Annotated in this window: 56 protein-coding genes and 2 pseudogenes (1 of these 58 only partly in view); 34 read left to right on the plus strand and 24 right to left on the minus strand. The window is 59.3% G+C overall.

Annotation, left to right across the window (positions count from 1 at the left end):
• A protein-coding gene (locus C4K40_RS15755) for a J domain-containing protein (protein WP_083456863.1) crosses the window boundary here: on the minus strand, nt 1-162 show its start. It extends 1,233 nt beyond the left edge of the window; the window shows 162 of its 1,395 coding nt (coding positions 1-162); it begins with the start codon at nt 160-162; its stop codon lies beyond the left edge, outside the window.
• Between the two features lie 316 nt (nt 163-478).
• Here C4K40_RS15755 and C4K40_RS15760 point away from each other — a divergent pair.
• Nucleotides 479-1,515 (plus strand): annotated as a pseudogene (locus C4K40_RS15760) (site-specific integrase).
• 397 nt (nt 1,516-1,912) lie between these two features.
• Here the strand turns inward: C4K40_RS15760 and C4K40_RS32245 are convergent.
• The 3 genes from C4K40_RS32245 to C4K40_RS15775 are packed head-to-tail and all read right to left on the minus strand — an operon-like array spanning nt 1,913 to nt 5,403.
• A complete protein-coding gene (locus C4K40_RS32245) occupies nt 1,913-2,959 on the minus strand; it encodes a TniQ family protein (RefSeq protein ID WP_083456864.1) in 1,047 nt (348 codons plus the stop codon).
• Nucleotides 2,947-3,792 carry a TniB family NTP-binding protein gene (locus C4K40_RS15770; protein WP_083456865.1) on the minus strand — a complete coding sequence of 282 codons (846 nt, stop codon included), beginning with the start codon at nt 3,790-3,792 and terminating at the stop codon, nt 2,947-2,949. The genes C4K40_RS32245 and C4K40_RS15770 overlap by 13 nt, the downstream gene beginning before the upstream one ends.
• Nucleotides 3,793-5,403 (minus strand): Mu transposase C-terminal domain-containing protein, encoded by a 1,611-nt coding sequence (locus C4K40_RS15775; protein ID WP_083456866.1) that lies wholly within the window; start codon nt 5,401-5,403, stop codon nt 3,793-3,795.
• Nucleotides 5,404-5,644: 241 nt separating this feature from the next.
• Between C4K40_RS15775 and C4K40_RS32250 the strand changes: the two are divergent.
• Nucleotides 5,645-6,640, plus strand: a pseudogene (locus C4K40_RS32250) (transposase).
• Between the two features lie 313 nt (nt 6,641-6,953).
• Here C4K40_RS32250 and C4K40_RS15785 read toward each other — a convergent pair.
• Together C4K40_RS15785 and C4K40_RS15790 are read right to left on the minus strand one after the other, a co-directional pair.
• Complete coding sequence (locus C4K40_RS15785) at nt 6,954-7,358, minus strand: DUF2251 domain-containing protein (RefSeq protein WP_053130066.1); 405 nt, start codon at nt 7,356-7,358, stop codon at nt 6,954-6,956.
• A 195-nt stretch (nt 7,359-7,553) separates the two neighbouring features.
• A complete protein-coding gene (locus C4K40_RS15790; protein ID WP_053130069.1) occupies nt 7,554-8,135 on the minus strand; it encodes a hypothetical protein in 582 nt (193 codons plus the stop codon).
• A 320-nt stretch (nt 8,136-8,455) separates the two neighbouring features.
• Between C4K40_RS15790 and C4K40_RS15795 the strand changes: the two genes are divergently transcribed.
• The 4 genes from C4K40_RS15795 to C4K40_RS15810 all read left to right on the plus strand — a co-directional run bounded on the left by C4K40_RS15795 (nt 8,456) and on the right by C4K40_RS15810 (nt 12,068).
• Entirely contained in the window at nt 8,456-8,725 is a 270-nt protein-coding gene (locus C4K40_RS15795) for a hypothetical protein (protein ID WP_083456867.1), read from the plus strand.
• Between the two features lie 766 nt (nt 8,726-9,491).
• Nucleotides 9,492-10,535, plus strand: a complete 1,044-nt coding sequence (locus tag C4K40_RS15800; RefSeq protein ID WP_256223865.1) for a GNAT family N-acetyltransferase — start codon at nt 9,492-9,494, stop codon at nt 10,533-10,535.
• Nucleotides 10,536-10,583: 48 nt separating this feature from the next.
• The gene (locus C4K40_RS15805) at nt 10,584-11,567 is read left to right on the plus strand and encodes a fatty acid desaturase (RefSeq protein WP_053130075.1); all 984 of its coding nucleotides are present in this window, start codon (nt 10,584-10,586) and stop codon (nt 11,565-11,567) included.
• A 54-nt stretch (nt 11,568-11,621) separates the two neighbouring features.
• Nucleotides 11,622-12,068 carry a GNAT family N-acetyltransferase gene (locus tag C4K40_RS15810; protein WP_053130079.1) on the plus strand — a complete coding sequence of 149 codons (447 nt, stop codon included), beginning with the start codon at nt 11,622-11,624 and terminating at the stop codon, nt 12,066-12,068.
• 41 nt (nt 12,069-12,109) lie between these two features.
• Here C4K40_RS15810 and C4K40_RS15815 read toward each other — a convergent pair whose 3' ends face one another.
• From C4K40_RS15815 to C4K40_RS15845, 7 genes are all read right to left on the minus strand, one after another.
• Nucleotides 12,110-12,568, minus strand: coding sequence for a MaoC/PaaZ C-terminal domain-containing protein (locus C4K40_RS15815; RefSeq protein ID WP_053130081.1), 459 nt, complete (start codon nt 12,566-12,568; stop codon nt 12,110-12,112).
• An 8-nt stretch (nt 12,569-12,576) separates the two neighbouring features.
• Nucleotides 12,577-13,407: a class I SAM-dependent methyltransferase gene (locus C4K40_RS15820; RefSeq protein WP_053130083.1), complete on the minus strand. Its 831-nt coding sequence runs from the start codon at nt 13,405-13,407 to the stop codon at nt 12,577-12,579.
• A 95-nt stretch (nt 13,408-13,502) separates the two neighbouring features.
• On the minus strand, nt 13,503-15,215 hold the full coding sequence (gene cmlS / locus C4K40_RS15825) for a chloramphenicol-biosynthetic FADH2-dependent halogenase CmlS (protein ID WP_053130085.1): 1,713 nt from the start codon (nt 15,213-15,215) through the stop codon (nt 13,503-13,505).
• Nucleotides 15,216-15,238: 23 nt separating this feature from the next.
• Nucleotides 15,239-16,594 carry a fatty acid--CoA ligase family protein gene (locus C4K40_RS15830; RefSeq protein ID WP_053130087.1) on the minus strand — a complete coding sequence of 452 codons (1,356 nt, stop codon included), beginning with the start codon at nt 16,592-16,594 and terminating at the stop codon, nt 15,239-15,241.
• Nucleotides 16,591-17,286, minus strand: a complete 696-nt coding sequence (locus C4K40_RS15835) for an SDR family NAD(P)-dependent oxidoreductase (protein WP_053130090.1) — start codon at nt 17,284-17,286, stop codon at nt 16,591-16,593. The genes C4K40_RS15830 and C4K40_RS15835 overlap by 4 nt, the downstream gene beginning before the upstream one ends.
• A 9-nt stretch (nt 17,287-17,295) precedes the next feature.
• Nucleotides 17,296-17,604, minus strand: coding sequence for a hypothetical protein (locus tag C4K40_RS15840; RefSeq protein WP_053130094.1), 309 nt, complete (start codon nt 17,602-17,604; stop codon nt 17,296-17,298).
• Nucleotides 17,605-17,714: 110 nt separating this feature from the next.
• Nucleotides 17,715-18,200 carry a MaoC family dehydratase gene (locus C4K40_RS15845; protein ID WP_053130095.1) on the minus strand — a complete coding sequence of 162 codons (486 nt, stop codon included), beginning with the start codon at nt 18,198-18,200 and terminating at the stop codon, nt 17,715-17,717.
• Nucleotides 18,201-18,702: 502 nt separating this feature from the next.
• On the opposite strand from C4K40_RS15845, the gene C4K40_RS15850 reads away from it, so the two are divergent.
• Nucleotides 18,703-19,167, plus strand: coding sequence for an N-acetyltransferase (locus C4K40_RS15850; protein ID WP_022644489.1), 465 nt, complete (start codon nt 18,703-18,705; stop codon nt 19,165-19,167).
• Here the strand turns inward: C4K40_RS15850 and C4K40_RS15855 are convergent.
• Nucleotides 19,164-20,000 (minus strand): alpha/beta fold hydrolase, encoded by an 837-nt coding sequence (locus tag C4K40_RS15855; RefSeq protein WP_053130098.1) that lies wholly within the window; start codon nt 19,998-20,000, stop codon nt 19,164-19,166. The two genes, C4K40_RS15850 and C4K40_RS15855, sit on opposite strands and share 4 nt — an antisense overlap.
• Nucleotides 19,997-20,221 carry a DUF1272 domain-containing protein gene (locus tag C4K40_RS15860; RefSeq protein ID WP_022644491.1) on the minus strand — a complete coding sequence of 75 codons (225 nt, stop codon included), beginning with the start codon at nt 20,219-20,221 and terminating at the stop codon, nt 19,997-19,999. The genes C4K40_RS15855 and C4K40_RS15860 overlap by 4 nt, the downstream gene beginning before the upstream one ends.
• Nucleotides 20,222-20,319: 98 nt before the next feature.
• Between C4K40_RS15860 and C4K40_RS15865 the strand changes: the two genes are divergently transcribed.
• The 9 genes from C4K40_RS15865 to C4K40_RS15905 all read left to right on the plus strand — a co-directional run bounded on the left by C4K40_RS15865 (nt 20,320) and on the right by C4K40_RS15905 (nt 27,763).
• Complete coding sequence (locus C4K40_RS15865; RefSeq protein WP_172681616.1) at nt 20,320-20,925, plus strand: TetR/AcrR family transcriptional regulator; 606 nt, start codon at nt 20,320-20,322, stop codon at nt 20,923-20,925.
• Nucleotides 20,926-21,018: 93 nt separating this feature from the next.
• Nucleotides 21,019-21,828, plus strand: a complete 810-nt coding sequence (locus C4K40_RS15870) for an AraC family transcriptional regulator (protein WP_053131361.1) — start codon at nt 21,019-21,021, stop codon at nt 21,826-21,828.
• Nucleotides 21,829-21,908: 80 nt separating this feature from the next.
• A complete protein-coding gene (locus tag C4K40_RS15875) occupies nt 21,909-22,565 on the plus strand; it encodes a LysE family translocator (protein ID WP_022644494.1) in 657 nt (218 codons plus the stop codon).
• 134 nt (nt 22,566-22,699) lie between these two features.
• Complete coding sequence (locus C4K40_RS15880) at nt 22,700-23,116, plus strand: NUDIX domain-containing protein (protein ID WP_022644495.1); 417 nt, start codon at nt 22,700-22,702, stop codon at nt 23,114-23,116.
• Nucleotides 23,117-23,142: 26 nt separating this feature from the next.
• Nucleotides 23,143-23,724: a hypothetical protein gene (locus tag C4K40_RS15885; RefSeq protein WP_053130100.1), complete on the plus strand. Its 582-nt coding sequence runs from the start codon at nt 23,143-23,145 to the stop codon at nt 23,722-23,724.
• A gap of 131 nt (nt 23,725-23,855) precedes the next feature.
• Complete coding sequence (locus tag C4K40_RS15890) at nt 23,856-24,461, plus strand: SCO family protein (protein WP_031321714.1); 606 nt, start codon at nt 23,856-23,858, stop codon at nt 24,459-24,461.
• Nucleotides 24,461-24,985 carry a copper chaperone PCu(A)C gene (locus C4K40_RS15895; protein WP_022644498.1) on the plus strand — a complete coding sequence of 175 codons (525 nt, stop codon included), beginning with the start codon at nt 24,461-24,463 and terminating at the stop codon, nt 24,983-24,985. Before C4K40_RS15890 ends, C4K40_RS15895 begins: the two co-directional genes overlap by 1 nt.
• A gap of 404 nt (nt 24,986-25,389) precedes the next feature.
• Nucleotides 25,390-26,826: an ATP-binding protein gene (locus C4K40_RS15900; protein WP_124421321.1), complete on the plus strand. Its 1,437-nt coding sequence runs from the start codon at nt 25,390-25,392 to the stop codon at nt 26,824-26,826.
• The gene (locus C4K40_RS15905; RefSeq protein ID WP_053130103.1) at nt 26,813-27,763 is read left to right on the plus strand and encodes a hypothetical protein; all 951 of its coding nucleotides are present in this window, start codon (nt 26,813-26,815) and stop codon (nt 27,761-27,763) included. Before C4K40_RS15900 ends, C4K40_RS15905 begins: the two co-directional genes overlap by 14 nt.
• A 3-nt stretch (nt 27,764-27,766) precedes the next feature.
• On the opposite strand, the gene C4K40_RS15910 is transcribed toward C4K40_RS15905, so the two are convergent.
• Together C4K40_RS15910 and C4K40_RS15915 are read right to left on the minus strand one after the other, a co-directional pair.
• On the minus strand, nt 27,767-28,387 hold the full coding sequence (locus tag C4K40_RS15910) for a trans-aconitate 2-methyltransferase (RefSeq protein ID WP_053130105.1): 621 nt from the start codon (nt 28,385-28,387) through the stop codon (nt 27,767-27,769).
• A gap of 78 nt (nt 28,388-28,465) precedes the next feature.
• On the minus strand, nt 28,466-29,875 hold the full coding sequence (locus C4K40_RS15915; protein WP_053130108.1) for an MFS transporter: 1,410 nt from the start codon (nt 29,873-29,875) through the stop codon (nt 28,466-28,468).
• 216 nt (nt 29,876-30,091) lie between these two features.
• On the opposite strand from C4K40_RS15915, the gene C4K40_RS15920 reads away from it, so the two are divergent.
• Together C4K40_RS15920 and C4K40_RS15925 are read left to right on the plus strand one after the other, a co-directional pair.
• The gene (locus C4K40_RS15920; protein ID WP_022644504.1) at nt 30,092-30,763 is read left to right on the plus strand and encodes a metalloregulator ArsR/SmtB family transcription factor; all 672 of its coding nucleotides are present in this window, start codon (nt 30,092-30,094) and stop codon (nt 30,761-30,763) included.
• Complete coding sequence (locus tag C4K40_RS15925; RefSeq protein ID WP_053130112.1) at nt 30,760-32,205, plus strand: carboxylesterase; 1,446 nt, start codon at nt 30,760-30,762, stop codon at nt 32,203-32,205. Before C4K40_RS15920 ends, C4K40_RS15925 begins: the two co-directional genes overlap by 4 nt.
• A 67-nt stretch (nt 32,206-32,272) precedes the next feature.
• Here C4K40_RS15925 and C4K40_RS15930 read toward each other — a convergent pair whose 3' ends face one another.
• Entirely contained in the window at nt 32,273-32,743 is a 471-nt protein-coding gene (locus C4K40_RS15930; protein WP_022644507.1) for a hypothetical protein, read from the minus strand.
• Nucleotides 32,737-33,192 carry a glucosaminidase domain-containing protein gene (locus C4K40_RS15935; RefSeq protein WP_022644508.1) on the minus strand — a complete coding sequence of 152 codons (456 nt, stop codon included), beginning with the start codon at nt 33,190-33,192 and terminating at the stop codon, nt 32,737-32,739. Before C4K40_RS15935 ends, C4K40_RS15930 begins: the two co-directional genes overlap by 7 nt.
• Nucleotides 33,193-33,540: 348 nt before the next feature.
• Between C4K40_RS15935 and C4K40_RS15940 the strand changes: the two genes are divergently transcribed.
• From C4K40_RS15940 to C4K40_RS15990, 11 genes are all read left to right on the plus strand, one after another.
• On the plus strand, nt 33,541-33,753 hold the full coding sequence (locus C4K40_RS15940; RefSeq protein ID WP_022644509.1) for a DUF4880 domain-containing protein: 213 nt from the start codon (nt 33,541-33,543) through the stop codon (nt 33,751-33,753).
• A 495-nt stretch (nt 33,754-34,248) separates the two neighbouring features.
• Entirely contained in the window at nt 34,249-35,388 is a 1,140-nt protein-coding gene (arnB, locus tag C4K40_RS15945; protein ID WP_053130125.1) for a UDP-4-amino-4-deoxy-L-arabinose aminotransferase, read from the plus strand.
• A gap of 5 nt (nt 35,389-35,393) precedes the next feature.
• Nucleotides 35,394-36,413, plus strand: a complete 1,020-nt coding sequence (gene arnC, locus C4K40_RS15950; RefSeq protein WP_022644511.1) for an undecaprenyl-phosphate 4-deoxy-4-formamido-L-arabinose transferase — start codon at nt 35,394-35,396, stop codon at nt 36,411-36,413.
• A complete protein-coding gene (gene arnA / locus C4K40_RS15955) occupies nt 36,410-38,416 on the plus strand; it encodes a bifunctional UDP-4-amino-4-deoxy-L-arabinose formyltransferase/UDP-glucuronic acid oxidase ArnA (RefSeq protein WP_022644512.1) in 2,007 nt (668 codons plus the stop codon). The genes arnC and arnA overlap by 4 nt, the downstream gene beginning before the upstream one ends.
• Nucleotides 38,416-39,300 (plus strand): 4-deoxy-4-formamido-L-arabinose-phosphoundecaprenol deformylase, encoded by an 885-nt coding sequence (gene arnD / locus C4K40_RS15960; protein WP_022644513.1) that lies wholly within the window; start codon nt 38,416-38,418, stop codon nt 39,298-39,300. Before arnA ends, arnD begins: the two co-directional genes overlap by 1 nt.
• Nucleotides 39,297-40,946 (plus strand): lipid IV(A) 4-amino-4-deoxy-L-arabinosyltransferase, encoded by a 1,650-nt coding sequence (gene arnT, locus C4K40_RS15965; RefSeq protein WP_022644514.1) that lies wholly within the window; start codon nt 39,297-39,299, stop codon nt 40,944-40,946. Before arnD ends, arnT begins: the two co-directional genes overlap by 4 nt.
• Nucleotides 40,943-41,287: a 4-amino-4-deoxy-L-arabinose-phosphoundecaprenol flippase subunit ArnE gene (gene arnE / locus C4K40_RS15970; protein WP_022644515.1), complete on the plus strand. Its 345-nt coding sequence runs from the start codon at nt 40,943-40,945 to the stop codon at nt 41,285-41,287. The genes arnT and arnE overlap by 4 nt, the downstream gene beginning before the upstream one ends.
• Nucleotides 41,284-41,697, plus strand: a complete 414-nt coding sequence (gene arnF, locus C4K40_RS15975) for a 4-amino-4-deoxy-L-arabinose-phosphoundecaprenol flippase subunit ArnF (protein ID WP_022644516.1) — start codon at nt 41,284-41,286, stop codon at nt 41,695-41,697. The genes arnE and arnF overlap by 4 nt, the downstream gene beginning before the upstream one ends.
• A complete protein-coding gene (locus tag C4K40_RS15980; protein WP_022644517.1) occupies nt 41,694-43,058 on the plus strand; it encodes a UDP-glucose/GDP-mannose dehydrogenase family protein in 1,365 nt (454 codons plus the stop codon). Before arnF ends, C4K40_RS15980 begins: the two co-directional genes overlap by 4 nt.
• The gene (locus C4K40_RS15985; protein WP_053130128.1) at nt 43,059-44,687 is read left to right on the plus strand and encodes a glycosyltransferase family 39 protein; all 1,629 of its coding nucleotides are present in this window, start codon (nt 43,059-43,061) and stop codon (nt 44,685-44,687) included. It begins immediately after the preceding gene.
• A 42-nt stretch (nt 44,688-44,729) separates the two neighbouring features.
• Nucleotides 44,730-45,245, plus strand: coding sequence for a GNAT family N-acetyltransferase (locus C4K40_RS15990; protein ID WP_053130131.1), 516 nt, complete (start codon nt 44,730-44,732; stop codon nt 45,243-45,245).
• Nucleotides 45,246-45,275: 30 nt separating this feature from the next.
• On the opposite strand, the gene C4K40_RS15995 is transcribed toward C4K40_RS15990, so the two are convergent.
• The 3 genes from C4K40_RS15995 to C4K40_RS16005 are packed head-to-tail and all read right to left on the minus strand — an operon-like array spanning nt 45,276 to nt 48,678.
• A complete protein-coding gene (locus C4K40_RS15995) occupies nt 45,276-46,457 on the minus strand; it encodes an MFS transporter (protein WP_053130135.1) in 1,182 nt (393 codons plus the stop codon).
• A gap of 17 nt (nt 46,458-46,474) precedes the next feature.
• Nucleotides 46,475-47,887 (minus strand): saccharopine dehydrogenase C-terminal domain-containing protein, encoded by a 1,413-nt coding sequence (locus C4K40_RS16000; protein WP_053130138.1) that lies wholly within the window; start codon nt 47,885-47,887, stop codon nt 46,475-46,477.
• Complete coding sequence (locus tag C4K40_RS16005) at nt 47,887-48,678, minus strand: hypothetical protein (protein ID WP_053130141.1); 792 nt, start codon at nt 48,676-48,678, stop codon at nt 47,887-47,889. The genes C4K40_RS16000 and C4K40_RS16005 overlap by 1 nt, the downstream gene beginning before the upstream one ends.
• Nucleotides 48,679-49,079: 401 nt before the next feature.
• Between C4K40_RS16005 and C4K40_RS16010 the strand changes: the two genes are divergently transcribed.
• Nucleotides 49,080-49,313, plus strand: coding sequence for a hypothetical protein (locus C4K40_RS16010; RefSeq protein WP_124421322.1), 234 nt, complete (start codon nt 49,080-49,082; stop codon nt 49,311-49,313).
• A 53-nt stretch (nt 49,314-49,366) separates the two neighbouring features.
• Nucleotides 49,367-50,083, plus strand: coding sequence for an HPP family protein (locus C4K40_RS16015; RefSeq protein WP_053130144.1), 717 nt, complete (start codon nt 49,367-49,369; stop codon nt 50,081-50,083).
• A gap of 36 nt (nt 50,084-50,119) precedes the next feature.
• Here the strand turns inward: C4K40_RS16015 and C4K40_RS16020 are convergent, their stop codons facing one another.
• On the minus strand, nt 50,120-50,983 hold the full coding sequence (locus tag C4K40_RS16020) for a LysR family transcriptional regulator (protein ID WP_053130147.1): 864 nt from the start codon (nt 50,981-50,983) through the stop codon (nt 50,120-50,122).
• A gap of 383 nt (nt 50,984-51,366) precedes the next feature.
• On the opposite strand from C4K40_RS16020, the gene C4K40_RS16025 reads away from it, so the two are divergent.
• The 3 genes from C4K40_RS16025 to C4K40_RS16035 are packed head-to-tail and all read left to right on the plus strand — an operon-like array spanning nt 51,367 to nt 54,150.
• Nucleotides 51,367-51,723 (plus strand): GtrA family protein, encoded by a 357-nt coding sequence (locus C4K40_RS16025; protein WP_053130150.1) that lies wholly within the window; start codon nt 51,367-51,369, stop codon nt 51,721-51,723.
• A complete protein-coding gene (locus C4K40_RS16030) occupies nt 51,710-52,702 on the plus strand; it encodes a glycosyltransferase family 2 protein (RefSeq protein WP_053130153.1) in 993 nt (330 codons plus the stop codon). Before C4K40_RS16025 ends, C4K40_RS16030 begins: the two co-directional genes overlap by 14 nt.
• A complete protein-coding gene (locus tag C4K40_RS16035; protein WP_053130156.1) occupies nt 52,699-54,150 on the plus strand; it encodes a glycosyltransferase family 39 protein in 1,452 nt (483 codons plus the stop codon). The genes C4K40_RS16030 and C4K40_RS16035 overlap by 4 nt, the downstream gene beginning before the upstream one ends.
• Here the strand turns inward: C4K40_RS16035 and astA are convergent.
• Complete coding sequence (gene astA / locus C4K40_RS16040; RefSeq protein ID WP_053131364.1) at nt 54,110-55,144, minus strand: arginine N-succinyltransferase; 1,035 nt, start codon at nt 55,142-55,144, stop codon at nt 54,110-54,112. The two genes, C4K40_RS16035 and astA, sit on opposite strands and share 41 nt — an antisense overlap.
• Nucleotides 55,145-55,405: the final 261 nt, after the last annotated feature.

The raw sequence follows: 55,405 nt of genomic DNA on the forward strand, positions 1-55,405 counted from the left end.
CAATAATTGAAACTGCTTTGTGGTGTCTTTTCCCGGATTACGGTCAGGGTGCATGTCCATGGCACGCCTGCGATATGCAGCCTTGATCTGATCATCAGTCGCGACTGGGCTTACGCCCAAGACGGCATAGAAACCATCAGGGTCGGTTTTATTGCTTTGCATGAAACAATCCTAGTCACGCTAACGGATTAGCGGGCACGTGTTATTGAGAGCAAATTAGCGCCCTTAAACATAGGCCATTGGCTTAAGAGTGCTGGAGTAACGATCCGATAAACGGCGGCTCGTGAATATATGGTAGCTAATTGCTATTTAAGCAGTCCACTTTTACCGCCAACAAAACCACAAATTGATCGCCTGACAACCTTGAATCGACAGTTTTTTGGCGTAACCGTGATATTTTCATATAGCCATCTCGTCAAAACCAGGGCTTGGCCCTGGTAAGGCGACAGCGCTATTGGGCTACTTTGGACTGATATAGGTGTACTGCTGCGCCCAGGATGCCGCGGCTGCGTTTATCGCCGCCGGAACCGCCGCCAACACCGTGCGCAGTTATCGCAGCGCCCTCGCCTACTGATCAGGCTGGCTGCAATTGCGTTATGGCCTGAGACTGGACGATGCCCCACTGTCGACAGAAGTGGCAATTCAGTTTGTTTTTGATCACCTGGCTCGTTTATTGGCCGATGGCTCTTGGGCACACCTGCTTCCACCGACAATCGACACTGCCCTAGTTAAGGCGCGAATCTAAACCAAAGTCGGGCCGCCGGCCTTTAACACGGTTAGCCATCGTCTGGCCGTCGTCGGCAAATGATACCGGCTGAATGAATGGGAGAGTCCGACTGAGGCGCCGGCTTTGAAAAGCGCGCAAAGCACAGTCGCGCCAGGGCGTAAAGGTGCGTAAGAAAACTGCGGTCGTTCTCGAGCCATTGCAGGCGCTGCTCGCCACCTGCGCGGCGTGCGCGATCGCGCCCTGCTCCTGCTGGTCTGGAGCGGTGGCGGCCGACGCCGCTCGGAAGTGGCGGGCCTGCAAGTGGGCGATGTGCGCCAGCTCGAGGTCGACACGTGGCCGTACGCGCTGGGTGCCATCAAGACCGACACCAGCGAGGTACGCCGTGAGAAACCACTGATGGGCCAGCGGTACGGGCTCTCACCGCTTGGCTGGCCGCCGTACCTGCTGACAGCGGTCCGCTGTTTCGTCGGATGTATAAAGGCAACAAGGTTGGGATTAAGGAATTGTCAGGAGACCAAGTGGCGCGCATCGTGCAGCGACGGGCGAAACTAGCCGGCCTAGAGGGGGACTGTGCAGCGCACAGTTTAAGGTCGGGTTTTGTCACCGAGGCCAGCCGTCAGGGAGTGCCGCTTGATGAAGTAATGGCGATGACCGAGCACGACAGCGTTAGCACGGTGATGGGTTACTTTCAAGCTGGATCGCTAATGAACAGCAGCGCCTCGAAACTATTGAACTACCAGGCCCGTCGGAAGATACGCATAACTGATCAAACTGTAGCTGCGCTGTAAAATCTCAGACACAGGCACCCGTTACCAGCGACATCTTCAATGTATGCCAGACGCTATCACCGCGATTATGATATTCAAAAAAGGATGGCTGGCGAGCCAACTCAACTCTAAATTAATACTTGCACCTCTCATTTAGGTAAATAAGACGATAATTGTTCGGAATGACTATAGAAGAACCCTACCTCTCACACTTCTCTAATCTTACAAAACACATCCGAGCTTTACTAATGATTCAAATACGTGTCCAAGTGCGATGCTTTCGCACTGACGACGAACGCCTTATCAGATGAGGTTTTGTTTGGAGCGGGGCATTGATACAAAGTAGAGATAAATTTTCAAGCTGCCATGACGACTAGAATAGCACTAAGAATACCTTGCCAGTGCAACATACAGGCCTCTATCTCAATACTACTTTATCCTTCCTAATGCACGAGAGAAACTCCTCTATGCGAGAATTTATGTCAATTCCCGCGATCGGTGGAATATTAAAGAACTGTGAGATATACCACTCCCTCTCAGGCTCATCTAGAAGATCTGAAATTGTAGCCCCGGCCTCTGAAGGGGTGCTCGGAAATATACCACAACTATAAAGCGCAGTTTTTTGTAACCTCTGCAGCTCCTGCTCGCCATAAAACCCCAACACAACCCCAAGGACAATCAGTGCTGCTCTCCTGTGAATAGAGCTTGAATTATTTGCCCCATGATACATGCACGAACTGTAATGATAATCTGCATGCGTTATTGGAACCTGTGACGCGTAATTGAAAGCTACTCTAGCAATCCCACAGTATCGATACTCTGTTCGCAAAGACAGAAAGCTTCTCAACAAATCACGAATTAGCCGGTTCGTACCCGAAGTGCGCTCAATTTCTTTTCTATTGGTGAAAAGCCAATCTTGAACTCTTAAACCAAGAAAGTTTAATGTGGCAAACTCATAGATATTTCTATCGCCCTTACGCTGATAGCAAAAACCCGAGAAAAACGCGAAAGACTCCCATGAACGATATAATCCAAAATCCGTCCGGGTGGTAGCAAGGAGGGTTTTATGTAATGAGCAATATGCCACATCAAAGCGACACCAAGATCTTCTCCAGTATGGGGTCGACCGGTATTTTACGTCCTCATCAAGGCATTGCCGACAGAAAGAATTTCTATTACGAACATTCGAAATCATCTCTTTATTTTTTATATAAAAATACTCCTTGCAATGAGCATAATCTATCCCAAAGCGAGCACAGAGCCGCTTAAACGTTTGGCCAAAGCTGAAGTCGTAGTCAAGACCATTTTTCAATGAGCTTTCTACATATTCCTCGACAGCCTCCATAGTCAAGACGCATTGTTTGCTGGTCGCGCAACGGAATAGCCATGAGGATAACGTTTCATCGCTATAAGGCTGAGGGAACCCTTTGAATCTTCTATTCTTTCTCCCCCTTAGTAATCCCATCTACGAACAGCCCCCTTCTGCATGCTTTCCATGGTTATTTTTTCTTCCCCACTCTTGATTGCATGAATCGCTCCAAATCTTATAGCCTTCAACACTTGATCCATCGTACCGTTTGTGTTCGTTAGAAGGTATTTAACAGTTTCCTGAGAATAAAGCCTGGACGCTTTACGAAGAGGTAGGTTTTCCTCAATCGAGGCCAGGAAGCTCCTAAATTCGTCGCCTTCAACCCATGGCAATAATTTTAGAACTTCAAATCGTCGTTCGAGTTGGGGATCTTGGTTTAGCGCATTGACTGCTGATGTCGTACCGAAACCCATGATACTAAGATGATAAGGTGGCTCGGACAGTTTTTTTAGCAGCGAAAGATTTCTTCGTTGCTCTGCAACCTGAGCTAACAGCGCATCATGGAACTCGTCAATAATGACCGCTAAGATATTTCTAAGTTGCAGATATTTCTCCAATCCATTGGGAATTTTTCCGCTCCACCCTTGTGCTTTTAGCGGCACGCCTAAAGCCGTGAGCAATAACTCTCGAAACCTGAGATCGTCAGGATTTTCAGCTAAACTAGCAAATGCTACAATTCCATCGACTGCATCGTGTCTACTACTAATTCTATTAATTATGCTGGTTTTCCCGGCTCCGCCTTCTCCACAGACAAGTAGACAAGGTGCAGGAGACATCCCACGAGCATTGAGCATGTTTTTAACAACTCGCTCTACTCTTGAACACTGCGGGCAGTCTACCCAAATATTCTTATTGATAATGTCAATTCTTTCGGAAACCCCAAACAACGCAAGAGACCGCTTAGCCTCTTTTATGTGGGAAAGGTCCATTCAGTCCTCGCTATTGAAGGGCATTGGCTTTTTGGAATAATCAATTCTAATTTTTGAGTTCGACTCTGCTGGTGTTCGAGTGCCATGTTCCCTGCTTATCGCTTGCTGTCTCCTCTCCCTTCTGGTTGTAGTTTTCGCATTTACTACAATCTCATTAGAAGTTTTTTTAAGTTTTATTCTTTCTTCCTCTGAAACCCAACGGGATTTGGATTTTTCCTGTTGAAACAACCCATCAATACGAGAAGCTTCTAGAAGATTGTCATTTTGCGCAAGATCGGAGAACGGCACGTTTATATATTCGTCATTTAAGCGAGCCCAAATTCTTCTGATAGACAAAGGATTGTACTTTATTAAAACATCCTTTCCGACATGAGGCGCTAAATCAGGGCAGTAGTAATAATTATTCTTGAAACGCAATCCTTTTGGGTAGACAGTACGCCTATCCTGGGGGAGAAAATCAATAGTTAGTTCGGCTTTCTCATTATTAGTTAAAACTTGAGGATTATGACCGGAAAAGTAATCAATCCATGCGTCTCCAGGTGTCATTTTTATAGCTGAATGCACAGTGCAATGGTAAATCGCAACTTGCGTAGCAAACCACCGGGAGAACTCCATGAAAGTCATGCATGACTTTTTTTCACTATCGTACCCCTTCCTAGCCTTAGTATTGGAGAAAGTCGTGCCGGGTAAGAAATGCACTTCACCCATCAGAGTACCGATTAAACGCTCTACGTGACCTCCGTAGTGTTTTTTCCCGCGCGGCCGCCAATTGAGGTCGATTTTGTTTTTAGCACATGCTTTCTCCATACTAAGCGACCTGAATTCCTTCGCATTATCCGAGTTAATGGCCTCAGGTTTTCCAGAGAAAGGATAGCTAATATGCTCACAACCAATCATTGCTAAATAATCTGCTTTATTCGCCACCGCGAAAGCTATCGTTGCGGCCACCGAGACGGATGACGGATTATGCCAAGACAGATAATAGGACAATATTACCCTGGTCTTGACATCAACTAGTACTGTCAGCCAAGGCCTACCAAGAGGAGTCCGATCATCATCACATAAAATTACATCGACCAACGTGTGATCAATCTGTGTAACTTGCAGCGGTCTGCTTAATTTTAGTCTTCCAGGCTTCATCCCTAATTTATCGTACGCATCTGCCGCGCCATACTGTAGCTTACGAAGCTCTAGTGGAGTTATGGCGTTTACTCTCTTCGACACAGCCCCTAAACTCGGTATGGGAAAGCTTGATTCTGTGCATTTATCCTTTACCGCCTTCCAGACGGCGGAAGGCCCTGCCGCTCTATTTCTCAGCTTGTTTTTAATGCATTCCCTTATAATATTCTCAACCGTTTCATCTAACTGGCTTTCTCCATTTTTTCGACCTCTTTTGGCCTGAAGTAAGGCAGTGGATCCAGCGCCCTCATCATATTTATTAAGAAGCCTATAAAACGTGGTTTTCGAACACGGGATAAGTCCCAATGCGCTTTTGTATGTTATTTCTTTGTCTAAGTACTTTCGAATAACATCATTTCGGCGCTTGGCCTCTTTAAGATCTTCAAACTCCATCTCATCGCAGCGACCCACCATCTTCTTGATATTTTTCATCCGCTCGCCTCATCGACACCGAATGGCCACGATAAGTGTTTTTTGAGCGTGCGTCACACATCTCCAGTACATTTTTTAGAGGTTTTTTTCCCGAAGCGCTATAAACTTCGTATAATAATATTCTACGTTAATATAGTCTTTAAAAGACTCTTCGCAGAACTCTAGAAAAGACAGAAACAAGAACGCCGATTTGATTGATGATATTCGTGCGAACAAACACATCTAACAAACCGGCGTTCTTATGCGCAATATTAATACTTTCCTTCCGTTTTGGGAGGGCTTTTCTGTCGTCTCTATCAGGCCTGATGGTGACGCCTTGCAGATCGATCTCATCCCCCAATCGCACCTACAGCGGCTGCAACGAGCCCAGCACGACCACACATGAATACTGCCAACGGCTTGTTCGAGGCCTACTTATTCTCGGGTACTCGGTGCAGTTAAACGTCGAACTCAGACGAGTCGGGTGCGGTAGTTGCGGCAAGAAAATGGAGACTGTTGGCTGGCTTGATCGTTACTCTTGTATGACGCGTCGCATAGCATGCGATTACTGGAGCGACTGACTCTACAGACGGAGCTGTATAAGTTGCCTGTAGCCCGTCCCAGGCGATTGGTCATGGACGAGTTTGTCCTGTTCAAAGAGCATCGATACGCCAGCGTCGTACTGGATGCGGATACCCACCCGGCGAAGGATGTAGCCGGGGCACTATCAGGCCCTTCTTCGAAGAGTTGGGGCTTGCTGCTCGCAAATCGAGGCGGTAGCGATGGGCATGAATACTGCTTTTGACCGTGAAGTTAGCCAGCACTGCCCACAAGCACGAGTGGTCTACGACCTATTTCATGTGGTGGCCAAATACGGCCGAGAAGTGACTGACCGTGTACGAGTCGATGAGGACATCCGCCTGCGTCATGACAAACCCGCCCGCAAGGTCATCAAGCAAGCTCGCTGGTAACTGCCGTGCAATCCGGAAAACCTCAAGAGCGAAGATCAGCAGGTGCACCTGTAGGATCTGCTGGCAGCGAACCAATCCAAAGCGAAATACTGGCTTTGAAGCAGTTCGCTAAACGCTTGAAGGGTTTCTGGCGGGGCATTTTGAGCAGGGTTCGCTGGCCGATGTACACCGGTCAACTGGAGAGGGTCAACAACCGCATCAAGGTGATTAAGCGTATGGCCTACGGCTACCGGAACAGCGAGTCCTTTTTCATGAAGATTAAGTGCGACCTTCCCGGCAATTCGTGAACAACCTTTTAAAAGAGGGAAAAACAGCGTTCGTCAAAAGCTTGATAACATTTCCCACGCAGGATTATATAAATCCATAAAATTCCGTTGCTTAGGTGATTTTTGACATTTTGAACACTTCTAGATTTAGACGATTTTTCAGCAAGCTTGCTATCCAAGCTTTTTCCTTTTTTAACAGTTATAATTGAAAAACACATTAAAAATCATAGAGGTAGCGTCATTACCTGCTTTAAGTGTTGTTCACACCTGCTTCTGATCTTCCAGCTTCCATCCGTGCCTCTATGTGAAACGCCTGGCGATGCCAGGCGTTTGATCAAGCAAACAGACCAAGTGCTGCGTCGTCCCACTGGTGACCGCCTTCCGACCAGCCGTTGCCAGCCTGCGGTGGGAACCCCGATCTGCAATATCCTTGCTTGGCATCGAAATCAAACACCGCATGAGGAAAATCATTGATCAGCAATACCGCCTTGCGGTGATCGACGGCCCAGCCGACTTTCACCATCGATGGCTTGTGGCTGTCACTGACATCGGCGGCATTGTAGATATGCAGCGCATCGTAGATCGGGTTGCCTTCGGCCGCGGTATCCAATGCGTAGAAGTAACCGGTGTCACCATCATCTTCAAAAACCACGACGAAGGAACCTTCCTCGGCAGGAGCCTCCAACACCAGGGCTTGGCCTACCTTCAATTCGCTTTCAGCTGCCAGATAAATGGGCATTACAACTTTCCTTGTCTCTTGGAGTATTCAAAGGCGAGCATGATGACAACCTGGAGTAACCCAGGCAATCTCCGGGCAGAGATTGACCTGGGTCTTTCATCACCTAGAATAAATGGCCGGCCAGCAACGCACCCATCACTCATGCGAGCGACAACACCTGAAGATCCCTCCTTGGTATTCAGGCTCTCGCCTTGGTCAAGTAGCCTTCCCGCAGAGCTTTTTAAATTGATTCACATTGGAAACTGCAGTGCTTAATGCTGTGATTTTGTATTTATAGTAGTGAATTGCATCTGCCTGGGCTTCTCCAACATGGCCAAAATACTCTTCCCAGGCGTTTCTATTAGTTAGCAAGTCAGAGAGCATCGTACTTAGTTCATTTGCCGTCCAATATTCCTTGTATCCCTTGTCCGCGCCAGGGGCCGGGCTGAGATGCTTGACATATGCGTCCACCGAGTATTGGTTCTCGTAGGCCATGAACAGCGTATACACTGTACCGACTGACGACTTGTACCACGGGATAACGACAAAGTGATGGATTGCTGATCCCTTAACAAGAAAGTGCCAAACAGCTGTCTGTGAGTTATCACCACGAAATAGCAGTGCCTGTTCAATTTGGTATTTCATTTTCGAATCATTCTTGATGACATCATCTCCAACGTCATCTTGCACCTTTCCGTAGACAGCGCAGCTCATTTGAACTGGCACTGCAGGACAATCCTTCAAGCCCATCAGTAATGGGTTACCTGTTATTGCATCAACCAGATCTTTCCCTGTCATGGTTCTTGGCTCCTGCCCAAATATTTAACACGCATTATGAAATTACTGGGTGAGGATAGCTTTGATCCGATCTTTATCAAGTTCGGCCACCGGGAAACTAAGCTGAATGAATTGTCCCAGCTTGGATAACTCTATCCATGGAAAATGCAGGCTTCTACCTGCTTGTCAATAGCTCCCTTGAGCGACTGTGCGCAAGGCGCCATGGTGGTAGCCTTTCGTGGCGCCCCCTGCGCGAGTGCCCGATCTGTTTGGGATCATTGATAAAAAGCAGGTCAGGCTGATGCATAAGCCTCATGTCAGATAACTGAAAGGAATCGAACATGAAAAAGCTCATAACTGTTATCGCTATATCAGCGGCCGTCGCTTTCACCGCAAGTGTCGCGAACGCTTCTGTGCATCCGACCACTATCAAGCCTCCCCAGACCGTCCATCAGGTGACAGCTTCTGCCGAAACTCCTTTTGGAACCCAAAAAGCAACTGGCGAAATCAAGTTGGCTAGTTTGGCCAGGAGTTGTTCCGATGAACGATATTCCTGGTGGGAATACAGCGGCTGGGAAATTGTCGGCTGCCTTGCAAGCGGCCAGTGGTAGTTATCAGGGCGCTCTGGTGCGTGAACACGCACCAGAGCCTGTTATAAGCTCCGGTGAGTCAGCGCAACCACATAACTCTTCAAAGTTGTACTTCATGTATTAACAGCACCTTCTATATTAGCTGTTAATCTAACGCCAAGATATTCCTGAACTTACTCCTCTCGTCCTTTTGTACTTCACGGCTCAGTCAACTGTTTATTAGGCGTGCCCTACCCGCGCACGCTGCCTTTAGCCTCTTGTCGTCCGAATAATTCGCACCGCAGGTTCCTGGCTGGCAACGACCTTACCGAGGGGCATTCCCCCTTCTCCTCCCTGAAGTTCAACACCTTGATTCACTTGCAGTTTTTTCCATGCTGCAGCGAAGCGACTAAAAATGACCAAAAAGACAGGGAATATCGGGACAGCGACCGGTTGGTCACATATGCCGATGCGTTTCGGCAACCTATAGTGCAGCCGCGGCGAATTGGAAGGAGTCCAGTTGCCGGCACAGCTATCCAATCATGGACAGGAGCTACAGATGTACCCCATCAAGGATGACGCCCATTGCCAGTACAGCGCGGTTGATATGCAACCCAGCGAGCTATCGTTGACCGCCCTCACCTCTTGCCTGCGTCTTTCACGACGCGATGGCGGCCGTTAGCCCAACACTTCAAGCGTCTATCCACGAGCCGTGACATGCCCAAGGCAGTCACCGCTTTCACGTGCCTCGAACAAAGCCACCTGGTGTGCAATGACCACGACAAGCTATCTGGAAACGCCTGTTTCCATGCCCTTGAACATCGATTCCAAAGCCGATGCATTTGAATTTCGCCCGGGCACCCTCGAAGACATCGATGGCCTTGCCGAGCTGTTCCAGTCCATCTATGGGCACACGACCCATCCGTGCCAGAGCCCGGTGTATATCCGCAACGCGATGAACTCCGATCAACAGCGCTGGTTCGTCGTCGAGAACCAGTCCGCACTGCTGGGTTGCGTCTGCATCACCCGGCGTCCCTGGAACCAGTCCTGGGAAGTCGGCCATGGGGTGATCCATCCGGATGCACGCCGCGGCGGTGCGATCTCGAACCTGATCAGGCTCTGCCTGGAAGATCATCGGCCCGACGCCATGGAGCTGGGCTACTACACCCCCCGCAACATCGCCATCCATTCGGTGATGGGCAAGATCAAGCCGGCAGTGTTGGTGGGCCATGACGGTGGCCCGAACAAGGTCGACGGCATCCGCGAATATCACCTGACCGCAATCCACCCGCCGGCCCAGGACGGTTTCGTCCATATCGCCCCCTGGTATGCCAAGTCCTCGGGCAGCGATTTCATCAGCCAGTACCTGTACGCCTCGTTGCAAATGGAACCGGTACTGGGCGCCTATCCGAATACCTACCTGAGCGGTGCCCCGGGGACCGAGCGCCACGGCCAGATGCTGTACACCCAGGACCATGAGGCCAATGCGCTGATGGTGTCCGGGCATTCGGGCAACTATCCCTCGGAGCGCGAGGTGCTGCAGGAGCTCGAGGCACTTGTACAAGCGCACAAGGACATCGAGTACGTGAGTGTTCATGTACTGGCCGACAAGCTAGAGCTGCTCGGCGGCCTGATGCGGCAGGGTTATGCGGTGACCGCCTATTTGCCGGCCTGGCACCTGCAAGGCGGCGCCCGCTACGACTGCATCAACCTGGTGTGGCACAAGTTCGACCAGGCCCCGCGCAGCCATGGTTTCGATGAGGAAGTCGTCTTCTTCGACCAGGCCTACGCCAGGCTGGGCGACAACCTGTGCAGCATCCGGCCCGGCCACGCTCCGCGCATCGACAACTGATCCATCGAGCCCTACATCCCTTCGGATGATTATTGGAGAGTCAAGCAAGTGACAAAAGAACAATGGCTTAACGTCCGTAAACAGATCCCCGACGGCGCCAAGGAGCCCTGGACCGTAATGTTGTGGGTCGCCGATATGCTGGTCCTGGTACTGGCCTGGAACCTCTGGCTCAGTTCATCCACCGGGCTGCAGTTGCTCGGCCTGGTGCTGGCTGGCGTCGCCACCCTGCAGATCTACCTGATCCTGCATGAGGCCCTGCACGGCGCAATTTCGGAGAACCGCCGGGTCAACAACTTCATCGGGCACTGCAACGGCTGGCTGATCGCCTTGCCCTTCCTGGTTCGCCGTCGCTTCCACACGGCCCACCATACCTGGACCTCCCACCCCCTCAACGATCCGGAAAACCGCGGCATGATCGAGAAGTTCTCGGTCATGACCAAGAAACAGGAACGAACCCTGGAGTTCATGTGGAAGCACTGGATCCCGATGATCGCGGCCAACCATTTCCTGCTGAACTGGCGGGCACCGTTCATCGCCCGGGCCAAGGGCGACAACTCGCCGCGGATTCTCAAGGAAATCCGCTTCGCCCGCCTGTACCTGGTGGCCTACCTGGCCATGGCCGGGGTCGCGCTGTACTTCGGACACCTGGCTGACCTGGTGATGTTCTACCTGATCATCTGGCTGTTCCTGTTCTTCATGGTGGAGTTGTTGAACCTGCCGCACCACGCCGAGGCGCCGCTGCAAGCCAAGGACGCCGACCGCCTGCAGTACTGGGAACAGGATGTCGTGTCCCACGACTGCAAGAACCTGCCGCTCTGGTCGCGGTTCATCATCCTCAACTTCAACCTGCACATCGTGCACCACGCCTTCCCCTCGGTGCCTTGGTACCGGCTGGCCGAAGCCCACAAACTGCTGCACGAGCATGAGCATCATCCAGGGGATTCGCAGGTCAGCGAGTGGGATTTCGCCTGGACCAACCGTCGCCGGCCGCTGTTGAAGCTGATGGGGCACTTCTTCGATCACCGCACTTGACCGCACCGGCGAAAGATCCCGAATATCCGGGATCTTTCGCCGAGCATGAGCGCCATGACCTTCATACGTCCTTTCACCAACCACGACCTGGACGCCTGCCTACAACTGTTCGACAGCAATACCCCGGCCTTCTTCGATCCCCTGGAGCGCCCGGACTTCCTGCACTTCCTCGAACATTCGACAGTCAACCTGCTGGTCATCGAACGCGACGGGCGGATCGTTGCCTGTGGTGGTCATGCCCTGCGCCCCGAAACAGTCACCGCCAGCCTGTGCTGGGGCATGGTCGACCAGGCGCTGCACGGCCAGGGCATTGGACGCCTGCTGACCGAAGCCCGGCTACGAGCCATTCGCGAGCAAGGCCTGGCCCGCGCGGTGCGCATCAGCACCAGCCAGCACAGCCAGGGTTTCTATGCCGGACTGGGTTTCGTGCTGCGCAAAGTGACGCCCGACGGCCATGGGCCCGGCCTGGACTGCTGGGATATGGAGTTGGCCCTGATATAACCCCGCCCTCGCCTGCCCTGTTACCTGGCTCGACCCAACCGCTAGGACTCTCGCCCCTTCAGTACAATCGTGGCCAGGTAGGACAAGACACGCTCCTGTGCCTGATTGATGATCTCGAACGAAAACTGCGCAAGGCCCCGATTACCGGGCAAGGGGATATTGCGCACGTCGCGAACCGTTACCGCTCCACTGATGAGATCGTCTGGACGCACCGCTTTCAGCCAGCGCACATCATTCAAGCTCGCGCCGCCCACGCTACAAGCCCTGAGCAACCCCAAGTCGATGAAGAGTCGGAAACTCAGGGCAAGCGTATGAAAGCCGCTGGCGACCAGCCCGCCCATCGGTGAATCCAGCGCGGCGACAGGATCGATATGGAATGCCTGTGGATCGAACTCACGACCAAAATCGATGATGCCTGTTTCCGTCACCTGCGCACTGCCCAACGCGAAGACCTGTCCTTTGGCAAAGTCTTCGAAATACAAGTTTCCATGATCAGTCATGGCCGGCCTCATTCGACTAGTTTGCAGACAAGTTCAACGGGACTGAGTACCCGTGTTTTTATCAGCGTTGAAATATTGACCATCTGCCGCATGGCAGTGGCGCCGAATGAAATATGCAGTCCAAGTGGCGATACCCCTTGCTCCAGGTTCCGGCTCCTCAAATCATCGAAATACGCCACGCCGAACTCCCAGCGGTCCGTTTCGCTGATCACCGTGAACCCCGCCTGCTTCAGATACATGAGGTATTCAGCCAGAGGGGCGACGAAGTCCGTACTAGGATTCGATGCCCAGGGAACCGGATAGAGCATCTGGCCCTCCCCGACCCGCATCACATCGTAGATCCCAAGCTTGCCGCCAGGTTTCAGTACTCGGCGGACCTCCTCGAATAGCCGCGGCTTGTCAGCGATGTTCATCCCCACGTGCAACATGGTCACCACATCGCAGAAGTCATCGGGAAAGGGCAGCGCCAGGGCGCTAGCCTGCTGATAACTGACCTTCAGCCCTCCATCTATACGGGCAGCCAGTGTAGAGGCGGCATTAATATAGTCGGGAGCCAAGTCTATGCCATGGACTTCACAACCGAAGGTACTGGCAAAGTAGCGTGTTGCCCCACCCAACCCGCAGCCGACATCAAGGACCTTCATATCCTCGTGGAGCCCCAACTTGTCGGCCAGGTCGGCAGTCGCTTGACGCCCGCCGATGTGGATTTCATCCACCGGCGCCAGGTCTTCTAGATTCAGTCTTTGCGGATCTTTCCCACTGACAAGCAATGCAGAGAAGATCTTCTGTTCAAGGTCTGGCCTGGAATAGTGTTTCTCAAACTCTTGATCGAGCTTCATCTGGTTCTCCGGGATATTGAAAATGTCCGAAACAGATCAGTCGTCATTCCCCATGGGCACCGCGCTCGGGAACACATGACGATCGGTAGTTTGATTCAAACTTCGTACTCAATGCCTACGCCATCGAATCTCAGACGGTCTTGTATATGCACTTTTTCTCCCATCATGTTCTTCCCGGACAACAGGCCTGCCTCGAAAAGGCGTATGACCATCTGCAAGGCATGTTCGGAGTAACCAGCTGCATTCAATCGGCTGATCAAGGTCTTGTAGTCGAACTTCTCCTTGATCAAATCGGAAAATATTTCCCTGACCTTGGAGTTGGCGGCATATTTGGTCATGCGCCTCTCGCCGTTTGATAGCACTTCCTTAGGTTCAAGCCTGAAATCCAGGGGATTGACCTTGTAGTAATCCTGTAAGGTGACCGTCCCGCCGTTCCAGCTGAATTCGGATATGCTGGACAACTGCTTCAACAACTTGCCAATCCAGCCGACCCTCATTGGCGTCAGCTCCGCATCGGAAAATTCATCGGAGAGTTCACTGCGCTGGTGTCGTCCAAGGGCGATCATCGTAGATGCCCGGTCCTTGAAGTCCGAGATCGCCCACTCCTCCCCTCCTGCCTTGTCGGTGAGTTGGTCGAACCATTGACGGCGATTGAAACGATCATCCTCGCTTTCCACTATCCTGCGCTTGTTCCAGAACTCGGAATCGGGCTCGGTGAAAGAGGCATAGGTGTAGAAAGAGGCGAGGAATTCGTGGTACTGCTCATAGGTTTCGCCATAAGTGCTCTTGTACCACTCATGGACCTGTGTGCTTTCGCCCGGATGCCGGGACAGATAATCAATCGCTGAAGCCGCGCAAACAGCGGATTGGGACGCGAGATGCACGCCCTGCGAAAACAACGGATCGGTAAAGCAGGCAGCGTCACCGCAAAGAAAGAAACGCCCGCTGGAAAAGGTGCTGGTGTCGTATGACCAGTCACGAACGACCCTGACCTGTTCGATCTGCTCCGAATCACCCAGCAACTCTTTGGCGCGAATGCACTTGGCCAGCGTGCGTCTGTAGAACTCATCCGGCCCCACCTCCTTTATCTCTCCTACCTTGCTGATATCGACGATCACACCAACGCTGTAGATATCCCCCTCGAGCGGAATCATCCACACCCAACCATCTTCGAAAGTTATCGAGAAGGTCGTACCGCGCAGGTCTCCTTGAAACGGATCCGGGCAGGAAAAATACGACCACACAGCAAGATTGCGATAGAACTCGTCATAACGACGAATTTTCAGTTGCCGGGCGAGAATGCTGTTGGCACCTGAAGCATCGATCAGATAGTCACCAGAAACCGTCGAGGATGCATCGCCCTGGCGCACCTCCAGAATGACCCTCTCAGGATCGCTTAAATCGACATTGGTTACCGCCGCCCCCTCGTGGACCGTCCCACCTCGGGCCATGACTTCCTTCAGGAGTAAATGGTCGAACACTTCTCGCTTGACCTGGATGGCATGATCGAAAACCCATTCAGCGGTGCTCTTCGGGGTTGAAAAGGAAAAAGTCCATGGCGGCTGGTTTTGTCCCCAGAGAAAGGTCGCGGAGGGTTTCTTGACGAACCGGGCTTCGTCGATGAGTGGCTGCAAGCCCAACCTGTTGAATATCGACATGGTCCCAGGAAGAAATGACTCGCCAATCCTGTACCGGGGAAAAGTCTCTTTTTCATAGATCGTGACCTGGTGTCCCAACTTAAGCAGAGTCAGTGCCGCCACAGACCCGGCCGGTCCACCACCAATGATGACTACATTGCCTGGTAACATTCCTGTTCTCCTTCAAGTCGCAATTAACGCTCGACGTTGCGTTTCTTTTTCGCTCTCTCCGAAACAGCAATTTCATCAACCATCCTGACTCTTACGGGCATCTTGAATCGCTCCAGCTTGCCTGCGAGAAAATCCATGATTGCCTTTCTCAGGCCCTCGGCACTGATGGGGTATGCCGGTTTTACATTCACCCCTACCGCCTGGCCGGTAATAGCGTTGCTGATCCCGTATACGAGGCAGTCCTGGACCAGTGGGCATGCAAGAAGCAAGGACTCGACCTCAATCGGCAGGACCTTCTCTCCGCCGACGTTGATCACCTCGTTCATCCGCCCGAGGATCTGTATCTCTCCATCTCTGCCCGACTCGGCCAGGTCCCCGGTGCGGAACCAACCATCTTCTGTCAGCGAAGTATTTTCGACATTGAGATAACCAAGGAACTGGCTCGGTGACTTCAACTGGAGTTCGCCAGCGACAATCCGATATTCAAAACTCTCATCGACGATCTTGAAACGCGTGCTTTGCGAAGAAGCGCTCTGTGTCCCGGCTATTCCTGTTTCAGAGGTGCCGAATGTCTGGAGCAGCCGCACCCGGGGAAATATTTCTCGCAAATAGACCAGAAGCTGGGCTGGCATGGCTTCCGTGCCGTAAGTAATGAGTCTTAATGCCGACAAGTCGTAGCGTTGGTGGAAATCCCCAAGGCGCAGCAAGTTCAGGAATGTCGGGTTGGCAGGCAAGACCTGCACCTGCTGCAACTCCAGCTCCCGGCACACCGCATCCGGTGTTCTCTCCCTGACCACGACCGCACAATTACCGGAAAACAATATGTTGATTAACGTATTCACGCCGCCAATGTGGTCGAACATCAGAAACAGGATGACCACAAGCTGCCGCCCCCTGGACTCTTTGTCTTTTTCAGCGATCAGTTTGTCCAGGTCGTGCAGAATCGCCTTCGGTCTGCCGGTACTGCCGCTGGAAAGCAGGATCAACCCAGCGGCCCCACGGGCGTTGAGAGAGGAGTACAAAAGGTGCCGGGACTGGCCGGAGCAAGACTCGACGACCACATCCTCAAAGGCCCTGATCATGAAACTTGCATCACAGGAAACCTTCAGAGTTTCCTCGACCGAGGACGTCAGGTTCGTAACCGGCGCAACGATGGCCTTGATGGCAGCCAGGGCCAGCAAGGCCAGGACTCCATTGGCCGAATAATTCCCATGCAGTACCACCACGTGCCCAGGCGCGATGCCGGACTGAATGAAGTGAGTGGCCAGATCCCTGACCTTCTGCGCTACCTGCATGTACGAAAGCGCGACTTCCCCATCAACCAGTGCTCGACGAACACCTCTAGCTTCCAGGCCGCGCAGCCAACCTGCGTTGATCATCTGACCCCTCCTAGATAGAGCGTCTCGCCTGATACGAAGCCCGACGCCTCGGAAATAAGGAACTCCACTGGCCCGACCACATCCTGGAACTCACAGGGTCGCTTGATGGCCTGGCGGGCAATGAGTGCTTCGATCTTGTCCTTGTCCAGGGTCCTGGTAAGCGCTGTTCGCAGCGGGGGCAATCCCAGGGTATTCACGCGAATATTCAAGGGGGCGATTTCCCGGCTTAGAGAACGAGTGAACTGCTCTATCGCTGCCTTGCTGGTTGCATAGGCGAGCTGCCCTTCCAGGGAAAACAAGGTGGCGACTGAAGAGATATTCAGTATTGCCCCCGAACCACTACTGTTCTTGAGTAACTTCACCGCCTCGCGGCAGCACTGCATCACTGAAAACACATTCAAATCGTAGAGTTTTTTTGTATTGTCCAAATCGCTCAGCAGAAATGGTTCCATGACGGATGCACCCGCGTTATTGATCAACGCATCGATAAAGCCATAGCGCTTCCTTATTACATGGAACATTGCTGAAACAGACCTTGATTCAGTCAGGTCAACATTGAAGTGTGTGTAGCCGGGAGGCATCTTGGCTCCTTGCCTGCGACTACAACCAATGACCGTATGCCCTTTCCCGATCAGATGTTTGACCAACATTCGACCTAGTCCGGTACGTGTTCCCGTAACGAGGATCAGCATGAAGGCTTCCTAGCTAACTTCTAGAGCGGGTATCTCTTCCATGATGAACTCGACCAGCGTCGATGGATTTTGGAAAGGACTGACTTTTCGCGAAATAGCACGATCCGACGTCAGCGATACAGACAAATCATATTTATCGGCGATCAACTCTTCGATTCGCATCATTAATGTCACCAACTGCAGGGAGTCGAACAGGCCATCCACTCCATATATGGTTACTTTGCTCATATCATCAACCGAAAGGTCATTGCTTTGACTGGCAATACTCTCGGCCAATGATTGGTTCACGACACTATCGATATCTGCTCTGGTTGGCATGTTCCCACCTCACTATAGTGCATTAGTTGAAATGCTCAGGTTAGTAATGTCGAGTCAGCGACAAGGAATAATCTCCCTTGTACCCAATAACAGGATCTGAAATAGGAGTTCTATTGAGCGACAGGGTCGCGTAGAGCCAGGAAGTTCATCGGCTTGACGCTCGCCACGACTTCACCGTCTTGATTGATGCCTTCGAGCAGGGAGATGACCAGGCCCCGATCGGGCTTGGAACGAGAGCGCCTGGTTTCCAGGATCGAAATCCGCAACCGCAGTTGATCACCAGGACGGACAGGCTTGAACCAGCGTATCTCATCGACCCCAGGGGAGGCACGACTTGCTACGGAGGACAGGTAGTTATCAACGAACAGGCGCATCATCAGGCCCAGCGTATGCCATCCGCTGGCAATCAATCCTTGAAAAGGACCGCTTGCCGCGGCCTGTGGGTCGAGATGCATCATTTGCGGATCGAATTGCTTGGCGAACTCTATGATCTCGAATTCACCGACGTCCAATGGACCATACTCGAATACCGAGCCTTCGATATAGTCTTCAAAATAACGCTCATTAATAGGAGTGGAAAACGTCGACAGCTTCATCTTGATATTTCCTTTATCCATTAATAACCAACCCCTTGGGCAGGTCGCATGCAGTCCCTTGGTGAAATTTTAACTATATGGTTAATTACCCTCTACATACTCAGCAAGCTAAGAACCGAGATTTACAAAAGAGCCAGGACCAAGCCTCTTGCTTATACCTTCCGCTTGGAATTACAGGCATGTCAAGGGAAAATTTCACAAAACAAGATGTATCGTTTCAGTACTAGTCGAGGGTGTTGAGTGCCCATCTTTGTTTAGATCAGCCCGATGCGCAATGGCTGTTTTTTTCTTATGGACGCATGATTATTCGATGAACGGTATGCTGGCCCAAGCATGGCAAAATTTACCGAGTAGGGAAATTATATATATCAGAAGGTACTAATTATCCGTATTGTCAGCTCGACTGTTGTCGCTCTAGCCCGCACTTTTCATCACCAATAGTTGCGCGACAGAACTAAACCTTTGGTATGTTGCTTCCCCGCCAGCCAAAGAGAAATCCAAGGTGTCCAAGGTAAAGCTCACCGCAGTCGATCAATCCAACTACGAACGAATCTGCGACCTGGAAGTGTTCGAGAAACAGGAAGACTACGTCGCATCCAACCTCTGGTCGCTGGTCCAGGCCAGCTACAACCCCACTTGCAGCGCACGCGCCATCTACCATCGGGACGAACCTGTAGGCCTGTTCCTGTGGAGCGCCGAGAGCCCGGGAAAAGTCTCCATCTGGCGCTTCATGGTGGACAAACAGCATCAGAACCGCGGCATTGGCCGTCAGGCCATGGGTTTGCTGCTCGAGGAACTGCGGCAAATCCAGGGCCTGGCGCAAATCGAGATCTGCTACCACCCCCGCAACCCAATAGCCGGTCACTTCTATTCCAGTTTCGGTTTCGTCGAGACCGGTATGGACGAGGATGGTGACGACATGCTGGCGGTAATCGACTTGCCGCAGCCCTCCGCTGGCATTGCCTAGCCGGAGAAACTCCGTAATTGCTGCAGCAGTTCGCCCTGCAAGGCCGCACTGCGGAAGAAACCGAAGTGCCCCACTGCTCCGGCGCTACGTGGCGTGCGCTTGACCTGCAGGGCGGCCGCTGGATAGGCGTCATGCATCCGCTGCGCGGCGGCCCAGGGCACATAGTTGTCGTCATCGAACACCCAGCTGACCATCGGGATCGCCAGGCTTTCGTAACCGCCCCGCCGGGCCAGCCCGAAGCGCTCGGCCAGCAGGTAGTCGGGCTCGCGGACCCAGCGTGACCACTCCTGCATCAGCCGGCTGGGCAAGTTCTGGTTACCCAGGCCCAGCAGCCGCGCCGGAAACGTCGCACCGATCCTGGTAACCAGCGGAATCAACAGGCCGAACAGCAAGCCCATGCGCAGCCGTTCGAGACCCGTCCAGCGCTTCCAATAGGGGAACGACCCGCAGATAAAGGCTGCTGCACGCAACTGCCCCGCCGCAGGAGATAACCCGAGCAACTGGGCGCCGATGCTGTGGCCGATGAAGTACAGCGGCAAGGCCGGACGCTCGACACGGCAGAACTCGATGGCGGCGCTGATATCCTGTACGCCCCAGTCGGCCAGGGAGCATCGGACATTCGTTGGCAGATCATCCTGTGCCCCGCGATAGCTGTACAGCAGCACATCGAAGCCACCCTGGGCGGCCAGGGCCGCAAAAGCCCCGTAGAAGCCGCGCCGCACGCCCAACGCGCCGGACACCAGGATCACTCCCTGCGCCGGCCCCTGCGCATCATGGTAATCACCCGGCAGCACGACACCGTCGGCGCATTGAATCTCCACCTCTCGGCTCATGTCCGCACTCCCCGCTTGAACAGGCGATCGACCAGCACCCGGGCGGGCTTGCGTGCGCGCAGGGGCCGTTGCACCAGGTTGCCGGCGCAGTTCGGGCAGCAATAGGCCAACCGCACGGCACAAGGCTCGCAGAAGGTGCATTCATAGGAGCAGATGTACGCCCCGCCGCTATCGCTCAAGGCGCTGGCGCAGGCCTGACAACGGGTTTTCATCTTCAGCATGGATACCTCTGCATTCCTGGACGAACCTGAATGAAACAGCGCCCTGTACTTGCGAGCGCCGCGTGTTAGCATCACATACCGACAGTATGTAAAAAGGCATGAGTATGAATGTCAAGAGCCGGCAACAGGAAAACTCCGAACTGACCCGCGATGCCTTGCTGGACAGCGCCCGCGAACAGTTCATCGCCCACGGTTACACCGGGGTCTCCATCGACAGCATCGCCAGCCAGGCGCGAGTGACCAAGGGGGCGTTCTACCATCACTTCGCCAACAAGAAGGAGTTGCTCGCCCAGTGCTATGAGCAACAGATGCGCATGATCGCCCAGGCCCTGGACCAGCTGCCGGCGACGGAGGATCCCTGGCTGCGGGCTCAACAGCTGGCCACGACGTTCATCGATACCGTGATGCGTCACCGCAAGCGGTTGTTGTCGTTGCAGGAAGTGATCAGCGTGCTGGGCTGGGAAGACTGGAAAGCCATCGACTCACGCTACACCCTGCACCACATCGCCAAGCTGATGCATGAGCTGCATGCCGCCGGACGGGTCAAGCCCTACGACCCGAACAACCTGACCAACCTGGTCTACGGCTTCCTCACCCAGGCGGCCATCAGCATCAAGGATGCCCGGGACAAGCCCCAGGCCGCGGGCGAAATGAAACTGATCATCCGCGACTTCTTCGATAGCCTGAAGCCCAATGGCCACTGACCTGGGCCTCGGGACCCTCGGCGAGCGAGCTTCTGCTGGACGCCGATCGACGTTAGTCTTGATCGCCCGCCCCCTGCCCAGGCCCTGATGATGATGTCTTGCACCACTCAGTTCTGGCGCGATCCACAGCTGCCCTACGTCGAGAGTCGACGGGCTTGTGACAGCCGCGCCAACTACAAGGCCCATAGTCATCCGACGCTCTCCATCGGCGCGGTGGACCGTGGCGAAAGCATCTTCACGGGAGCCTCTGCGGGGCCAACGCTGATCCGCGCCGGCAGCGTGGTGTGGGTTCCGGCCGATTGCGTGCACGCTTGCAACCCCCACCCGGGCACGGCCTGGAGCTACCAGATGCTGCACCTGGATGCCGCCTGGGTGGAGGCCCTGCGCCAGGAACAGCCCGGCGTTCCGGCCAGGTCCAGGCGCCAGGTCCTGCTCAACGACACCCCGCGGCTTTACCAAAGCTTCTGCCGGCTCAACGAGTTGCTGTTTTCCGCCGCCAGCTGGCAGGACAAGGAAGCAGCGCTGATCGAGTTCATCGGTGACTTCTCGACCGGGGAACAACCGACGCTCACCCTGGCCGCCGACCTTGCCCAGGCCAGCGCCGGAGTCCGCCGGGTCGTGGCCTTCTTGCGCCAGGCCCCGCAAGCCGCAAGCCCGTTGGCAGAATTGGCGCAACTGGCCGGCATCAGCCGTTACCAGTTGATCCGGGCCTTTCGCAGCGCCACCGGAATGACGCCCCACGCCTTCCAGCTGAACCAGAGGATCATCCAGGCCCGATCCTCGCTACAAGCAGGCGAGGCTCCTGCGGCCCTGGCGCAACGCCTGGGTTTCGCCGACCAGGCGCACTTCCAGCGGGTGTTCAAGGCCCATGTCGGCGTCACCCCTGGGCTGTACAAGGCCTGAGGCCGCGCAATTTTCTTCAATACCCGGCCCGTGGCGCCAAGCAGACTTCCTGCCCCTCTTGCTCTGTGGAAGTCTTGCCCATGTTCGAACAGTTCCTGCTGGTGGCTGCCGCGCATTTTCTTGCCCTGCTCTCCCCCGGCCCCGATTTCTTCCTGGTGGCGCGCATGTCCATGGCTACCGGTTGGCGATCGGCCACCGGGGCCTGCCTGGGAATCGCCCTGGCCAACGGTGTATTCATCGTCCTGGCATTTGCCGGGGTCTCGGTATTGCGTCCGGACGGCCTGCTGTTCCTGGTGATCCAAGTGGCCGGCTGTGCCTACCTGCTGTATGTGGGCGGGCTGTTCATCTGCCATGCCGGCGGCAGCTCGCTGACCGCGGTGACGTCCCAAGGCCAGGACCGGGCCGGCTGGTGGCGGGGGCTGGGCATGGGTTTCCTGTCAGGCATCCTCAACCCCAAGAACGCGCTGTTCTACGCCAGCCTGGCATCGCTGGTCGGTGCCGGGATCGACAACGGCTGGAAGCTGGCCTACGGCCTGTGGATGTTCAGCGTGGTACTGGCCTGGGATGTGCTGGTGGCCGTGGCCATCGGCAATGGCCGGGTCCGCCTGCGCTTCTCCCGGGTCCTGCCCTGGCTCGAGCGCTGCACCGGGGCGATGCTCATCCTGCTGGCCCTGGGGGTACTGGGCGCGATGCTGGTGCGCACTTGCTGGCTGTGGGGCGTCGGGCTGCGCTGCTGACTGGTCGTTGTCTGGCCGCAGCCGATTACAAATGAACAACAAAGCCCAGCATGGTTGTCATACCGCTAACCGATATTGTCCTTCAACGCCGTTGGCGCCTGCCCCATCCAGCCATCCATCCAAGGAGAACCGCCATGCCACAAGAGCCCCGCCTGGGATGCGGCGCCGCCATCGTGCGTGACGGCCGACTGCTGCTGGTCAAGCGCCTGCGAGACCCCGAGGCCGGACACTGGGGTCTGCCGGGAGGCAAGGTCGACTGGCTCGAGCCGGTGGAACAGGCCATGCGCCGGGAGATCCTCGAAGAGCTGGGCCTGACGCTGCAAGGCGTCAGCCTGCTGTGCGTGGTCGACCAGATCGATCCGCAGCGCGGCGAACACTGGGTGGCGCCGGTGTACCTGGCTTCGGCTCCCGCCATGGCGCCTTGCAACCTCGAACCGCACAAGCACAGCGAGATCGCCTGGTTCGAACTCGATCGCCTGCCGCAACCGCTGACCCAGGCCACCCGCACCGCGATACGGGCGCTGGTGCAGATCGCTGCGGTGGAGTCTTGATCGGCACAGGTCGCTGGATCCTCGTCGTGCTGCTGGGCCTTGGCGGGCTGGCCAGGGCCGGGGATCCAGCGCCACAGCACCTGCTGCGGCCCGATGGCTCGTCAATCAGCTATTACCTGCAGCAACGCCAGCCATCCGGGCCGTCAAGCTCGCTGCTGGTGATCCTCCAGGGTTCGGATTGCAACAGCGTGAGCCATGTAACGAGCATCCCCCTCCTGGCCCAGGCGATGCCCGAGGCCGATGTACTGACCGTGGAAAAGTACGGGCTGGAGGCGACCCTGCCCTACAGCCAGGACGCCGAACGCGCGGATTGCCCGCAGGCCTACCTGGAGCACGACAGTCCGACGCAGCGCACGGACGACCTGCAAGCGGTGATCCAGTACCTGCGCCAACAACGCCATTACGCCTCGGTAATTGCCCTGGGCGGCAGCGAAGGCGCGGTGATCGCCCATGCCCTGGCCGCACGCCCGGGAGTGGATTTTCGGTCTTATCCCGGGCTGGGCCATCGCTTCGACGATCACCACGGACAAAGCCACATGCCCACCGTGGTAGACGACATCGCCCTCTGGCTGCGCCAGTTGCCACCCCCTGGCGACAAGCGCGGGTGAGTGCCCGGCAACGGCCATGGAGTGCGACCGATGGCCGCAGGCTTTGGTCTAATTAGCCCGCCGCGTCCTTCGTCCGTTTGTTACCATGCGCGGGTTTTTTGCCTGTCTGGCTGTTGAAAGGGCGTTATTTCATGAGTGTTCTACTGACTCGCCGCACGCTGCTCACCAGCGCCGGAGTACTCGGCCTGGGCCTGCTGGCCGGTTGTGACAATAGTCCCCGGCTGTCTTTCAAATACGGCAAGGACCTGAGCAATCAGATTCTCGGCCGTACCTTCAAGCTCACCGATTCCCAGGGCGAAACCAAATCGCTGTCCAGCTACCGTGGCCTGATGCCGATGATCTTCTTCGGTTTCACCCAGTGCCCGGCCGTCTGCCCCACGACCCTGGCCCGCGCGGCGCAAGCCAAGAAGCTGATGGGCCGTGACGGCGATCGCCTCAAGGTGGTGTTCATCACTTTGGATCCCGAGCGCGACACTCCCGCGGTGCTGGATGCCTACGTCAAGGCCTTCGATCCAAGCTTCGAGGCGCTGTACGGCACCCTGGAAGAAACCGCGGCCACGGCCAAGGAATTCGGGGTGTTCTATGAAAAGATCCCCAGCGGCGACACCTATACCCTTTCGCACACCGCTACCAGTTTCGTCTTCGACTCCCGCGGCACCTTGCGCCTGGGCCTGTCCCAGTCCCTGAACGCCCAGGAGTGCGCAGAAGATCTGCTCACCGTCATGGAGGTCTGTTAATGACTCTGCAACCCCGTTCATTGCGTTTCAAATCCGCCCTGCTGCTGGCTTCCCTGCTAGGCCTGGCCAACGCCGCCAGCGCCGCGACCCAGATCGACAACGCCTGGGTCCGCGCCACCGTCGCCGGCCAGCACGCCAGCGGCGCCTTCATGGACATCACGGCCAGCAGCGATAGCAAGCTGGTGCAAGTGCAGTCGCCGGTGGCCAAGAACGTGCAGATCCATCAATCGAGCATGCACAACGACGTGATGAGCATGCAGCAGGTGCAGGCTATCGCCTTGCCGGCCGGCCAGAAGGTCAGCCTGGACACCCAGGGCTACCACGTGATGCTCATGGAGCTGGTAGGCCAGATCAAGGCCGGCGACAAGGTACCGCTGACCCTGACCGTGGAAAACGCCAAGGGTGAGAAGGAAACCATCAAGGTCGACGCCGAGGCTCGTGCTCTCAACGCACCGGACCACGGCGCCATGGGCCATGGTTCGATGGATCATGGCTCGATGGACCACGGCAAGATGCAGCACTGAGCCTGCACTGTTTGAAACAAGCCGCTGTCCCGCCAAGGCCAGCGGCTTTTTTGTGTCTACGCCTGCCACGGCGCTGAACCTATTCCCCCCGCCCTGCCCTTGTGCGAACCTGCGCGCGCCGCGCGAACTGCTAGCCCAATGCCATCCAGGAAGGCTTCCAGCGCTGTGCCGAGGAGCTGATCCTTGGCGCGGCTCATAACCACCAAGGATTGAATATGCCGTCAAATCGCCCCGTCATTCATGTGCTGTTCTTCGTTGGCAACTCCGGAACTTGCGCCGTCCTGCCATTGACCGATGTCTACGAGGCGGTGGTTCATCAACCCTCTGCCTTGCTCGAGCAGGCCTCACCTAGATTGACGATCAGCCGCTCAACGAGCGCTGGCCAAGCCCGGTCGCCGTTGAAAGTGGCATCGTTCACCACCCTCTATGGAGAGAACGGCAGCGGCAAGACCGCCCTGTTGCTGGAACTGTGCCGGGCGCTGGCCAAGTGGCAGCCGCAGGAGAAGCTCAGCCTGCTCTGGGAGGATGAGCAGGGGCTGCATCTTTCCCGGGGGAGCTCACTCAAGGGCGTTCAACTGCATTCGGAACTTGAGATTGACCAGGGGCAAAAGGCCTCGCTGCCGGACTTCTCGGCGCTGTTCTACACCACCTCACCCTTTGAAAGAGTCCGGCGCAATCGCCTGCGGCGCCTGGGTGTAAAAGATATCAGCCCCAGGTTTGGCAAGGATGTGGAGTCGGAACTGGTGGCGGCCTTCACGGCCTATCCCCACCTCAAGGAACGCGTCACCTTTGTCGACCAAGCCCAGGTCACGCTGAAGCTCAAGACGGTGTCGCTGGTGGAGTTGATGACGGTTTATCGTCCCGATAGTTCGGCACACAAGGCACTGGACCCGGAACTGAAGAAACAGCTGCTCGAACTGGAGAAAAGCGCCTCGCCCGAGGCGAAGTTCATTTGGTCCTATGCGATTCTGGAAGGTGCTGAAAGCCTCACGGCACAAAACCTGTATGACTTGATCGATGAATTGCAGGAGCTGGTCCAGGATCACCACCCGTGGCTGAGCAAGGCCCTGAGCGACCCGGAATTTGTCCTCGAGCAGCTAACGGAGCACCCTCCATTGCTTAAGCAATTGGCCAAGGCCAGGGATGTTCTGCACCTGGCCAAATTGCTGTTCGCGGACCTCAACTCCTGGGGCCGCAAGTCCAGGATGGGCTACCTGGATCAGCAGGTTGGCCACCATATCCGTCAACATTCACAGGTCTACAGCGAGTTGAGCAGCCTGGATATGCTGCAGTTCTCCTTCACCCAGTTGAGTTCCGGCCAGGCCAGCATGATGTCTCTCTACTGCGCAGTAGCCAGGGCCTTTGGAGAGTTCGAACAGGCTTCCCCGGAGCAATCGATGTTGCTGTGCATCGACGAAGGCGAGATGTTCATGCACCCCAAGTGGCAGCGCATCTACATCTTCGACCTGCTGAAGTTCATCGGGCAGTTTGGCCAGTTGGCCAAGCGCACCCATGTGCTGATTTCCACCCATTCGCTGATCGTCGCGGCCGATACCCCTGCCGGGCGGCTGTTCGACCTGGATAACGCACGGCTGACCAATGCCTTTGGCTACACCCCCAAGCAGACCCTGAGCAAGGTATTCGAGGTCGAGGATTTCACGGGCGAGTTCAACCATCAACGCCTGGAGCGGCTCGCCGCAGTGCTCAACGGCGAGCTCCGGGGTCTCCAGGCACTGGGCCAGGCCCGGCACATCGCCGACTCCCTGGCCAACGACGAACTCCGGCGCCATGTACAGCAACAGCTGGATATCCTGGGGAGCCGTGCCAATGCTCAAGCTTGAGGCATCCACCGCCACGATCAACAGCCACCTGGCGACCCTGGGCCAGCGTTTTGACGAGGAGATGGCTAAATGGAAGGCACCTTTTACCGGATACCCTTCCTTCACCGCCTCGCTGCACAAGCTGTTGCTGAAGAACCGCAAGACGGTCCTGGTCGGCAGCGTCGCCGAACTACGGGCGCTGATCGAGGCTATCGACCTCGCCACCGGCTCGACCTTGACTCCCTACATGCATGCCCGTCAGCAAAAGTCCTTCACAAAGCAAAGCCACATGGAGAAACTGCTCCAGGCCCTCGACAAGGTCTTCGACTACGACAAGTTCATCTACAAGAGCCAGGGCTGGAATGCCTACAAGCTGGTGGGCAACCACGGGCTGCGCATCTGTCCCTATTGCCACCTGAATCATGTGAACTACCACGGCCAGGCCACGAGCAAAGCCACGCCCAAGAAGCTGGAGATGCGCCCACCCCTGGATCACTTCCTGCCCAAATCCATCTACCCCTACCTGGCGGTGTCGCTGCACAACCTGGTCCCCAGTTGCCACCAGTGCAACTCGTCGATCAAGGGCGATGAAGTTCCGGGTGCCGATCTTCCCCACCCCTTCGACCCCGCCGTCGCCCTGGACATGAGCTTCGGTATCAAGGGCTCGGCCCTGGCTATCCACGGCGTTACCAATGGAGAGCTCAGCCTGGCGGTGACAGGCAACGGCGCCTGGGATGAATTTTCCCGGTTCTTTTACTTGGAGGAACGCTACCAGTGGTACACCCCCGAAGTGAACGACATGCTCAAGCGCCAGCGCGACCTGGACGAAAGCGACAAGATCATCCAGTCCCTGGTCCGGCGCCCGGCATTTATCCTCGGCTTCAATCCGGACGACTGTGAAAGGCGCGCCCTGGGCATCTGCTTGCACAGCATCGCCCGGCAACAAGGGATTATCTGAGCCTTAGTAATCCAGGCCCCGCGCCAGCCATACCGTGAACCCGCAGCAGTCGGGGTCTTCACTGACATGCCGGACCACCTCGAAGCCATGGGTGTCGAGCAGCGTGCAGTACTCGCCGGGATCGAGGCTGGCGTGGTACAGCGCCTCCCCCTCAAATATACCAATGGCCTCGCCCGCCGCCGGGCCACTGGTGAACATCAGTGCACAACCCGGGCGGGCGTGGCGCTCGAACACCGCGAACATCGCTCGCTGATCGTCCGGCGCCAGGTGGAACAGGCTGTTCCAGGCCAGGATGCCGGCGAAATCCTCCCCCAGGGCCAGGTCGCGCATATCCGCGTGGATCCAGCGTTGCTCGCCATGTCGTTGCCGGCACAGTTCCAGTAACGCGTTGGAGCTGTCGACCCCGGTCAGCTCGCAGCCATGCTCGATCAGGTAACTGGCCAACGGCTCGGCGCCACCACACCCCAGGTCCAGCACCTGCCGCCCAGCGCCCATGAGCTGGCGAAAGCGCTGCAACCAGGCCAGCTCGGACTGAAAGCCACGGGTATTGGCGCGGCGAACCTGATCCCAGGCCGTGGCATGGCGCTGGTACAAGTCGACGATATGGCGGGCGGAGTCATCCATGGCGAACCTGCAATCACAAGAAAAGGCGTCGATTAAACTCCGATGAAGCTCCCGCCACAATCTGCAATAGCCTCGCGACTAGAGCTGCGCGACCACAGGCAGGTCGCGGCGTACCTGGCGCACCGAGACGAACAACAGCAACGAAAGCCCGGCATACAAGCCGAACAACCAGCTCGCCGCCCGGGCTGCCCCGGCCAGGTCATTACCGCTACCAAGCCCCGCCAGGTTGACGATCATCCCCGCCAGCGCCGCTCCCAGCGCTGTAGCCACCAGTTGCACGGTAGTGATCGAAGCCCCGGCCAGCTCCTTCTGGTCGGCAGGGGCGCTCTCCAGGACCCGCGCCAGCAGGTGCGGCCAGGCCAGGCCTATACCGACCCCCACCAGCACCATGGCCAGGCAGATTGCCCCCAGGCTCGCCAGGCTGCTGGCGGCGGGCATGGCCAGGCAGGCCAGGAGCAACCCGGCCACCACCAGCAACGGCGCGCTAGCTACCGCCCGGGCCGCAGCGCCCGCCCCCAGCCCGGAGCTGGCCAGCGCTCCCAGGGTCCAGCCCGCGGCCATCAAGGCGGCGATGTAACCGGCCAGCAACGGTGTCTGGAGATGCAGCACCTGGAGGAACAATGGCACGAAGACCTCGCTGGTCATGCCCACCACCAGCAACGCCATGGACAGGTACAGCGGCAGCAACAGGCTGCCGGGTTTCAAGCTGCCACGGGGCAACAGGCGCTTTGCCGAGCGGTTCTCCATGGCCCCCACCACCAGCAACAGGCCCAGGCCCACGGCCAGCCCCAGGACGTTGTACAGCGCCGAGGCGCTGATGCTGCCAACGGAAATCGCCAGGACCATGACCGTCAGCAGCACCAGCTGCAGTCCGGGGATTGGAGTACGTGGCATCGGTTCTCGGCTCCTTCCCGGTAACAGGACGACGGCCAGCAGCATGAACAACAAGGTACAAGGCAATAGCACCCAGAATGCCGCACGCCAGCTGCCGTGCTCGGCGAATACCCCACCCACCGCCGGCCCGATCAACGTAGCCATGCCCCACATGGCCGAGATCAGCGCCATCGCCCGGGGCCATAGCGGTTCATCGAACACCAGGCGGATCATCGCGTAGGGCAAGGCGAACAACAGGCCACCGCCCAGCCCCTGGACACTGCGCCCGACAATCAGCCAGGCCATGTCCGGCGCCAGCGCACACAAACCGCAGCCCAGCATGAACACCACGCCCGCCAGGGCATACGCCAGCTTCGGGCCCAGCACTGCCAGGGCCCGGGTCGAGAGCACGGAGCCGATGATCGAGGCGACCACGAACAACGTGGTGTTCCAGGCGTAGTAGTCCAGGCCGCCGATGTCTTGCACCACCGACGGCAGCAAAGTGGTGACCAGGTAGATGTTGATTGCATGCAGCGCGACGCCCCCGGCCAGGGCTGCGGAGCGCAGCCCATTCTTGCCCAGTAGCAGTGCCGACCAGCCCGTTGTCGATGCCATGGCTTGTTCCTGTCTGGTTGTTCGAGAAGGCGCACTGTATTACACAAGTAATTGCTTTGATAATTGGTTTTTTCAGTATCGACCACTCCCCGCTCCTATCGAAACCCCGACGGACAATCTCCAGGCCAGGCCCGCATAGCCTGTTATGCTTGCCCGGTTGAGTGCGTTGCGCAGGCAGCCGAATTTTCCCGATCGCCCCTTGGCCAATGGTCCCGAATGTCTTCGATTTCTTCCCCGGCCGACAAGAAAAGCCCCGGCGCCACCGCCGAGCGGATCCTGTTCCTGCTGAAAACCCGCGGCCCCTTGAAAACCGCCGACCTGGCGCCACTGCTGGAGGTGTCGCTGGAGGCCACCCGCCAACAGTTGCAGAAACTGGTGGATAGCCAGCTCATCAGCGGCCAACTGATGCCGGCCCAGGGCGCCGGGCGTCCCTCGCAGAAATGGGTGCTGACCGAACAGGCCCAGGCGCGCTTCCCCGATACCCATGCCAACCTGACCTTGCAGTTGATCGACTCGATCCGCGCGGTATTCGGTGCCGACGGCGTCGAGCGCATCGTCAGCGACATGGAGCGGATCAACAGTGCCGAGTACCTGGCTACCTGTGCACCGCTGTCGACGCTGGAGGAACGGGTCCGCGCCCTGGCGCAAATCCGTGACCTGGCCGGCTACATGGCCCATGTGGAAAGCGCAGGCGATGACTGGTTGCTGATCGAAAGCCACTGCCCTATCTGTGTCGCCGCGCGGCAATGCCAGGGTTTCTGCCGCTCCGAACTGCAAGTGTTCCAGGCGGCCATCGGCGAACTAGGTGAGGTACAGCGCATGGAACACCTGATCACCGGTGACCGGCGCTGCGTATACCGCATCAGCGCCCCAGGCGCCGACTCATGAGCAAGCTCGCCTGGCTGTTCAAACAAGGCGCGCTGGTGCTCACGGTCGCGGCCCTGACCCTCTCGGCCTGGCGGATCTACGACAGCGAACGCGGCCCGGCGCTACAACCCTGGCACCTGTATGTCCCTCACGAACTGGACGCCGAGGAGCTCGACCGCAGCGATTGGGCCGGCTGGCTCAAGGCCGAGGACCGGGTATTCGCCGAGGTCGAGCAAGCAGTCAGCGCCGCCCTGGATCCGACTCGGGTGCCACCGTTCAATCGCTACCGCCAGGACAGCCGGGTCTATCCCCCGGGGTTCGCCACCGACTGGAACCGCTCCTACCTGTTGCGCCCGCAAGGACAGCCTCGGGGCGTGGTGGTGCTGGTGCATGGCCTTACCGACTCGCCCTACAGCCTGCGGCACATCGCCCAGCGCTATGTCGAGCACGGCTACCTGGCCATCGGCCTGCGCCTGCCCGGCCACGGCACGGTGCCAGCGGGCTTGACCGATGCCCGTTGGCAAGACTGGCTGGCCGCCACGCGCCTGGCCCTGCGCACCGCCCGGGCTGAAGTCCCGGCGCCGGCGCCACTGCACCTGGTGGGTTACTCCAACGGTGGTGCCCTGGCGGTCAAGTACGCCCTGGATGCCCTGCTCGATCCGCAGTTGCCCCAGGCCCAGCGCCTGGTGCTGGTCTCGCCGATGATCGGGGTCGCGGCCTCCGCCCGCTTCGCCGGGGTGGCTGCCTGGCCGGCGGTGTTCCCGGCCTTCAGCAAGACGGCTTGGCTGAACCTGCGTCCGGAATACAACCCGTTCAAGTACAACTCGTTCCCGGTCAACGGTGCCCGCCAGTCCTGGCTGCTTACCGATGCCTTGCAAAGCCAGCTGCAGGCCTTGGCGGACGACCCGCGCCTGGCCGAGATACCGCCAATCCTGGCGTTCCAGTCCCTGGTGGACTCCACCGTCAGTACACCGGCGCTGGTCAACGGGCTGTATCGGCAACTGCCGGCCAACGGCAGCGAGCTGGTGCTCTTGGACCTCAACCGCGCCCGGGATTTCGAGGGGCTGCTGGATCCGGCCAGTGCCACCTCCGTGGCCAGCCTGCTACCACCGCCGCCACGCAACTACAGCACGCGGATCCTGAGCAACCAAGGCACCGGCAACAGCACGGTGCAGCTGTTGAGCACCGCTGCCGGCAGCCGACAAGAAAGCCGGCAGCCCCTGAACCTGGCCTACCCGCCGGAAGTGTTCTCGCTATCCCATGTGGCGCTGCCCTTCCCCGTGGACGATGCGCTGTATGGCACCCAGCCCACCAGCACCGAGAGTTTTGGCGTGCACCTGGGGACCCTGGCCGCCCGTGGCGAACGGGGGGTGCTGGTCCTGCCCATGGATGAGTTGATGCGCCTGACATCCAATCCCTTCTATCCCTACCTGATCCAGCGTATCGAAGCGGATATCGACTAGCCCGCCAGGTACACCAGGCGGGGGCAACACCAGGCGAGCAAGACGTCCAGCCTACTCGCCTGCCGCACTACTTCTCGTCCTCGCAACCCAAGCCCCGGCGTTGTGGCTCCTCATCCACCAGGGTCTTGCCGGTACGGCCCATGATCTGGCCCTGCAGGGCGCGCAGCTCGCCGCCATCGAGGCGCTTGCAGCTGTTGATTTCCCAGACATCGCCGGTGGCCGTGCTGACCGAGAACAGCCCCCAGTATTCGGTGGCGCCGGCCTTGGGATCCTCATAGCCCAGGCTGAAGTCGAAGTAGCCCGGGTGCGGCGGCTTGCCGCTTTCATCCTGCAGGTTGCCATCGACGAACACTCCGGGCCGATCCATCTGGTAATCCTGGTGCTTGAGGGCCACCAGCAACACCTGCTGCGCCTGCTCGCGGGTCAGGCCGGAATGCTGGACTTCGGTGGGCTGCAAACCAGCCGAGGCACAGGCGCTGAAGGCAGCGCAAGCCAAGGCCAGCCCGAGTATCCGGGACAGCAGATTGTGATTCAGCATGCCATGCGTCCCCTGACCGCAATGATGATGTCCGCCAGGTACTTGGCGAAGCCGTTGCGCCCGCCGGTGGCCGCATCGCCGCTGTTATAGCCGCTGCGTACCAGGGCCTGGGCGAACTCCATCGGCTCGCGCTTGCCGCGTACCGAGGCGCCGAAGCTTTGCGCGAAGGACTGGGCCGACTGCTGGAACGAGGCGAACTTGGCCACCTTGATCGCCGCATTGCCCAGGGGCGCCTCAGCACCGATCTGCAGCGGGGCCGGTGCGTGCATGGAAAAGAAGTTGTTCAGGTCCCGGGCGATCCGCCCGGTGCCGTACTGGCTCTCCTGGGCCGCCAGGCCGAGGATGTTCTCCACCGGAAGGTCCAGTTGATCGGCGATTGGCTGGCATACCACCTTGTATTTGCTGACAAAGGTGACGGCACTGATGTTGTTGCACAGCTTGGCGCTCACGTTGCTTCCCTCGCTTGATCGGTGGATTCCATTTCATGGGTATTTGCCGCGTGCAGTATAAAGCAACCACTGGCCGCTGCCTGCGGCCTCAAGCGCACTGAACCCGCGGGCTGTGGCCCAGATCACAGTTGTTGGCTCCCATCGACTGGCAAGGCCTCCCATGGTCGCTGTCTTGACGATTTTTTCTCGCTCGTTGCCTTAGATTGTCCTCCTCCTGCAGTACTCCGTACCGGGGTTCGCGGACGCAACCGAACGCCGATCTTGGCCACGGGCGAGTTTCAATCCGATACTGCTGGGATGTCGTCCTGCAAGGACGCGTTGAGCACCACCTGAACAAGGATCGAAGCAATGACTGACTCTGCCAGTGAAGCAGACGAATACGTGATGATGCAGGCCGCGCACTGGTGCATGCGCCTGCGCGAGGACGATTGCACCGCCCAGGAGCGCCAGGCCTTCAAGGACTGGCTGCAGGGCGACCCGGGCCATGCCCTGGAATATGCCAGGATGCTGGAAGTCTGGGACCTGACCGGGCAACTCTCGCCCACCACCACGGCGCCTTGACCAGGACGCGTTGGTCGCGTTGCCGGGCAGTCGCTTGATGGCGGCGCCAGGTTGCCTGGTTGTCCAGATTGATACCATCGCGAGGTCCCAAAACGGCCTTCGCCATGCGCTTCGGATTTCACCGCAAAGCCGCTGAAACCGGCGGTCTACGGCCATTTCCCCAACACTTTTTCAATAAACTGAACCCCAGCTGTCTAGCTCGCAGAAAAACGGAGTTTTGGCTTCTTTTTCATATTCGTTTCACATTTTTGCGCTTAATCTCAGCCACCGACGAACAAGGGGCCTGATGCAGTCGTTTCGCAACTTGCACCGGTAACGCCTTGATCCACATTTACTTTTCACGAACATCGTCTTTACTCATTTTCTGCATGGAACGCCACGCTGGCCCAATCAACCGGATGTGCCCGATGACCACCGCCTCCCGCGCTCCATGAACGTTGTTCGCACGCTACATCCGTACCCCCAGCTTTCGCATTGTGTAGACCCGAGGTAACCATGAACCAGGCTTTCCTTCCTTTCTCGCGTCCGAGTATTGGCGACGAAGAGGTGGCCGCTGTAGAGCAGGTTCTGCGCTCCGGCTGGATCACCACCGGCCCGAAAAACCAGGAACTCGAACAGCTCTTCGCCGAACGTGTCGGTGCCCGCCATGCCGTGGCCCTGTCCTCGGCCACCGGCGCCATGCACATCACCCTGCTGGCCCTGGGCATCGGCCCCGGCGATGAAGTCATCACCCCCTCCCAGACCTGGGTTTCCACCGCCAACATGATCTGCCTGCTGGGGGCGACCCCGGTGTTCGTCGATGTCGATCCCGACACCCTGATGAGCGACGCAGCGACCATCGAGGCCGCGATCACTCCCAGGACCAAGGCGATCATTCCGGTGCACTACGCAGGTGCCGCTTTCGACCTCGACCCGCTCTACGCCCTGGCGGAAAAGCACGGCATCGCGGTGATCGAAGACGCCGCCCACGCCGCCGGCACCACCTACCGCGGCCGCGAGATCGGCGCCCGGGGCACGGCGATCTTCTCCTTCCATGCGATCAAGAACATGACCTGCGCCGAGGGCGCGATGTTCGTCAGCGATGACGAGGCCCTGGCCAACCGGGTGCGCATGCTCAAGTTCCATGGCCTGGGAGTGGATGCCTACGACCGCCTGACCCATGGCCGCAAGCCCCAGGCCCAGGTGATCGAGCCCGGCTTCAAGTACAACCTGGCGGACATGAACGCGGCCATCGCCCTGGTACAACTGCAGCGCCTGGACCAGATCAACGCCCGTCGCGAAGTCCTGGCCAAGGCCTACCTCGAGCGCCTGGCCGGCCTGCCGGTGCAACCGCTGCACCTGCCGCAGTATCCGCAGCAGCACAGCTGGCACCTGTTCATCCTGCGCATCGATGCCGAGCGTTGCGGACTGGACCGCGAAGCCTTCATGAAGGGCCTGCAGGAGCAGAACATCGGTACCGGCATCCACTTCATCGCGACCCACATGCATACCTACTACCGCCAGCGTTTCCCCGATGTGCACCTGCCGCATACCGAGTGGAACTCCGCGCGGCTGTGCTCGATCCCACTGTTTCCGGACATGACCCTCGATGATGTCGAGCGGGTCGCCGGCGCCATTGAAAACCTCCTGGACTGACCCCCTTGAAACCTTACCCAATTCAGTTCGTGTCGATCGTCATCCCGGTCTACAACGAAGAACAGAGCCTTCCCGAGCTGTTGCGACGTACCGAAGCGGCTTGCCGCCTGCTCAAGCACGACTTTGAAATCGTCCTGGTGGACGATGGCAGTCGCGACGAGTCGGCCAACATCCTGCAAGCCGCCGCCGAACGCGAAGGCAGCCCGGTGGTGGCGGTGATCCTCAACCGCAACTACGGCCAGCACGCAGCGATCATGGCCGGTTTCGAGCAGTGCCGCGGCGACGTGGTGATCACCCTCGATGCCGACCTGCAGAACCCACCGGAAGAGATTCCACGCCTGGTGGCCCAGGCCGAACTGGGCTACGACGTGGTCGGCACCGTGCGCAACAACCGCCAGGATTCGGCTTTCCGCCGCTGGCCGTCGAAGCTGATCAACCTGGCGGTGCAGCGCTCCACCGGGGTAGCCATGAGCGACTACGGCTGCATGCTGCGTGCCTATCGCCGGACCATCATCGACGCGATGCTGGCCTGCACCGAGCGCAGCACCTTCATCCCGATCCTGGCCAACAGCTTCGCCCGGCATACCACCGAGGTGCTGGTGGAGCACGCCGAGCGCGAGCACGGCGACTCCAAGTACAGCCCGATGCGCCTGGTCAACCTGATGTTCGACCTGATCACCTGCATGACCACCACGCCCCTGCGCCTGCTGAGCATCATCGGCTTCGGCATGGCCGGCCTGGGCGCACTGTTCGCCCTGATGCTGATCGTCCTGCGGTTGATCTTCGGCGCCACCTGGGCCGGCGACGGCACCTTCGTCTTGTTCGCGGTGCTCTTCGTGTTCACCGGCGGCCAGTTCATCGGCATGGGCCTCTTGGGTGAATACCTGGGGCGCATGTACAGCGATGTGCGGGCCCGCCCACGCTTCTTCATCGAAAAAGTCTTGCGCAGCCACCCGGCGGTCCCGGCCCCGGCGGTGACTGTCGACGGTTTAACTTCCACCCATACTGATCAGGTTTCCCAATGAGCAATAAAGCTGTCGTCTTCGCCTACCACGATATTGGCTGTGCTGGCATCGAAGCCCTGCTCAACGCAGGTTATGAGATCGCCGCGGTATTCACTCATGCCGATGACCCGAAGGAAAACACCTTCTATGGTTCTGTCGCGCAACTGTGCGCCCGCAAGGGTATTGCCGTGCATGCCCCGGAAGATGCCAACCACCCACTGTGGATCGAGCGCATCGCCAAGCTCAATCCCGACTACCTGTTCTCCTTCTACTACCGCAATCTGTTGAGCGAGCAGCTGCTGGCCACCGCCAGCAAGGGCGCGTTCAACCTGCACGGCTCCCTGCTGCCGCGCTACCGTGGCCGCGCACCGGCCAACTGGGTCCTGGTCAAGGGCGAGACCGAGACCGGCGTGACCCTGCACCGCATGGTCAAGCGCGCCGACGCTGGTGCGATCATCGCCCAGGAGCGCGTGGCCATCGAGCGCAGCGACACGGCGCTGAGCCTGCACCACAAGCTGCGTGATGCCGCTGCCAGCCTGCTGCGCGACACCCTGCCGGCACTGGCCCAGGGCAAGATCAGCGAAACCGCCCAGGACGAGTCCAAGGCCAGCTACTTTGGTCGGCGTACTGCTGCGGACGGCAAGCTGGACTGGAAACGCCCGGCCGAAGAACTGTTCAACCTGGTGCGTGCCGTGACCCAGCCCTACCCTGGCGCCTTCTGCGCCGTCGGCGAGCACAAGCTGATCGTCTGGAGCGCCGAAGTCGCCAAGGGCAACGAAGGCCAGGCTCCAGGCCGGGTCATCAGCGTCGATCCGCTGCGCATCGCCTGTGGCGAAGACTCACTGGTCATCACCTCCGGCCAGCGCAACGCCAACGGCCTGTACCTGAGCGGCCCGCAACTGGCCAACGAACTGGGCCTGGTGGACGGTTCCCTGCTGCGCGGTGCCGAGTCCGGCCGCAAGCCACGTCGCACCCGGGTGCTGATCCTCGGCGTCAACGGTTTCATCGGTAACCACCTGTCCGAGCGCCTGCTGCGCGACGACAAGTACGAAGTCTACGGCCTGGACATCGGCTGCGACGCCATCGAGCGCCTGCGCAGCCACCCGAACTTCCACTTCGTCGAAGGCGACATCAGCATTCACTCCGAATGGATCGAGTACCACATCAAGAAGTGCGACGTGGTGCTGCCGCTGGTGGCCATCGCTACCCCGATCGAGTACACCCGTAACCCACTGCGGGTATTCGAACTGGACTTCGAAGAGAACCTGAAGCTGGTTCGCTACTGCGTGAAGTACAACAAGCGGGTGATCTTCCCGTCGACTTCGGAAGTCTATGGCATGTGCCAGGACAAGAATTTCGACGAAGACAACTCCAACCTGATCGTCGGCCCGATCAACAAGCAGCGCTGGATCTACTCGGTCTCCAAGCAACTGCTGGACCGCGTGATCTGGGCCTACGGCGCCAAGGGCCTGAACTTCACCCTGTTCCGTCCATTCAACTGGATGGGGCCGCGCCTGGACCGCCTGGACTCGGCGCGTATCGGCAGCTCCCGGGCCATCACCCAGCTGATCCTCAACCTGGTGGAGGGCACCCCGATCCGCCTGTTCGACGGTGGCGAGCAGAAGCGCTGCTTCACCGATATCGCCGACGGCATCGAGGCCCTGGCCCGCATCGTCGACAACGAGAACGACTGCTGCAACGGCCAGATCATCAACATCGGCAACCCGGACAACGAAGCCAGCATCCGCCAGTTGGGCGAAGAGCTGCTGCGTCAGTTCGAGGCCCATCCACTGCGTGGCAACTTCCCACCGTTCGCCGGTTTCCGCGAAGTGGAAAGCAAGGCTTTCTACGGCGCCGGCTACCAGGACGTGGAACACCGCAAGCCAAGCATCGAGAACGCCAAGCGCCTGCTGGACTGGGAACCGACCGTGGAGATGAGCCAGACCATCGGTAACACCCTGGATTTCTTCCTGCGCGAAGCCATGCTGGAAATCGCCGATCGCACCAAAGAAGAAGCACGCTGATGCAGGCAGGTCTGCGCATTGATGTCGATACCTACCGCGGCACCCGGGAGGGGGTGCCGCGGCTGCTCGAAACGCTGGATGAGGCCGGGGTCAAGGCCACGTTCTTCTTCAGCGTCGGGCCGGACAACATGGGGCGCCACCTGTGGCGCCTGATCCGTCCGCAGTTCCTCTGGAAAATGCTGCGGTCCAATGCTGCCGGCCTGTATGGCTGGGACATTCTCCTGGCCGGCACCGCCTGGCCAGGTAAACCCATTGGCCGGGACCTGGGGCACTTGATGCGCCAGGCCCTGGCTGCCGGACATGAAGTCGGCCTGCACGCCTGGGATCACCACGGCTGGCAGGCCAATACCGGGCGCTGGAGCCAGGCCCAGCTGATCGAACAGATTCGCCGTGGCGTCGACAGCCTCAACGATATTCTCGGGCAAGCGGTGAGCTGCTCGGCATCCGCCGGTTGGCGTGCCGATGAGCGGGTCATCGAAGCCAAACAACAATTCGGCTTTCGCTACAACAGCGATTGCCGCGGCCAGAGCCTGTTCCTGCCACGTTTGGCGGACGGCGGCCTGGGCGCGCCACAAATCCCGGTAGACCTGCCGACCTTCGACGAAGTCGTCGGCCCCGTGGTGTCGAGCGCTGATTTCAACGCCTTCATCCTCGACCGGTTCAAGCCAGGCAAGCTCAATGTCTACACCATCCACGCCGAAGTAGAAGGGATTCTGATGGCCAATGATTTCCGTCAGCTGCTGGCCACCGCCAAGCAGCGCGACATTCATTTCCAACCCCTGGGAGACATGCTCCCCGCGGATATTTCCAGCTTGCCGGCAGGCCAGGTGGTACGCGGCGCCCTGGAAGGCCGTGAAGGCTGGCTGGGAGTACAGGGAGCATGACCAGACGCTGGGCCCTGCCGCTACTGCTGATCGCCTTCGGCTTGTTCTACCTCCTGCCCATGTCCACCCATGGCCTGTGGATTCCCGATGAAACGCGCTACGCGCAGATCAGCCAGGAAATGCTCCATGGCGGGCAATGGGCATCGCCGCATTTCATGGGGATTCGCTACTTCGAAAAACCGGTGGCAGGTTATTGGCTGATGGCCATCGGCCAAGCGGTGTTCGGTGACAACCTGTTCGGCGTGCGCGTGGCCTCGGCCCTGAGCACCGGCCTTAACGTAGTCCTGGCCTACCTGTTGGCCATGCGCTTGTGGAACGACTCGCGCAAGGCCGTGGCCAGCGCCTTGCTATACATGAGTTTCACCGTAGTGGCGTTGCTGGCCGGCTACGCCAACCTCGATCCGCAGTTCACCTTCTGGGTCAACCTGAGCCTGGTGGCCTTGTGGTTCACTTTCGACTGCAAGACTTCCCGCGGACAGCTGCTGGCCTGGGTAGTCCTGGGCCTGGCCTGCGGCATGGGTTTCATGACCAAGGGATTCCTGGCCTGGTTACTGCCGGTGTTGGTGGCCCTGCCATACGCCATCTGGCAGAAGCGCCTGCGCTCATTGCTGGTCTTTGGTGGCATCGGTGTGCTCGTCGCGGTGGTCATCAGCCTGCCCTGGGCTTTGGCGGTACATGCGCAAGAGCCGGACTACTGGCGTTTCTTCTTCTGGCACGAGCATATTCGTCGTTTCGCCGGCGAAGACGCCCAGCATGCCTCGCCATGGTGGTATTACCTGCCGTTGCTGGTGGCCTTCAGTGTGCCGTGGGTCATGCTGCTGCCAGCCACCTTCATGCAAGCCTGGCACCAGCGGCGCTTGGGCAATAGTGGCTTCCTGCTGTTGTGGCTGGTGCTGCCACTGGCCTTCTTCAGTCTGAGCAAGGGCAAGCTGCCCGCCTATATCCTGCCGTGCCTGTTGCCTCTGGCGCTGTTGATGGGCAATGCCCTGATGGATCGGCTGAGCAACAAGCAGACGCGCCTCATCAGTCTCAATGGCCTGCTCAATTTGCTGGCGGGCCTGCTGGGACTCCTGGCACTGGTGTACTTCCAGCTGAAAAAGCCGGTGTATGTGGATGAACCGCAGCACCTGGTGCTGGTGTATGTCCTGCTGTTGGGCTGGATCTTCAGCAACCTGCTGGCGGCCATGCGCCCATCGAACATGTGGGCGGCTCCGGCTTTGGGCAGCTTTCTGTTGGTGGCCCTGGCCCCGGCGGCCCTGCCCAACTCGGTGGTCTATAACAAGATTCCCGACCAGTTCATCATCGATCACGTCGCGGAACTGAACCAGGCCAAGGCCTTGCTGAGCAACGACCTGGGAACCGCATCCGCGCTGGCCTGGCGCCTGCGCCGCAATGACGTGACCCTCTACAACACCAAGGGCGAGCTGAAATACGGCCTGGGTTATGCCGACTCGGTGCAGCGCCAGGTCGAACTGGACCAGGTCCAGTCCTGGATCGCCGAAGCCCGCAAGCAGGGTTCGGTGGGCGTGGCGATGCGAGTCAAGGACGATGACGAAGACCATGAAGTCGACCGATTGCCCAAAGACGCCAAGCGCTACCAGCAAGGCAACATCGTGATCTTCATCATTCCCCAGGACCAGCCATGAGCCTGTTGCTGCTATTGCTGGCCTGCGGGCTCACCTGCCTGGGCCAGGTGGCGCAGAAGTTCGCCGTGGAAAGCTGGCGCGAGCAACCCTCGGGTCTGCTGGCCAAATTGCGTTCGGGCTGGTTGTGGCTGGCCCTGTTCAGCCTTGGCCTGGGCCTGTTGGTATGGCTGCTGGTATTGCAGCGCATGGAAGTGGGCGTGGCCTACCCCATGCTCAGCCTGAATTTCGTGCTGGTCACCCTGGTTGCCCGTTTCGTCTTCCACGAGCCCATCGACCGCCGGCATTGGCTGGGGGTCGCCCTGGTGATCGGCGGCGTAGTCCTGCTGGGGCGTCACGCATGAGCCGGGCCAAGGGCTTTGCCTTCGCCCTGGGCAGCGTGGTGCTGGTCAGCGGCGCACAACTGGCCATGCGCTGGAGCATGACGCGCCTGCCCGCACCCCAGCAGTGGCTGGACGCCCTGGGTAACGGCAGCGTCGACCTGGCCGCCCTGGCGGTGGTCATCGCGGCCATCGGCGCCTACGCCCTGTCGATGCTCTGCTGGCTGCTGGCCCTGCGCGACCTGCCACTGGGCCGGGCTTATTCGCTGTTGAGCATCAGCTACGCGCTGGTCTACCTGCTAGCCGCCGGCCTGCCGCTGTTCAACGAGCCGTTCACGCTTTCCAAAACCCTTGGGGTGGCCTTGGTCATCCTTGGGGTCATCACCATCAACTCTCGATCTGCACCCGCGACAAGTCCCAGGAATACCCCATGAAAATCAGTGTATTTGGAAGTGGTTATGTCGGCCTCGTACAGGCTGCCGTGTTGGCTGAAGTCGGCCACGATGTGATCTGCATGGACATCGATGAGCACAAAGTCAAACAGCTGCAACAAGGACACGTGAGCATCTTCGAACCCGGGCTTGCGAGCCTGGTCAAGGAAAACCTCGAGGCCAAGCGCCTGCACTTCACCAACGACGAGAAACTCGCGGTACAGCACGGCCAGGTGCTGTTCATTGCCGTTGGCACGCCCTCGAGCGAAGACGGCTCGGCCGACCTGCGCTACGTACTGTCGGTGGGCGATGCCGTAGCCCGTCACCGGGAGCAGCCGCTGATCCTGGTGGAGAAATCCACCGTACCGGTAGGCACCGGCGATACCCTCAAGGCCCACATCGAGAGAGCCCTGGACGGTCGTCCACTGCAGTTCGACATCGTCTCCAACCCGGAATTTCTAAAGGAAGGCTCGGCGGTTGCCGACTGCCGCCGTCCGGACCGCATCATCATCGGCTGCGCCCGCGAGGAAGTGCGCGATGTGATGCGCGACCTGTATGCGCCGTTCAACCGCAACCACGACCGCATCATGTTCATGGACCTGCGCAGCGCCGAGCTGACCAAGTACGCCGCCAACTGCATGCTGGCGACCAAGATCAGCTTCATCAACCAGATCGCCGAGCTGGCCGAGCACCTGGGGGCCGATATCGAGTCGGTACGCCTGGGGATCGGCGCCGACACTCGTATCGGCTACCACTTCATCTACCCTGGCTGCGGCTATGGCGGCTCGTGTTTCCCCAAGGACATGCGCGCCCTGATCCACAGCGCCGAGCAGGCCCACTGCTCCAGCGACCTGCTGCAAGCGGTGGAAGCCATCAACGAGCGGCAGAAGCACAAGCTGTTCGAGCGCATCAAGGCGTTCTACAAGGGCGACCTGGAAGGCAAGACCTTCGCCCTGTGGGGCCTGGCATTCAAGCCCAACACCGACGACATGCGTGACGCCCCGAGCCGGGTACTGCTCGATGCGCTGTTCGCCGCCGGCGCCGAGGTCCGGGCCTTCGACCCGGAAGCCATGCAGGAAACCCAGCGCCTGTATCTGGATGAATCGCGCCTGATGCTCATGGGCACCCCGGAGTCGGTGCTCAACGGCGCCGACGCCCTGATCATCTGCACCGAGTGGCAGCAGTTCAAGGCACCGGATTTCGAGCTCATCCAGCAGCGTCTCAAGGCCCCGGTGATCTTCGACGGCCGCAACCTGTACGACGCCGAACGCCTGGCCCGCAATGGCTTCACTTACTTCCCGATCGGTCGCGGCGAGTCACGCAACCTGCCGATCCCTCATCAGCAGTGGTCCACCGAGGCCTGAATGAGCACGCACTCCAGCTCCCCTTCGAACACATTACTTTGGCAATCGTTGGGGCTGGGGCTGCTGACTTTGCTGCTGTTCTGCGCCGGCGCCGACCACCAGTCGGCGATCGGCTTCGATTCCCGGTTCGTCCTGTTCGCCAAGGAAATGCTGCGCCATGGTCCGGGATTCTTCCCTACCACCTATGGCGAGCCCTATGCCGACTACACCAGCGCCTCGACCCTGCTGGTGTGGCTGTTCTCGCTTCCCGGCGGACAGGTCACCAGTTTCACCGCCTGGTTGCCCACGGCAATCGCCTCGGCACTGATCGTCAGCCTGCTCTATCGCCTGCTGGCGCCCTACTCCCGCACCTGGGCGCTGTCCAGCATCGCCCTGTTGCTGCTGAGCAATACCTTCATCAGCGAAACCCGCGCGGTATCCCTGGACCAGATGCTGGCCGCCGTGTCCCTGGCGGTGTTCTACCTGGGTTACGCCCATGACCACTTCGCCGCGCCCCGACGCCTGGGCTGGATCCTGCTGTTGCTGGTGCTGGGTTTTGCCATTCGCGGGCCCATTGGCCTGGTGATCCCCACCGGTATGCTGTGCAGCTACTACCTGTTGGCAGGCCAGTGGCGGCGCCTGTTCGGGTTTGGCTTCAGCGCCCTTGGATTACTGGTGCTGTGCATTGCCCTGCTGCTGTGGCTGGCCAAGCTCAGCGGCGGCCAGGGCTTCGTCGACGATGTGATCCGCATGCAGTTCATGGGGCGCATGGACGGCAGCGAAGGCTCCAGTGATGTCTTCTATTACTTCACCAGTTCCCTGGGCAACTACGCCCTGGCCTACCCGCTGGCGCTGCTGGCCTGGGTCGCCGTGCTGGTGGGCCGCTCGGGCGAACCGGCCAGCCCGGCCCTGAGGCTGCTGCGCTGGAGCACCGCCGCGGCGTTGGTGGTGATGATCGGCCTGTCGATTCCCCAGGCGAAGAAGGCCCGCTACCTGCTGCCGATGCTGCCCATGGTGGCCATCATCGCGAGCTATCCGTTCCAGGCCCATGGCGGCCGACTGATGGCTTGGCTGCGCGGATTGATCCAGGGCCTGTGGCTGCTATTGCCGGCACTGCTGATGGTGGGCCTGGTGGTATTGCGGCGCAAATTCCCCGACCAATTGGCCAACCTCACCCCCATGCTGGTGGTGCTGGGGCTGCTGCAACTGTTGTCCCTGGCGTTACTGTTCAAGCGCCAGTGGCGCGCCGTGGGCTTGGCCTACAGCGCGGTGCTGGCGGTCTGGGCCTGCTATATCGGTGTGTTCGAACCCGTCCAGCACCGGCTCTATGACACCCGGGACTTCAGTCAGGCGGCGCTGCGCCTGATCGAGGAGCAGCCGGCACCACTGGTCCTGCACCGCATGGGCAAGGACGCCAAGGCGATCAAGTTCATGGTCAACCTGGACCAGGACCTGCAGCCACGCTTCACCGACCAGCCCACGGCGCTGGAGCAGATTGCCGGGCCCGCCTGGATCATCCTCGACCAAGGCGACCTTGCCGACCTGCAAGGTAGTTCCCTGGCTGGGCTGAAACCGGTGCTCAGCGCACGCTTCGACAAGAACGACTTCGTGCTCCTGCACTTGCCCGGCCCCGCCTTGCCACAGCCCTGAAGCCGTTGCACAAGGCCCCAGCGGCTCCTTACACTCGCGCCCATGACCATTGAAATCCGCCGGGCGCGAGTGCCTGATGCCAGCCTCCTCCCCGCCATCGAGACTTCCGCTGCCGTGCTGTTTCGCCGCGATCCGCAACTAGCCTGGCTGGCCGACGCGCCAGTGGCGGATACCACTTGCCATGAGCAACGCATCCGCACCCAGGTGGTCTGGGTGGCCATCGCCGGCGATGCTGGCCCATGCGCTTTTCTCGCGGCCCAGGTCTTCGGCCCGCAACTGCATATATGGGAAGTATCGGTAGCCAGCGACCACCAGGGCCGGGGTATCGGCAAGGCCCTGCTGCAGGCTGCAATCGAGCATGCGCGCCAGCAAGGGCTCGAGTCCCTGGCCCTGAGTACCTTCCGCGAGCTGCCGTGGAACGAACCCTTCTATCAGCGCCTGGGCTTCGTCACCCTGGAAACGGACCGGCTGCCAGCACGCCTGCATCAGGTCCTGGCCGACGAGGTAGCGCACGGGCTGCCAGCGCAACGCCGCTGCGCCATGCGCCTGCTGCTCTGACCGAACAGCAGGCGTGGCTCACTTGAGCGGCTATTGCCCCTCGAGTTGCACCGTGGCCGTCCGGCGCAACGCCAATAGCGCCACGAAAAACACCCCCACCACGCCAACCGAAATCATCAGTCCGTGCGAGCTGACGTAAGACACAGTGGCACCGGTGATGATCGGCCCCAGTACGCTGCCCAGGGTGTAGAACATGGCAATGGCGGTCATGGCCGTGGACACCTGGTGTTCGCCAACCCGGTGCCCCGCCTCGATCACCGCCAGCGTATTCATGCCGCCGATCGCCGCCCCCCAGAAGAAGACGATCAGGGTCGCCAGCCAGGGCAACGGCTGGCTGAACGGAATCGCCACCGTGCCCAGCAGCAAGACCAGGCCGCAGAGCAATTGCCCGGTCTTGCAGGAGGTGCGATCGGCGATCCAGCCAATGGGCAACTGCAGGACCGTGCCGCCAATACCGAACACCGAGATCAGCAGCGTCGCCGCGGTCAGGGCATAACCCGTGGAAAGGCTGTAGCCGGCCAGGAACGACACCGAGGAGGTTTCGGCGAACCCGGCGATGAAGGCCCCGCACAGGGCCAGGGGGATCAGGCCGAACAGCTTCGCGTGATGCTTGTGCGCCGGCGTCTGGGGCTGCGTATCGTGCTCTTTCAAGGTCAGGGCCAGCACGCCCGAGACCAGTACGATGGTCGCGCAGGCGTAATAAGGCACGACGCTGCCGACGCCGAACACCACCAGCAACAGCGGACCTACCGCGATCCCCAGGCCCATGAGCGTTTCATGCACGCCGATCGCCCGGCCGCGCTCGTTACGCGACGCCACCGAGACGATCCAGGTGTCGCAGGCGATCCAGCGCAGGATCAGGCCTATCCCCAGGACAAAGTTCAGGGCGAAGATCAGCGCCAGGTTGCGGGTCAAGGTCATGCCGATCAGCGCGGCGATGGTCAACGCCGCGCTGAGGATATTGGCCTTGACCAGGCCCAGGTGTCCCAACAGACGCGGAACGATCTTGTACAGCAGCAGGATCGCGATCCACGAGGCACTGACGATCACCCCGATCTTGGCCGGCTGCACGCCCTGCTGCTCCAGTGACAGCGACAGCAAGGGCGTGATGGTGCCGATTTGCACGACCTGTGAAAGTACCGACAGCGTGTTGATCTTGGTCAGGGCCAGCCAACGCTGCTTATCCGTGTACTCGATGCCAGGGTTTTCCATGGAGGTGCCGACCTTGTCTAGATAGCCGTGAAGTGCTCGAACTGCCAGGGACAGAAATCGCCCTCGGGTTTATGGAACAGGGCGTTGGTGGTATCCAGCGGCGTCCAGTCGGTCTGGATGCCTTCGAGTCGCCCAAGAAACGGCAAGGCGATCTCCAGTACCCGGCGATGGTCCATCTGCTCCGGTTCGATTATCCCTCGCGCTGGGTTCTCGATCGCCCAGATGATGCCCGAATACACTCCCGCCGCGACCTGCAGGCTGGTGGCGGTATTGAAGGGGGCGATCTGCCGGGCCTGGTCGATGCTCAGGATCGACCCATACCAATAGGCGTTCAGCCCGTGCCCCATGAGCAACACCCCAAGGGCATCGACCCCGCCAGAGGCGATTTCGTCGGCCATGATCCGCTTGCTGTCCTGGGCCCGCCAGCCACGGCCGATGTACTCGTGCACCGATAGCAAGGCATCGTCGCAAGGGTGATAGGCGTAGTGCACGGTGGGACGGTAGAGCAGCACGTCATTGTCCCTGACCGCCAGGAAGTCGGGAATCGAGATGGCTTCGTTATGGGTGATCAGCAGGCCAGTGCAAGGGCCGCCGTTGGGCGTCCAGGTCTTGACCGGGACCGAAGCCCCCGGGCGTTCGAGGTAGATCGCATTGTTCGAGCCGAACTGGTGATGCCGGGCGAACGGCGGCCAGGTTCTTTCATGGGAGCCCCAGCCCAGCTCCGCCGGTTGGCCGGCCTCGCTGATGAAGCCATCGACCGACCAGGTATTGACGAACTCGCCGTCGGACTTGATTTGCGTGGAGCGCTGGGTATCGCGCTCGGCGATGTGGATCACCTTGACGTTCAAGGCCATCGCCAATTCGTTCCAGGCCGGCTCGCCGTCGACCTTGGGCACAGCGACCGCCAGTTTCCCGGCCAGCTCCAGCAGCGCTGCCTTGACGAAGTGCGAGACCAGCCCGGGGTTGGCGCCATGGGTGAGCACCGCAGTGGGGCCCGGGCCGAGTTCCTCTGCCAGGGCCAGCAACTGATCACGCAGGGCGTAGTTGGAGCGCTGCGAGGTCGTCAGGCTCGGGGAGTCGTAGAGGCCCTCCCAAGGCTCGATGCAAGTATCCAGGTACAGCGCGCCTTGTTCGTGGGCGAGCCGAATCAGCTCGGCGCTGCTGACATTGACCGACAGGTTGACGATGAAGTCTCCCGGCGCCACTACATCGCGCAGCACGCTGTGGAGATTGTCCGGGGTCAGTGCCAGATCGATGAAGTCGACTCCCAGCGCAACGAACGGCTGGTGCTGCTTGAGATCCGGGGCGATCACCACTACCTGCGCCAGGTCGAACTGGCGGGTTTTCATGAACAACCCAAGGGTGGCCCTGGCGATGGAGCCAAAACCGATGAAAACCAACTTTGCGGAGAAATTAGCGTCCTGACTCATCACACCACCTCCATGCTGGATACAGGCTCTTCCAGGTGTTGGCTGCCAGCCGTGGCAGTTTCACTGAAGTCCGGGATACGGCCGACGCTGAAGTACTGTTCCCACTCGCAGAAGATCTTCGGGACATAGATCAACGGCATGTCATGCCGATACAGCTCCTTCACGGATTCGGCAAAGGCCGGGTCCTGATGGTTGGCGAACCAGTACTGGTTGTCGTCATGCAGGTAGACCGGGCATTTGCTCACATCGGTCATCTTGATGTAATTGTCCAGAGTCCTTTGTGCAATGCTCTGCCAGCCATGCAATACCATCTTGTAGAGTTCGCCGCGTTGCGTCGCCGACAACTCGAAGACTTCTCGCTGAAACTTCTGCAGGCTCATGTCGCGACAGAACATCGAGAAGGCATATACATCCGAGTTGAAGTTGACGGCGGGAATGGGCGCCGCCATCAACGGGTCGTAAAGTTCATCGTCGATATCATCCGACTGCGGACAGAACGCCACCGCATCGAAGTCTTCGAACAATATCTTGGCGTTGGTAACCGGACAGGTCAGGTAGAGCTTCTTGTTCAGCGCCTTGCCTGTCGCCAGCTCTTCGGCGGAGAACTCGCCAAGGGGACTGAACAGTGCCGACAGGCGCCGTACCTCCTGGGCCACGCTGTAGGACTTCTGCTCTTGGCTGGTGGTCGGGCAGATGATCAGGCAGGCCACCGTCTCGCGGGCCTCCAGGGCCCGGACGTAATCATCGAAGATGTCCCGGGCATCCTGCGTGGTGCGGGCGATAGCCAGCATGTAGCGATTCTTGCTGAACTCTCGTCTTCCGGCCGCACAACCTAAACAATTGATAAACCAGCTTTTTACTTCATCCAGAAGTGCATCGTCATTCATGGGTTATCGTCCTGATAGCTTGCAGAAAGTCAAAGTAGCCAGCCTGAGTACTACCCGGCCCTCGAAGCGTCGATCCATATGACCCGGCAATTCTTACAATGAAACATTTGCCTACGCAACTAGCGCTATTAAATATCGATATAACGTGATCGCGACCGGTTCGAAGGGAGTTCGAATTGCGCAGGCGAAGAACATCGCCGCTTTTAATTCAGTAGTTAAAAGAGCTGCTATAACGTTTTTGCAACTTCATCAGGGGGCGATATTCGTCGACTGGCTGGGATGTCATAAGTTGCCGACGAGACACCATGACCTGCCAGCAGAATCCCATTGCCGTGAAGCCGGATGCGGTCCTGAACCGGTTCATCTTGCGCTCGTCGATGCGCTACCAGACAACTTCAGCCACTTGGCGGGGCCGGGATTTCAGTGCAAAAAAACTGCACTTAAGCAGCATTATTATGAATTTGCCAGCCAGGGCATTCAGCGGCAAACTGCGCCCGTTCCTCCCCCAAATGTTGGAACGTTCAAGGGCTTTCTGGTGATCCAGACAAGCCCTTCTTTTTGCCCGCCGTCTGGAAATGGATCGTTTTTGTCGATGTTCGCCCGCTGGAAACCCGCCGCCATCAATACCCGCCCCCTGGAATGGAGCCGCGCCGCCATCGGCATGGCCCTGGGGACCCTGTTCAGTGTCTGGTTCTGCGCCCAGGTGTTCGGCATGCCCGTGGCCGTGCACCTGATCGGCCCCCTCGGCGCCTCGGCGGTGCTGCTGTTTGCAGTGTCCTCCGGGGCCCTGGCACAACCCTGGTCGATCCTTGGCGGCTACCTGTGTGCCGCGGTGATGGCGCTATTGGCGGCCCAGGTGCTGGGACGTAGCCTGGGCAGCGCCTGTCTGGCTGCGGGCATGGCAGTGGTGCTGATGTGCTGGCTACGTTGCTTGCATCCGCCCGCTGGTGCGGTGGCCCTGACCCTGGTGCTGGCCGACCCGGACAGCATCGCCCTGGGCTGGCTGGAGCTGGGGCCGGTGATGCTGGCCGCCGCCAGCCTGCTGGCCAGCGCCCTGGCCTATAACAACCTGACCCGCACTCGCTACCCCAAGGGGCCGAGCGAGCCACCGGCCGTCCTGGTTCCATCCTCTGCCGCCGACAGCCTGGCGATCACCGCCGCCGACCTGAAGCTGGCCCTGGAGGAAATGGAAGAGTTCTTCGACGTCACGCCCGAGGATCTCGAGCAGTTGGTTCACGCCAGCGAGGCCCATGCCCGGCGTCGCAGCATCGGCCAGGTGCTGGCCTCGGCTCCCGAGCCACGCCCCTGAGGCGGTGCTTGCCGCGGGCCCAGGCCGAAACGCCCGTCAGATGATCGGCGACCAGCGCTGGGACCAGTCGGTGTCCTGCCCGATCACTTCGCGCAAGACCTCGAAGGCTTGCTGCAAGGAAGCCGAATCGCGCTCCCGGGCATATAGCAGGTAGGTGGGGAAACTGAACTCCGGGGCCTTCTCCACTCGCTCCAGCACGCCGCTGTCCAGGTAGCTCTGGACCACCCGGGTACGGAAGTAGCCACTGCCGCCGGAATCGAGGATGAACTGCAGCGCCAAGGGCCCAAGGTTGAAACCCACTGCGGCCTTGGCCTGTTCAGGCAGCGCGGCGTCGTGCTGGCGCCGGAAATCCTCGCCCCAGTCGATATAAACATAGGGCTCCGGGCGTCCGGCCAGGCGCACCAGGATCAGTTTTTCCTCCAGCAGCTGCTCAACCTGCAAGCCTGGCGAGTACAGCGGCTGGAACACCAGCGCCGCATCCAGCACGCCCAACTCCAATTGACGCTGCAGGCTCGCACCATCGCCGATCTGGGTCCGCACCGCATGGTTGGGCAAAGCCTGGCGCAGGCGCCGTACCCAGTGCAGCATCAGCGGATTGCACAGGCTCAATTCGCCGCCGACATGCAGCACATTGCGATAACCCGCCAAGAGCGGCAGGTCGCGCTGGGCCGCTTCCCAGGTCTGCACCAGTTGGTTGGCATAGGCGATGAAGGCTTCGCCATCGGCCGTGGGCCGGGCCCCGGCCCGGTTGCGCACCAGCAGCTTGCAGTTGAGCTGCCCCTCCAGATTCTGTACCCGGGCACTGATGGCGGTCTGGGTCAGGTGCAGGCGCTCGGCCGCGGCGATCAGGCTGCCGCTGCGAACGATTTCCAGGAAGGTGCGGGCCAGGTCGATATCCATACTGCCTCGAGAGCATCAAAGTCGAGCGCCATTGTAGCGGCCCGCCTGCGGGGAACCAGTAGCCGCGTTCGGAGATTCACCCACGGCTGCGGCACTGGCGATACTGACCGCAAACTAACAGCCAGGATATCTTCATCAAAGCCAAGTAACTTCCTATTCCCGCAAAGCCGCAGAATGATTGACCCGGCAATATAAATTACAACTTCGAAATGTTACTTTGTGAAATATTCAGCGCATATTGGCAAACGAATTTTTCACAAAACACCCACTGATTATCGACATGCACGACCCAAGAATTAACCCGTTGTTAACCTTGGAACTCGCCAATGTCGCGATCAGAAAAATCAACTTCTAAACATCCATTAAAGCAACTTCCACGTTACTTGCTGGTAGGCGCGATCGCCACCGCGGCTCATTACGCGGTGTTCCTGCTGCTACTCGGTCCCCTGCCGGCGCTGTTGGCCAGTTTGCTGGGCGCCGGCCTGGGAACCTGGCTCAGCTACCAGGGCAACAAGCGCTGGACCTTTCCCCGGGGCGACTACCAGGCTCGCAGCGACCAGGCCTTGCGCTTCTGCGTGACGGCCGCCGCCTACAACCTCGGCAACGCCTTGCTGATGCTGTGCCTGCTGGCCCTGGCACCGGACTCGCCGTTATCGATGCAACTACTGAGTACTTTCTGCCTGACCTTGGGCAGCTACTGGATCAACCGGACCTGGACTTTTAAAAATGAAACTGCCTAGCCATGTGCAAGTAGACAATCAACAACTCATCAGTGTCATTGTCTGCTGTTACAACGAAGCCCATGTATTACCGGAATTCCACCATCGTTTGATGTTGGTATTGAGCGCCCTGCCGGTGGCCTATGAAGTCCTGTATGTCAACGACGGCAGCCATGACGGAAGTTACGAACTGCTGGAACAGTTCTGCCGCGTGCCCCGGGTGCGTTGTTTGAACTTGAGCCGCAACTTCGGCAAGGAATCGGCAATGTCCGCCGGCATCGACTATGCGGCCGGGGATGCGGTGTTGTTCATCGATGCCGACCTGCAGGACCCGCCGGAGCTGATCCCGGCCATGGTCCGCCACTGGCTGGCCGGCCACGACATCGTCAACATGCAGCGCAGCGACCGGCGTGAGGATACCGCCGGCAAGCGCCTGAGCGCCCAGCTCTACTACAAACTGATGAACCTGCTGGTGGACAAGTACCCGGTGCCGCCGGATGTCAGCGATTTCCGCCTGATCGGTCCCGCGCCGCTGAACGCCCTGCGCAACATGCCCGAGCGGGCGACCTTGATGAAGGGCCTGGTCAATTGGCTGGGCTTCAAGACCGTGGAGATTCCCTACCAGAGGGCCCGGCGCAAGGCTGGCGAATCGAAGTGGAGCCCCATGGCCCTGGTGGACCTGGCGATGGAGGGAGTCCTGGCCTTCTCCCGCAAGCCCCTGCGCTGGTTCAGCGTGCTCAGCCTGGCCACCCTGCTGCTGACCTGTTCCTATCTGTTGCACCAGTGGTTCGCCGACGCCTTCAGCATCGATCACCTGATCCTCGGCGCCATGGCCCTGGCACTGGTGGGCATCGCCATGGTCGGCGAATACATCGGCGCCGCGCTGGTCGAGGTCAAGCGCCGGCCGCTGTACTTCCTGCGCAGCACCTTCGGCGGCTTCCCCCGCCAATTGCCAGCACCTTCCACGACCCGGGCCGACGAACAAGAAGTGCTTCGATGAACAGACTTTCCACCCGCCACCTGTGGTGGCTGTTGTTGGCCATCCTCGGCCTGCGCCTGCTGACCCTGGGCCTGTATCCGTTGATGGACACCTCCGAAGCGCGCTATGCCGAGATGGCGCGCAAGATGCTGGAACTCGATGATTGGGTGACCCCGATGTTCGACTACGGCGTGCCGTTCTGGGGCAAGCCGCCGTTGGCCTTCTGGAGCCAGGCCCTGGGCATGCAGTGGCTGGGCATCAACGAGCTGGCCGTGCGCCTGCCCGCCTGGCTGTTCCATATAGCCAGTTGCCTGTTGCTGATCCGCTTTGCCCGCGAAGAATACGACGAGCGCGTCGGCCTCTTGGCGGCCATCCTGTTCTCCAGTTCCGGCCTGGGATTACTGGCCGCCGGCGTGGTATTGACCGACCCGGCCTTGAGCTACGCGATCCTCCTGGCCAGCTACGGTTTCTGGCGCGGCACGGTACATGGCCAACGGGCCTGGGCTGTGGCCGGGTTCTTCGGCCTCGGCCTGGGGCTGTTGGCCAAGGGGCCGCTGGTATTGGTGCTGGTGGGAGCCCAGGCCGGGCTCTGGACCCTGTTCAACCGGCAGTGGCGCGCCCTGCTGAACCTGCCCTGGTTCAGCGGCCTGGGGGTGATGCTCCTGGTGTCCGTTCCCTGGTACCTGTGGGCCGAATGGCGCACGCCCGGGTTCCTCGACTACTTCCTGGTGGGCGAGCACTGGAAACGCTATGTGGTCAGCGACTGGCCTGGCGATCTGTACGGCAGCGCCCATGAGCGGCCCTACGCCAGTATCTGGCTGGAGCTGCTGATGGCACTGCTGCCCTGGAGCCTGTTGCTGCCGCTGCTGTACCGGGTCTATCGCCGGTTCGCCCGCATGGACCTGCGCCTGAGCTTCATCAGCTTGTGGGCCCTGGTCACCCCGCTGTTCTTCACCTTCTCCGGCAATATCCTGTGGACCTACGTCCTGCCCGCCCTGCCCGCCTGGTGCCTGCTGCTGGCATTAGCGCTGACCACGCCACGGCATGCCGATGGCAAGACAGTCTCGCCCTGGTGGCTGGGATTGGCCCTGCTACTGCCACTGGGCCTGCTGTTCACCGTGACCCATGGCGCGGCCCTGCAACGCCCGCAGAACCAGCAAGCCATGGCCCAGGCCTGGAACGACCTGCAAGCCAGCCAGCCGGCGCCACTGTATTACTGGGGCCGACGCTCGTACTCGGCGCAGTTCTACACCGCCGGGCAAGCCCAGCGGATCGAGAGCCTGGATGAATTGCCGATCGATCAGGCTTTCTACCTGGTACGACGGCAGAAGGACCTCGCGCCGGTCAGTGGGCAGCTGGCGGCCCTGGGCTGTGAAGAACGCCTGCGGGCCAGCCAGAGCGTGCTGTTCAAGTGCCCGGCGCAGGGTCCTAGGCCACTTGGCGCTGGCGTGCCGGCACCGCCAGGCTGACCGCCCGCACCGAGGCCCCGGCGCCTAGCCCCAGGGCATGGGCGCTGGCGGCCTCGACGATCAGCGTGCCCGCGGCAACCCGCGCCGGCGCGGCGGTAATCCGGCACGCCGCGAACTGGCGATTATGGATCAGGTATGGCTTGGCCTGGTCCCCCGGGATGCCAATGCCCAATTGCAGCACCTGGCTGTCGCGCACCGCGCGGATATCGCCGGTGGCGCATTCGATCAGCGGCCCGCCATCGAAGATGTCGATGTAGTCCCGAAAACCGAAGCCCTCGGCCTTGAGCATGCCCAGCGCCGGCTCGGTATTGGGATGCACCCGGCCGATCACCGCCCGCGCCGCCTCCGGAAGCAGGCAGGTGGGCAGCGGAAACTTGGGCATCAGTTCGGCGATGAAGGTCTTGTTGCCCAGGCCGGTGAGATGGTCGGCAGCGGCGAAGTCCATCTTGAAGAAATGCCGCCCCACTGCCTCCCAGAACGGCGATACACCATGCTCGTCGCAATAACCGCGCATCTCGGCGATCACCTTGTCGCCGAAATGCTGGCGGTATTCGGCCAGGAACAAAAAGCGCGCCTTGGACAGCAAGCGTCCGTTCAGTCCGTTGCGATGCCCCGCGTGCAGGAACAACGAACACAACTCGGAATGGCCGGTCATGTCGTTGCCCAGGAACAGCGTCGGCAACTGGCGGTTGATCCCCAATGCTCGGGATGTGGCGGCCAGCGATCCGAGGCGGTAGTTGTACCAGGGCTCGCGCATGCCCACTGCCCCCGCCAGGGCGCAGATGCCCACCACCTGGCACTGGGAGTCCTCGAGCACGAACAGGTAATCGGTGTCGGCCCGTTCGGCCTGCCCGGCGAAGGTCCTGTGCGCCCACTCCAGGCGCTGGCCGAGGCGCCCGGCATCGGCGGGCAAGGTGGTGAGGCCGGCCCCGGCGCTGCGGGCCAGGAGCAAGAGAGCCGGCAGGTCGGCCAGGGATGCGGGACGAACGATCATGACAAGGGCCTCCGGCAGGGTCGGGATGGAACAGGCACGACAGTGATGGCGCACCAGCATAGTGACGGCGCACACTGGAAACCGGGCCCAGATCAAGAGCATCCATGGGTTTTTTCCGCCGCGACCGGCGAGCCTCGACGCGCTGTCCCCACTGCTCGGGCCAAGGCTGCAGTCCCCGCTCCAGGGGCCTTCACCTGGTGTTCGCGGGGCTGGTCCGACCATGCAAAAATGCACAGCCGACCTGCAGCTTTCCGGGTTGTA

It is taken from the genome of Pseudomonas sp. CMR5c (assembly GCF_003850545.1).
GTDB classification, from domain to species: Bacteria; Pseudomonadota; Gammaproteobacteria; order Pseudomonadales; family Pseudomonadaceae; genus Aquipseudomonas; species Aquipseudomonas piscis.

Bases quoted from the DNA above. Each gene is read 5' to 3' on its own strand.
- astA (WP_053131364.1), bottom strand. From the start codon at position 55,144: ATGATCGTTCGTCCCGCATCCCTGGCCGACCTGCCGGCTCTCTTGCTC.
- C4K40_RS15860 (WP_022644491.1), bottom strand. From the start codon at position 20,221: ATGCTGAAGATGAAAACCCGTTGTCAGGCCTGCGCCAGCGCCTTGAGC.
- C4K40_RS32245 (WP_083456864.1), bottom strand. From the start codon at position 2,959: ATGGGATTACTAAGGGGGAGAAAGAATAGAAGATTCAAAGGGTTCCCT.
- arnD (WP_022644513.1), top strand. From the start codon at position 38,416: ATGCAGGCAGGTCTGCGCATTGATGTCGATACCTACCGCGGCACCCGG.
- arnF (WP_022644516.1), top strand. From the start codon at position 41,284: ATGAGCCGGGCCAAGGGCTTTGCCTTCGCCCTGGGCAGCGTGGTGCTG.
- C4K40_RS16035 (WP_053130156.1), top strand. From the start codon at position 52,699: ATGAACAGACTTTCCACCCGCCACCTGTGGTGGCTGTTGTTGGCCATC.
- C4K40_RS15985 (WP_053130128.1), top strand. From the start codon at position 43,059: ATGAGCACGCACTCCAGCTCCCCTTCGAACACATTACTTTGGCAATCG.
- C4K40_RS15980 (WP_022644517.1), top strand. From the start codon at position 41,694: ATGAAAATCAGTGTATTTGGAAGTGGTTATGTCGGCCTCGTACAGGCT.
- C4K40_RS15830 (WP_053130087.1), bottom strand. From the start codon at position 16,594: ATGATCAACGCAGGTTGGCTGCGCGGCCTGGAAGCTAGAGGTGTTCGT.
- C4K40_RS15875 (WP_022644494.1), top strand. From the start codon at position 21,909: ATGTTCGAACAGTTCCTGCTGGTGGCTGCCGCGCATTTTCTTGCCCTG.
- C4K40_RS15915 (WP_053130108.1), bottom strand. From the start codon at position 29,875: ATGGCATCGACAACGGGCTGGTCGGCACTGCTACTGGGCAAGAATGGG.
- C4K40_RS15775 (WP_083456866.1), bottom strand. From the start codon at position 5,403: ATGAAAAATATCAAGAAGATGGTGGGTCGCTGCGATGAGATGGAGTTT.
- C4K40_RS15890 (WP_031321714.1), top strand. From the start codon at position 23,856: ATGAGTGTTCTACTGACTCGCCGCACGCTGCTCACCAGCGCCGGAGTA.
- C4K40_RS15940 (WP_022644509.1), top strand. From the start codon at position 33,541: ATGACTGACTCTGCCAGTGAAGCAGACGAATACGTGATGATGCAGGCC.
- C4K40_RS15800 (WP_256223865.1), top strand. From the start codon at position 9,492: ATGCCCTTGAACATCGATTCCAAAGCCGATGCATTTGAATTTCGCCCG.
- C4K40_RS15840 (WP_053130094.1), bottom strand. From the start codon at position 17,604: ATGCCAACCAGAGCAGATATCGATAGTGTCGTGAACCAATCATTGGCC.
- arnE (WP_022644515.1), top strand. From the start codon at position 40,943: ATGAGCCTGTTGCTGCTATTGCTGGCCTGCGGGCTCACCTGCCTGGGC.
- C4K40_RS15855 (WP_053130098.1), bottom strand. From the start codon at position 20,000: ATGAGCCGAGAGGTGGAGATTCAATGCGCCGACGGTGTCGTGCTGCCG.
- C4K40_RS15880 (WP_022644495.1), top strand. From the start codon at position 22,700: ATGCCACAAGAGCCCCGCCTGGGATGCGGCGCCGCCATCGTGCGTGAC.
- C4K40_RS16005 (WP_053130141.1), bottom strand. From the start codon at position 48,678: ATGCTGGCTATCGCCCGCACCACGCAGGATGCCCGGGACATCTTCGAT.
- C4K40_RS15790 (WP_053130069.1), bottom strand. From the start codon at position 8,135: ATGACAGGGAAAGATCTGGTTGATGCAATAACAGGTAACCCATTACTG.
- C4K40_RS15770 (WP_083456865.1), bottom strand. From the start codon at position 3,792: ATGGACCTTTCCCACATAAAAGAGGCTAAGCGGTCTCTTGCGTTGTTT.
- C4K40_RS15930 (WP_022644507.1), bottom strand. From the start codon at position 32,743: ATGCTGAATCACAATCTGCTGTCCCGGATACTCGGGCTGGCCTTGGCT.
- C4K40_RS15865 (WP_172681616.1), top strand. From the start codon at position 20,320: ATGAGTATGAATGTCAAGAGCCGGCAACAGGAAAACTCCGAACTGACC.
- C4K40_RS16010 (WP_124421322.1), top strand. From the start codon at position 49,080: ATGACCTGCCAGCAGAATCCCATTGCCGTGAAGCCGGATGCGGTCCTG.
- C4K40_RS15910 (WP_053130105.1), bottom strand. From the start codon at position 28,387: ATGGATGACTCCGCCCGCCATATCGTCGACTTGTACCAGCGCCATGCC.
- cmlS (WP_053130085.1), bottom strand. From the start codon at position 15,215: ATGTTACCAGGCAATGTAGTCATCATTGGTGGTGGACCGGCCGGGTCT.
- C4K40_RS16030 (WP_053130153.1), top strand. From the start codon at position 51,710: ATGAAACTGCCTAGCCATGTGCAAGTAGACAATCAACAACTCATCAGT.
- C4K40_RS15815 (WP_053130081.1), bottom strand. From the start codon at position 12,568: ATGACTGATCATGGAAACTTGTATTTCGAAGACTTTGCCAAAGGACAG.
- C4K40_RS15820 (WP_053130083.1), bottom strand. From the start codon at position 13,407: ATGAAGCTCGATCAAGAGTTTGAGAAACACTATTCCAGGCCAGACCTT.
- C4K40_RS15795 (WP_083456867.1), top strand. From the start codon at position 8,456: ATGAAAAAGCTCATAACTGTTATCGCTATATCAGCGGCCGTCGCTTTC.
- arnB (WP_053130125.1), top strand. From the start codon at position 34,249: ATGAACCAGGCTTTCCTTCCTTTCTCGCGTCCGAGTATTGGCGACGAA.
- C4K40_RS15785 (WP_053130066.1), bottom strand. From the start codon at position 7,358: ATGCCCATTTATCTGGCAGCTGAAAGCGAATTGAAGGTAGGCCAAGCC.
- C4K40_RS15870 (WP_053131361.1), top strand. From the start codon at position 21,019: ATGTCTTGCACCACTCAGTTCTGGCGCGATCCACAGCTGCCCTACGTC.
- C4K40_RS15835 (WP_053130090.1), bottom strand. From the start codon at position 17,286: ATGCTGATCCTCGTTACGGGAACACGTACCGGACTAGGTCGAATGTTG.
- C4K40_RS15990 (WP_053130131.1), top strand. From the start codon at position 44,730: ATGACCATTGAAATCCGCCGGGCGCGAGTGCCTGATGCCAGCCTCCTC.
- arnA (WP_022644512.1), top strand. From the start codon at position 36,410: ATGAGCAATAAAGCTGTCGTCTTCGCCTACCACGATATTGGCTGTGCT.
- C4K40_RS15995 (WP_053130135.1), bottom strand. From the start codon at position 46,457: ATGGAAAACCCTGGCATCGAGTACACGGATAAGCAGCGTTGGCTGGCC.
- arnT (WP_022644514.1), top strand. From the start codon at position 39,297: ATGACCAGACGCTGGGCCCTGCCGCTACTGCTGATCGCCTTCGGCTTG.
- C4K40_RS15895 (WP_022644498.1), top strand. From the start codon at position 24,461: ATGACTCTGCAACCCCGTTCATTGCGTTTCAAATCCGCCCTGCTGCTG.
- C4K40_RS16020 (WP_053130147.1), bottom strand. From the start codon at position 50,983: ATGGATATCGACCTGGCCCGCACCTTCCTGGAAATCGTTCGCAGCGGC.
- C4K40_RS15845 (WP_053130095.1), bottom strand. From the start codon at position 18,200: ATGAAGCTGTCGACGTTTTCCACTCCTATTAATGAGCGTTATTTTGAA.
- C4K40_RS15920 (WP_022644504.1), top strand. From the start codon at position 30,092: ATGTCTTCGATTTCTTCCCCGGCCGACAAGAAAAGCCCCGGCGCCACC.
- C4K40_RS15905 (WP_053130103.1), top strand. From the start codon at position 26,813: ATGCTCAAGCTTGAGGCATCCACCGCCACGATCAACAGCCACCTGGCG.
- C4K40_RS16000 (WP_053130138.1), bottom strand. From the start codon at position 47,887: ATGAGTCAGGACGCTAATTTCTCCGCAAAGTTGGTTTTCATCGGTTTT.
- C4K40_RS15925 (WP_053130112.1), top strand. From the start codon at position 30,760: ATGAGCAAGCTCGCCTGGCTGTTCAAACAAGGCGCGCTGGTGCTCACG.
- C4K40_RS15810 (WP_053130079.1), top strand. From the start codon at position 11,622: ATGACCTTCATACGTCCTTTCACCAACCACGACCTGGACGCCTGCCTA.
- C4K40_RS16015 (WP_053130144.1), top strand. From the start codon at position 49,367: ATGTTCGCCCGCTGGAAACCCGCCGCCATCAATACCCGCCCCCTGGAA.